We start from the raw sequence: 57,671 nt of genomic DNA, 5'->3' as shown, positions 1-57,671 counted from the left end.
ACAGCTCGTCGTCACCGGACAGCAGCACCTCGAGGACATCAAGGGTCGCCGCAGTGACCTTGAACGGCGTCTTCTCCATACACCTAACTCTAATTAGTTAGAGTTAGGTTGTCAATGACTGCCCGTCGGTCATAAACCGGCCTCGTCAGGCGTTGCCACGGCAGGGCCTGACGAGACATTCCCCCGTCAAGTCGCTCCGCGCGCCTCTCGGATCGATTGCGTCGCAACCGATCTGAGCCAGCCTGAAGTCGCTGATTTTGACCGGGAGCCCAGTTGTACGAGCCGTCCTTGCCGTCCGCTTCCGAATAGTCTGCAACCTAAGAATACCGGATCACATTACAAGGTAATAAAAAAAGGACCTTCGACATGAAGGCCCTTTTTGTTCTATATGTCCGTTTGTGGAGGTAGCGGGATTCGAACTCGTGGCTGTTGAGGGCGAGGCGATCTCGGACTCCGAGTGAATTCGCAGGTCGGCGAGTTTCTGGGCGACGAGAGTGGGCGTCCGTCCGAGAGGTAGAAGGTCGCTGGTTGGATTCTAGGTCGGTGCCAGGGTGTAGGTGGTGGGTGTGGGTGGGCTACACCCGCATCCACCCTTGGCGTGTCCGCGCCCACCCAAGTTCTTCTCCTCCCTTTTTATCCGTTTCGGTGTTTGCGGAGGAGGCGTTTGATGGTGCTGGTGTCGACGTTGTAGGTGCGGGCAAGGTCGGCCTGGGTGGTGCCACCTGTGGCGTAGGTGTGGATGATGGCTGCTTGTTGGTCGGGGGTGAGTCGGTTGGCGGTGGCTTGGGGCCGGTTGGAGTTGCCGTGGGCGAGGCGTTTGATGCTGCGGGTGCTGATGCCGTATTTGGCGGCGAGGGTCTTCTGGGTGGCGCCGGCGTTGAACGCTGTGATCAAGTCGGACTGATCGGTGGGGGAGAGGCGTTTACTGATCGTCCGTGGGGGTGCTGGCGGGTAGGCGACCTCGGGCTGGTCCTCGGGGGAGCCCGGGGTCGAGGGGCCGGTTTCGGGGCCGCGGGTGGGCAAGGGGCCGGATAGGCGTTTCAGAAGGCCATCTAGCTGGGGATTTGGGTTCGAGTAAACGAGTGTTAGGCCGACCAGAGATGGTCTACTCGAACCTCGGTCACCTTTCACGGGTGACCGGGGTTCTTGGTTTTCCGGGGCTGGTAATCGGGTCGGTAACCGGCCTTCGGGGTCCGGTGTCGTGCAGTAGTCGACTACCCGATGTTCTTACCTTGTAGCTGCGCACGCTGCCCTGCTTCACGAGATCTCGGAGATCCGGTACTGCGGCGCGGGTGCGTGGGCATGCAAGATCCTCGATCACGGCCGTGATCTGACGTGACTCACGATGTCCACGCCTCCGATGCGGGAGAGGATGGGATGGCGACAGGTGCGACGAATTAGCGCCGATGGGTCGTGGAGCAGGGCATTCCCATCCGCCCTCGTGGAAGGTCCTCGTCACCTGGTATCGCCGACGTTCGGGCCACACGCGCTGGATGAGATCGACTGGTGGGCGGTCTTCAACCTGTCTATCAGGGCATCTGGGTTACCTGGTGGAGGATGGGTCAAAGCAGTGCGGGTTGGCGCCACTCCTGCCCGAGGAGGTGGTGGTCGAAGAAGTTCAGTACGGTTTCGTACATCAGCCGGAGATGGTTCGGTGTGCCGATGCCATGGCCTTCGTCGGGGAAGTACAGGAATCTGACCGGCACGTCGAACCGCATCAGGTCGTTGTACAGGCTCTGGGCCTGGCCTACCGGGACCCGGTAGTCCTTGCCGCCGTGCACGATCAGGATCGGCGTCGTCACCTTCGCCGCATCGCGGTGTGGTGAGTTGGCGTCGTATCGTTCACGCTGCGCCAAGGGGTCACCGAAGATCTTGTGGAAGTAGGCGTGCAGCTCCGTGTCGGCCTGGAACGCCTCCAGGTTCCACATCCCGGCGTGCGAGACGATCGCCTTGAAGCGGTCGGTGCGGGTCGCGGTCCGGTTGGCGAGATAGCCGCCGTAGGACCAGCCGGCGAGGCCGGTCCGGGTCGCGTCGAGGTCGTCGCGTTCCAGCGCCGCGTCTGTTAGTGCGATGACGTCGCGGTAGGGCTGGCCGCCGTATTGGCCTCGACCGCGCTCTTGCATGCGTTGCCCGTAACCTGTCGAGAGCGCGGGGTCCGGCAGCAGCACCGCGTAGCCGCGGGCGGCCAGCGGCCACGGGTTCCACAACCATGTCCAAGCGCTCCAGGACATCTGCGGTCCGCCGTGCGGGGCCACGATCAGCGGCGCCGGGTGCCCGGCCGAGGCGCCCTCGGGCAGGACGAGCCAGGCGCGCAGTGGGAATCCATCGTCTCCTTCGGCGTGCACCGCGGTCAGCGTGCCGGGAAGCGAGCCGAGCTCGCTCGGGGTCTTCAAGAACGCGGGCTGCTGATCGGCAGCGGCGGCGTCCAGCCGGACCACGCGAGGCGGACTGTCGATCCCGCTGCGCAGCGCATAGAGGGTGGACCCGTCGGGCGTCACGCACAGGGAAGCATAGGCCCCGGAGGCGGTCAGGCGAGTGACCGTACCGTCCGGGTCGCGCCGGAAGACCGGGCAATGGCCCTGTTCGTCTCCGGTGAACCAGAGTGTGGTGTCCCCGGGGATCGGTGAGAGGACGGCCCTCCCCGGCCACGGCCAGTTGTCGAACTCCGGCAATAGATCGGTCTCTTCGCGCGAGTCCAGGTCGAACGCGACCAGCGTGACCTGCCATTCCGCGTCGTAGGTCTCCTCCCGCTGCCGCTGGCAGATCAACTTCGAGCTGTCAGCGGTGAATGCCAGGCGGTAATACTGGTCGCCGGGGCGCAGGAACGTGAGGCGCTCGACCCCAGCGGCTGCGTCGGCAACCACCACGACGTTCGTGTCCGGAGCGTCCCCTGCTCGTGTGTAGGCGACGAGTGATCCGTCCGGTGAAAGCACCACGTCTCCGCCAGGGGCATCCTGGCTGCCGACCTTGATCGGTGCTTTGCCGGGGTGCTGGACGAACGTGTGCGGTTCATCGGGGCCGAGGGCTCTGCGCCATGCTCGGGTCGCGTTCGCCCCGTGCAGGACCGCGTTGACACCGGCGTTCTCGCGCTGACGGCGACGTTCGGCGTGCGTCGCAGTATCGGCGGCCCCGACCAGCAGCGCCGCGGTATAGGCGACCGAGCCACCCTGTTTGGCGACAGTGAAAGCGGATACGCCTCCTGGGTGATGGGCCACCAGTTCCACCTCGCCGTCCGCAGACCGAGCCCACAGCGCCACACCCTCGATCTCGCCTGACTTGCCAGAGGAGCTGTAGCTCTCGCGGTGGGAGAGGAACCGCAGCGTGCCATCGGCAGCGAACGCGGGAGCGAACTCGCTTTGGGCCGGCTCGGTCACGAGGAACGACTCGCGCTCGCCCGACGGATCCACCTCCAACAGCCTCGTTGCGTACCCGGTTGCCTCCCGGTTGACCGTCTGCACCGAGGCGATCAAGCGGGTGCCATCAGGAGCAAGGACGAGGTCGATCAGACGGGGCTGTGCGATGAACAGGTCGTGAAAGGCAGGAGTATCACTCAGGGAGTCAGCCATGGCGATCATCATCGTTCACCGCATTCCCTCCGCAAACCAGGGCCCTGACGACGGGCCCGAACCGGTATAGGAGTGTGGCTGAGGTCGGGTTCAGCCGTTGATCAGGTTCCATGCCTGGTCGATAGCGGTGGTGTACTGGTGAGCGCTGACCGCGCCGGGGATTGCGAGGCGTTGGCCGAGCACGGTGAAGGGGACGCCGGTGGCGCCGAGCGCCGTGGCGGCGGTGTGGTCGGATCGCACGGCCTCGCTGTAGCGGTCGGTGGCGAGCACGCTGCGGATCTCCGCGACGGGGATGCCGAGTTCTCTGCCGAGGCGGGTCAGTGTGTCGTTGCCGAACGCGTCCGGGTTGCCGCCGTACAACTCGGTCTGCATGGCCCGCATGTACTCCCAGCCGACACCGTGCTCGGTGCCCAGCTGTACGAGGCGCAGCATGTCGAAGGTGCTGCGCACGGGCCGTTCGAGCACGTAGGGCAGGCCCTCGGCGGCAGCCTGACCGGCCGCGGCGGCCTCCATCGCCCGCGCCTGGGCGCGGGTGACCCCGTATTTCGCGGTCCGGTAGTCCAGGGTCGGCTGGACCCGGGTGGGAACGGTCGGATCGAGCTCGAACGTGTGGATTCGCAGGTCGATATCGGCCGCGTGCGGGGACTGCGCAATCGCGGTGGCCAGGCGGTATTCGCTGACGTAGCACCAGGGGCAGAGCACATCTGCCCATACGTCGATCGTCAGTCGGGTGGTCGCCATGTCGGGTGTGTCCTCCTGGTTGCGGGTAGGCGGTCGGGTCGGCGCGCGGCACGCGCGTCCCGCAGCGAGGTCGTGCGTGCCGCGCCGGTGAGCGGTCTATTTGAGTGCGATCGGGGTGATGGGGGTGCCGACCGAGCCGGTGACCTTGAGACCGGGCGCGCAGAGGTGGAACTCCCAGACCCCGTCCTCGGCGCAGTCGGCGGCGAGCTCCTCGAAGTCGAACATCTCGCCGAGGGTGAGCCCCAGGTCCCGGATGGCGACCTGGTGGAACGGCGCGTAGGCGCCTTCGATCGGCGACGGGTACACCTCGACCGCCCAGTTGTCGAGTGCCACGGCGGCGGCTTCGCGCTCGTGGAGCCAGCGGAGGGTATCGAGGCCGAGTCCGGCTTCGCTCTCGCTCATGTAGTGCTCGCGGTCGCCCTCCAGGAACCACCGGTGCCAGCCGGTGCGGACGCAGAGGACGTCTCCGGACTCGACCCGGACGCCCTGGCGCTGTTCAGCGGCCAGCAGGTCGGCCGCGGTGACGGCGTACGAGTCCGGCAGGCGGTCGACGCCCTTGAGCGCGGCGATGTCCAGCAGCACGCCGCGCGTGATCAGGCGCCCGGCCGCCTTGTCGAACGAGTTCCTGGCGGCTCCGGTGAAGTTGTTCACCGCGCCGGCCGGCACGTTGTTGTAGAAGGACCCGTCGTATCCCATGTGGGCGAGGCCGTCCCACTGCGTCGCCGCTTGCAGGCTCATGACCACCAGGTCGTCCGAGCCGATCATGCCGTCGGGGGCGCCGGCGGTGTCCGAGGGCAGCACGGTCATCACGTGCTGGGGATTGGACCGGAACGAGCTCGGCGCGGCTGGTCCCTCCTTGCCGAACGGCATCCCCAGGTCAAAGCGCTTCCCGGTCCGGACCAGCGCCGCGGCGGCGACGCGCTTTGCGGGGGTGATGAAGTTCAGCGTGCCGATCTCGTCGTCGTCACCCCATCGGCCCCAGTTGCTCAGCTCCTCGCCGAGTGCGTGGTGCGGCCAGGTCGTGGTGTCGGTCATCGTCGCTCCTTGATGGTCTCGGGCTTCGCAGTCGGAAGTGGCCGCATGAGCGCCCCAATCTTCCGTGTAGCGATCACTAAAGTAGTGGATGGTTGTACTATAGCGATCACTAAAGCGATCGTCCAGTCGATGCGGACGAGAGGGAGGGGCGATGCCCAGAGGCGGAAAGCGGGCCTTCGACGAACAGGCCGCGCTGGATGTGGCCGTGGAGTTGTTCTGGCGGCAGGGCTACCAGGGCACCTCGATCGCCGACCTGACCGAGGCGATGGACATCAGGCCGCCCAGCCTGTATGCGGCCTTCGGCAACAAGCGGCAGCTCTTTGCGCGAGTGCTGGACCGCTACGCCGAGATGCGCTGCGGCCTGCCCGGCGAGGCGCTCGCGCAGCCCACTGCGCGTGAAGCCGCCCTGCGGCTGCTGACCAGCCTGGTCGAGGCGTACACCACCCCGGGTCGGCCGCGCGGGTGTCTGACGGTGCAGGCCGGACTCGCCTCCAGTGAGATCGCGGACTTGCTGGCGGCCCAACGCGAGCTGGTCCGCCGCGCGGTCATCGACCGCTTCGAGAGGGCGGTGGCGGAGCGGGATCTGCCGACCGGCACCGACTGCGCGGCCCTGGCCCGGTACGTGCTGGTCGCCGCCGAGGGCCTGGCGGTCCAGGCCGCCACCGGAGCCCCCCGCGAGGAACTGATGAACGCCGCGGCGCTCGCTGCGCAAGCCGTGCCTTCCGGCTGAGGGCGCCTGGCTTGACAGCTGCCCGGACAGGCACCCTCAGCCGGTGAAACCAAAGTCGACAACCGGCGCCTCGTCGACGGTGATCAACGAGTTCCTGACTGCGACGCCTGCTTCGCGGCCCGGTGGATGAGCCTGCGCCGGACATTGGCGATGAGGTTGTTGCCGGGGGCGAAGATGTGCCGTTTGAACTTGACGGCGAACTGGTTCTTGCGGATCAGGGGCCGCATCCCCGCTTCCCAGGCCGCGAGCGCTGCGGGCAGGTCGCCCGGGTGCTGCTCGATTGCGTCGCCGAGCCCGAGGCCGCCGAGCAGGCCGGCCGAGGCGCCCATGCCGGAGTAGAGGGTGAGGCACCACGCCGAGTCGCCGACCAGGACGGTCCGGCCCGAATGCCAGGAGGGCATGTCGACGAGGTTGACCGAGTCGAACAGCAGCTCCTCGGCATCGTCGAGCTCGTGCAGGACGTGCGCGACGGCCTCCGAGTGCCCGATGTCGCCGTACACCTCCCGCAGGACGTCCTTGGCGGGCCGGGCGAACTGGGCGTCCACATCGTCCACCTGGTAGGTGAACAGCGCGGTCGGCGGGCGGTCCTCGAAGGCGAACACCCACAGGGCCCTGCCCCTCTCGGCCAGGACCAGGCTGTCCTGCGGTGGCGTGTAGGGGACCTGTTCGCGGAGCTGGAACGCGCAGATCATGCGGTTGAGCGGCTTCATGAACTGCTCGTGCGGCCCGAAGGCGAATCTGCGGACGGTCGACCTGAGGCCGTCGGCGCCGACGAGGAGGTCGAACTCCTCGGTCCGCTCCGTGCCGAGGACCTCGTCGCGCAGCGTGACGGCGACCGACGCGGGACCTGGTGCGACGGCGGTCGGAACGGTCGCGAACCGGATCGGGATGTCGCCCAGGTGGTCCCAGAGCGACTGTTCGATATCCCCGCGCAAGACGGCGTCGGGGCTGCCGGGGCGTTCCAGGAATCCGAAGCCGCGGCTCCGGTTGCCGTCGCTGTCGATCTCCCACGTGCGCCTGGTCTGCGGCGTGCGGGTGTGGAGGTCGTCGAAGATGCCCAGGCGCTGGGCGGCTTCGCGTCCCTCAGGGTAGAGCCCGATGAAATAGCCGCCGGTCCGGCGTTCAGGGGAGCGCTCGACGATGAGCGGATCCCATCCGATCTGCCGCAGGCGGATGGCCGTGGCCATGCCTGCGATGCCGGCCCCGACGATGAGCGCCCTGCTGTGCTTCGGTTCCATGCCGCCTCCATTTTCACGACGATTCGTCGCAATCTTATGCGACGGCGCGTCGTAAAACTAGTGTCGCGTGTCCCTTCCGCGGTGAATGTGGCGGATGCCACGGACCTGAGCTAGGCCCGGATGGCGTGCAGGATCAGCGACTTCGCCTCGCCGGTGACCGCCTCGGTTGTCCGGTCGCCGCGCCCGAGCGCCCTGACCGCGGCCTCAAGGGCACCGGACATCATCGCCACGGTGAGCGTCAGATCGGCGACCGGACGGAACTCCCCGGCCTCGATGCCGTCGCGGATCACCACCGCGATCCGTTCGCGGAGCCGTTCGGCGGTCGGCAGCTCGTCCTCGACCTCGACAGGGGACGCGCCTTGCAGTGCCTGGAGGACCAGGAGCCGCGGCGCGCCGCGCGTGAACCCCTCCATGAGCCGGTCGATGACCGAGCACAGCCGCTCCTCGGCCGAGGCGCCGGCGCTCGTCGGCCCGTCGAGGTCGGCTTCGACCACCTGGAGGGCGCGTTCGACCGCGATGTGCAGCAGCCCTTGCTTGTCCTTTGCGTAGTTGTACACCGTGTTGCGGGCGATCCCGGCCCGCGCAGCGACGCCCGCGAGCGTCAGCGCGGCGAAGCCCTCGCTGTCGAGTGCGGCCTCGAACGCGTCCAGGAGGCGCGTCATCGTCTGGTCCCGGTGCTCGCCGACGCTCGCCGCGTTGATCCGAGGCATCCCTCACCGCCCTCGTCGCACGAGCGCGGGGATGCGGGCACGGCATGCAGTCATCCCTCGATTGTCGCAGAAGCAATCGCACCGGCGGCCGCGAGCAGCAGCGGCTCCGATTACGGCGCGGGGGCGCGGTTCGCGGGTCACCGCGCCCCAGGGCGGGTCAGGAACGGTCCAGTTCGACGAACTCGACGTCCCAAGGACCCAGATCGAACCCGTGCTCGTAGCGTCGCCCGGTCAAGATGCCGCTGGCGGACCCCGGAAGTTCGATGCGCTTGGCCGTGCCCTGCAGATTCAAGTAGAGGCGGTGCCGACCGGTGACCGCGCGGGCCATGACCCCCTCGGGCGCGGCCGGGCCGATGCGGATGCCGACGCGATCGATCTGCGCGCCCAGGACGGCGCCGAGCACCTCGCGGCGGGCAGGGAGCCCGATGTACACGGCCGTGCCTTCGCCGTACCGGTGCGCGGTGACCGCCGGATACTCCCGGTCGAGACCGGTGATGGCCCCGATGACCGCGGCGCCGCGCGGCTCGATGCGGTCGAACCGCGGCGACTCGACACGCAGCACGCGCTCGCCGAGGACTATCTCGACCTCGTCGGTCCCCTTGCGGGCCTCGACGAGCTCGCTGAGAAGCCTGGGCTCCTCGTACGCGCCGACGCGGATGCCGAAGACGTCGGCGAGGCGGCCGGGTCTGGTGGTGCGGAACGCCTGGCCGTCGGTGTCCAGACTCGCCGAGTCGCCGGTCATGATCGCGGTGCCGCCGCGGGCGACGAAGGCGCGGATCGCCTCCGCGGCGCGCTCGCTGAGGACGAGCACGCCCGGAATGATGAGGATCCTGTAGTCCAGTGCGGAGCGCTCCAGGTCGACCATGCGCACGTCGAGGTTCCGGTCCAGGACGGTCCGGAACGCGGTGAGCGCCTGGTCGTCGTGACGCTCGGGGAGCGGCGCACTGGCGATCTGGCTGGGGAAGTCGAGCGCGATGGCGATCTCGGCCCGGTCGCGGTAGGGGAAGCCGAGCGCCTCGATCGTGCGGAACTCCGCGGCGATCTGCCGGTACTCGTCGAGCTTGCGGGTCGGCTCGCCGTCCCAGTCGACCATGCCTTGCAGGAACTGCTCCTCACCGGCGTGCATGGTCTGCCAGGTCCACCCGCACACCAGCTGGTTCCCCATCATCAGCGACGCATAGGCGGAGCGGCGGATCGAGCCGGGGGCGGCCGTCATGGTGGTGAACTCGGTGCACCAGAACGGCTCGTCCTGCTCGTAGCGGATGCGGGCGATGCCGAAGAGGGCGTCGCGGACGCTGTCGGTGTCCATGAGGGAGTGACTGGGGTAGAGGCCGTTCCCGGGCCGGGTGAGTCGCCCCGCGTACGCCCCTGCGGCCCAGTCGAAGTGCTTGCTGGGGGCGTAGTACCACATGTTCGAGGTGGTCAGTGTGCCCGGCGCGTTCGCCTCGACCACTTCGGACAGGTCCGTCAGGTACGCGTTCATCTCCTCGGAGACGAAGCGGTGGAAGTCCAGGACGCGCTCGGGCGCACCCCCGGCGACGCTGGGCCGGGGGAGGCCGATCTCCGCGAAGTCGCCGATCCGGCGGGACCAGCGCTGGCTCGCCCAGGCACGGTTGAGCGCCTCCAGGTCGCTGTACTTCGCCTTGAGCCAGTTGATGAAGCGGGCTTTGACGGTGGGGGAGTAGGAGATCGGGCCGTCGCCGGGCTCGTTGTCGATGCCGAACGCCGCGAGCGCGGGATGGGTCGCGTAGCGGCGCGTGAGGCGGTCGGCGAAGCGGAGCGCGTGTTCGCGGAAGTGCGGGTCGCCCGCGTCCTCGGTGTAGCGGTGGTTCGGGTAGCGGCTCGTGCCGTCGGGGTCGACGACGCCGATCGTGGGGTGCTTGCGGTGCAGCCACAGCGGCGCGGGGCGCACGGCGAGGTCGAGGATGACGCCGATGCCGTGCTCGTGCATGACGTCCATGGCCTCGTCGAACCAGTCGAAGCGGAAGTCGCCGTCGGCCGGCTCGAAGGTGTCCCATGCGAGGTGGCCGAGGCGGACGATCCGCAGCCCGGCGTCGCGCATCATCGCCGCGTCGCGCCGCCAGGTCTCGGGACCGGAGTCGTGCGGGTGGTAGTTGGCGCCGACGAGGAGGTTCCCTGGGCCGGTGAGGGTGCGGGCGGTGAAGGCTTCAGGCATGGTGGTCTTCCTGTTCGGACGGCAGGTGCCAGGTCGCGTAGGGGGCCAGGGTGAAGGTGCCGTCGGTGGTCTTGACCGGCACGGGGTCCGCCGACTGGTTGATGAGGGTGATGCCGCGGCCGGTGGCGACGGCTTCGACCGCGGGGTCGAGTCCGTCGGCGACGGGCCGGACCCCGGCGGTCGCCAGCGCCTGCTCCAGGACGCCGCCGATGCCCGCCCGGTCGGTGAAGCAGGCGAGGTGCAGCGAGGTCCCGGCGCCGAAGCGGTTGCTGATCAAAGCGGGCTCGCCGCCGAGGGTCCGGGCGAGGACACGGCCGCCGTCGAGGTCGAAGTCCTCGATCATGGTGGTCACGGCGAACTCCGTGCCGCTGCCGCGGGCGATGCGCCCTTCCTCGGGCAGGACCCCGAAGAAGTCGACGGGCCGTCCGCCGAGGAGGTCGGCGAGCCGGGTGCTGTAGCCGCCGGGTCGGAAGCGGTCGTGCTCGTCGACGATGTCGGTGAACGCGGTGGTCACGAGGACGCCGCCGTTGTCGACGTACCGCTTGAGCGAGGCGGCGCCCTCCTCGGTGAGCAGGTACAGGGCCGGGGCGATGACGAGGCGGAAGCCGGAGAGGTCGTGCGCGGCGCGCACGAAGCTCACCTGGACGTGTCGCTCGTGGAGCGCGGCGTACCAGGCGAAGGCTTCGGCCTGGTAGTCGATGTCGGCCGGGAGGTCGGGCTGGTCGAGCGCCCACCGGTTCTCCCAGTCGAAGACGATCGCGACCTCGCCGGGAGGCGGCGCCGCCGTCTCCCGGCCTTCGAGGGCCGCGCCGAGCGCGGCGATCTCCTTCCATGTGCGCGAGCGCTTCCCGGAGTGGGGGAGCATCGCGGAGTGGAACTTCTCGGCGCCGCTGCGGGATTGGCGCCATTGGAAGTACAGGATGCCCGCGGCGCCGCGGGCGGCGGCCTGCTCGCTCCAGGCGGCCATCTGCCCGGGTGCCTTGGCGGCGTTGTTGGGCCGCCACTGGACGGCGTTGGGGGCCTGCTCCATCAGCAGCCACGGCCGGTCGGGCTTGAGAGAGCGCATGAGGTCGGCGGCGAACGCGGCGTGGCGGTGCGCCTGGGGGTCGCGCGGGTCGGGGTAGCCGTCGTGGGAGACGACGTCGACCTCCCGCGCCCAGGACCAGTAGTCCAGGAACGGGAAGGCCCCCATGAAGTTCGTGGTGACCGGCTGGGTCGCCCCGGCGGCGCGGAGCGCGTCGCGCTCCATCCTGTACAGGTCCAGGAGCGAGTCGGAGGTGAAGCGCCGCCAGTCGAGGACCATCGACGGGTTCTGGGTGGTCGGCGAGGCCCGCGGCGGCCGGACCTCGTCGAAGCCGCGGTAGTGCTGGGACCAGAAGGCGGTGCCCCAGGCGGCGTTGAGCGCGTCGATGTCGCCGTAGCGGCCGGCGAGCCAGGTGCGGAAGGCGCGGGCGGCGTGCTCGGAGTAGTCGGCGTGCACGTGACAGGCGTACTCGTTGTTGACGTGCCACATGACCACCGCGGGGTGGTCGGCGTAGCGGCGCCCGAGCGCAGTCGCCAGCTCGGCGGCGAGCCGCCGGTAGTCCGGCGAGGTCGGCGCGAAGTGCTGGCGGCTGCCCGGACCCAGGACGGTGCCGGTCGCGGTCACGGGCAGGACGTCGGGGTAGCGGTGCACGAGCCAGGCGGGCGGTGAGGCGGTGGCCGTCGCCAGATCGACCGCGACGCCCCCATCGTGCAGTTTGTCCAGGAGTCGGTCGAGCCAGGCGAAGTCGAACTCGCCCTCGTCGGGCTGGAGCCGCGCCCAGGCGAAGATCCCGACGCTCACCAGGTTCACCCGCGCCTCGCGCATGAGGCGGACGTCCTCGTCCCACACCTCCTCGGGCCACTGCTCGGGGTTGTAGTCGCCGCCGAAGTACATCCGCGCTCCCGTTCGTCGATCCGGTGGTACCCGCTCTGGGGCGGTGCTATGGTAACTGTTGCGTGAGCGATCACGCAAGTGTTCATTCCGTTATCTACCTGCAATATCAACCCCTAGGATCCCTAAGGAGAAGCGCAATGTCGCCTTCCGCCGCCGACCGGCTCACGCGCCGGTCCCTCGGGCGAGTCGCCGCCGCGGCCGCCCTGGCCGCCCCCGCCGCCGGTGCCCTCGCCGCCTGCTCGGGCGAGTCCGACCCGAACACGATCACGTTCCTGTCCTGGGACAACGCCGAAGTGATGGGCCCGGTGATCAAGCAGTTCGAGCAGGAGCACCCCGAGTACCACGTCGAGGCGCAGTACGCCCCGCCCGTGGCCGGGTACATCCAGAAGCTCCAGACGCAGCTCGGATCGAACAGCGCCCCGGACGTCTTCATCATCACCGCCGAGAACAAGAAGCAGCTCATGGACGGCGCCTTCGTGCAGGACCTCGCGGGGGAGTCTTGGGCCGCGAACCTCAACGAGACCGCCGTCGCGACCTACTCCAGGGACGGGAAGCTCTACGGGTCGGCGATCTCGTCGTGGGCCGGGGGCATGGTCGTCAACCGCGACCTCGTGCCCGGCGAGTTCCCGACCGACTGGGACGGCTTCCTCGACCTGTGCAAGCAGCTCAAGTCCGACGGCACCGTCCCCTACCTCGAAGCGGTCGCCGGGATGACCGACACGTTCTGCGCCTTCCTCGGCATGCAGAACCTCGCCTACGGCGGCACCATGGACCAGCAGATCTGGGACGGCGACCTCACCTTCGAGGAAGCCTGGACCCCCGCCGTGCAGGCCTGGTACCGGCTCTTCGAGGAGGGCGTCCTCGACTCCTCCGCGGCCGGGCTCACCGGCGACGTGGTGCTCCCGGAGTTCCAGCAGGGCCGCCTCGCGGTCATGACCACCGGCTCCTGGGGCATCGGCAGCATCATCGACGGCGCGCCCGACCTCGACTTCCAGTTCGAGGCCGTGCCCGGCTTCGCCGGCCAGCCGTTCTGGTCCGGGGCGGTCTCCCCGGGCCTGGCTCTCAACACGAAGGCGAAGCACCCCGACGCGGCCAAGGTCTTCCTGGAGTGGATGTCCACCGAGCCGGGCGTGAGCTTCTACCAGAGCGAGAACCAGTTCATCTCCACCGTCAAGGACTACGAGCCCGAACTGCCCGCCCAACTCGGCGACCTCGTGCCCGCCGTCCAGGACGGCCAGTACTACCTGCCCGCGGTCAGCTGGATCGACCACAACGACGCCCTGTCGGGCGAGGCGAACGCGCTCGTCCAGCAGCTCGCCACCGGCGACATCGAGCCGGCCGACGTGGGCAAAGGCATGGACGCCAAGCTCGCGTCCTTCCAGTAGCCGCCCGGCCGGGGCGGGACCCGCCCCGCCCCGGCACCCCGTCTCAGAGAGGAGATCCCGCCATGGGCACCGCCATCGCCCCGCCCCCGTCGGCGCTCCGGCAGGCCGCGCCGCAGCCGACGCGCCTCCAGCGCCTGCGCCGCCGCGGCATCGAGTCGTACCTGTTCACCCTCCCGGTCGTCGTCGTCTTCATCGTCCTGTTCGCCGTCCCGCTGGTCCAGTCGTTCTACTACAGCCTCACCGACTTCAACGGCTACTCCACCGAGGCGAACTTCGTCGGCCTCGCCAACTACGAGACCATCTGGCAGGACACCTCGATGCTCTCGGCACTGGGGTTCACCCTGGTGTACACCGTGGGCACCACGCTCGCGATCACCGCGCTCGCGATCCCGCTCGCCCTGGTCCTCAACCAGAAGTTCTTCGGGCGCAACGTGGTGCGGTCGGTGTTCTTCTTCCCCTCGGTCGTCTCGGTCGCGATCCTCGGCCTGGTGTGGGGCTTCATCCTCGCGCCCTTGGGATCCGGGGTCATCAACTCGGTGATCGGCTGGTTCGGCGCGCAGCCGGTCGCCTGGCTCGCCGAGCCGGCGCTCGCGCGGCTCAGCGTCATCCTCGTGGCCGTCTGGGGCGGCACCGGCTGGCACGCGGTCCTCTACCTCGCCTACCTCCAGGCGATCCCGTCCGAGTTCTACGAGGCGGCGAGCATCGACGGGGCCTCGCGGTGGCAGCGGTTCCGGTACCTGACGCTGCCGCTGCTCACCCCCGCGATCACCGTGAGCCAACTCCTGCTGGTCACCGGCGGCCTCAAGGTCTACGACCTGCCGTACACGCTCACCGGCGGCGGACCCGGATTCGCGACGCGGACCCTGACGCAGTCGATCATCGAGAACGGCATCGCCCAGGGCGAGGTCGGCAAGGCCTCGGCCTTGAGCGTGGTGTTCTTCCTGGCGGTCGGGCTCGTCATCGTCGCCCAGCTCGCCCTCTCCCGCCGTCTGGAGGCCCGGTTCTCATGAGAAACCTGCGCAGCATCCTCCTGAGCGTCGTGATGCTCCCGCTCGCGGGCGTCGTGGCGATCCCCTTCTACTACCTCCTGGTCAACACCTTCAAGACCCAGCCGGAGGTCTCCGCGAACCCGCTCGCGCTGCCGTCGAGCCCGGACTTCTCGAACTACGCCGAGGTCTTCGCGACCCTGCCGATCCTCCAGTCGCTCCTCAACACGCTGTACGTCGGCGCGGTCTCGATCGCGCTCATGCTCCTGGTCGGCTCGATGGCCGCCTACGGGATGCTCATCGGGCGGGGCCTGGTCACCAAGCTCATCGGCGTGGTCTGCCTGATCGCGTTCCTCGTCCCAGGCCAGACGACGCTGATCCCCCTGTACCGCATGCTCACCGGAATGCACCTGGTCGACACCCTGGAGGGGCTCATCCTCCTGTACTTGTCGGGCGCGATCTTCTGCTACTTCCTCATCATCGGCTACATGCGGACCATCCCGACCGAGATGTTCGAGTCGGCCCGCATCGACGGGGCGAGCGCGTTCCGCATCTACTGGTCGATCGTGCTGCCGCTCATCCGGCCGATCCTGGTCACCGTCGGGGTCTTCCAGGCGATGTGGGTGTGGAACGACTTCATCACGCCGAACGTGTTCATCAACTCGCCGGAGAAGCAGACGCTGGTCCTCCAGGTGTACAGCGCGGTCGGGCAGTTCTCGACCGACTGGCCCGCATTCATGACCCTCAGCGTCATCGTGCTCGCCCCCCTGGTGGTCTTCTTCCTCCTGGCGCAGCGGCACATCGTCTCCGGCCTGGTCGCCGGCAGCGTCAAAGGCTGACCTCCTCCCCGAAACGGAATCCCATGTTCTCTGCGACACTGCAACTCCACCCGGCCTTCACGGTCGGCACGGTCGAACGGCGCCTCTTCGGCGGCTTCGTCGAGCACCTCGGCCGCCACATCTACGGCGGCATCTACGAGCCCGGCCACCCGACCGCGGGCCCGGACGGGTTCCGCCGCGACGTCGTCGGCCTCGTGCGCGAGCTCGGCATCGCGCACGTTCGCTACCCGGGCGGGAACTTCGTGTCCGGCCACGACTGGGAGGACGGCGTCGGCCCAGTCGATGACCGCCCGCGGCGCCTCGACCTCGCCTGGCACTCCATCGAGCCCAACGAGGTCGGCCTCCACGAGTTCAGCGACTGGCTCGACCTCGTCGGCGCCGACCTCATGCTCGGCACCAACCTCGGCACCCGCGGCACCCGCGAGGCCCTGCACCTGCTGGAGTACGCGAACGTCCCCGACGGCACCGCCCGCGCCGACGCGCGACGCAAGAACGGCCGCGAGGAGCCCTTCGACGTGCGGATGTGGTGCCTGGGCAACGAACTCGACGGCGACTGGCAGATCGGGGCCAAGACCGCCGAGGAGTACGGGCGGCTCGCCACCGTGACCGCCCGCGCGATGCGCGCGATCGACGCGGACCTGGAGCTCGCCGCATGCGGCTCGTCCTGGCGCGGCATGCCCACGTTCGGGGTCTGGGAGCGCACGGTCCTGGAGCACGCCTACGACCAGGTCGACTACATCTCCTGCCACGCCTACTACCACGAGGAGGACGGCGACGCCGCCAGCTTCCTCGCGTCCGGTGTGGACATGGACGACTTCATCGAGTCCGTCGTGCACACCATCGAGCACGTGCGGGCCGTCAAGAACTCCAAGCGCCGCATCGACCTGTCGTTCGACGAGTGGAACATCTGGTACCAGGATGCGAACGAGATCGACACGACCTCCTGGCCGGTGGCCCCGCGCCTGCTTGAGAACCAGTACTCGGTGACCGACGCCGTCGCGCTCGGCGGGCTGCTCATCTCGCTGCTCAAGCACGCCGACCGGGTCAAGGCGGCGAACCTCGCGCAGCTGGTGAACGTCATCGCCCCCATCATGACCGAGCCCGGCGGGCCCGCCTGGCGCCAGACCACGTTCTTCCCGTTCGCCGCGACCTCGCGCCTGGCCCGCGGCACCGCCCTGCGCGGCGTCCTCGACGCGCCCGCGCTCGGCACCGCGAAGTTCGGCGACGTCCCCGCCGTCGACGCCGTCGCCACCCTCGACGGCGACCGGGCCGCCGTGTTCGTCCTCAACCGGTCCCTCGCCGAGACCGCGACGTTCGCGATCGAAGGGCTCGACCCCACCGGACCGGTACGCGCCCACGGCATCTGGGACGAGGACCGGCACGCGAAGAACACCCTCGCCGAGCCCGAGCGCGTCAGGCTGCGCGAGAACACCGCGATCACCCGGGCAGGCAGCGCGGTCACGATCGAGCTGCCGCCGATCTCCTGGACCTGCATCACCTTCGGAGGCGAGCGATGACGACCGTGTCGAAACCCCTGTTCCGCGACCCGATCGAGGACGGCGCGGCCGACCCCACCGTGATCTGGAATCGCACCGCGGGGGAGTGGTGGATGTTCTACACCAACCGGCGCGTCCTCGCGCCCCCGATCGACGACGTCTCCTGGGTCCACGGCACCGACATCGGCATCGCCTCCTCAAAGGACGGCGGCGCGACCTGGGTCTACCGCGGCACCGCGCAGGGCCTGGAGACCGGGTGGGGCCGCAACACCTACTGGGCCCCCGAGGTGGTCGACGACGGTCACGTGTTCCACATGTACGTCAGCGTCATCGAGGGGGTGCCGGTCCGCTGGGGCGGCTCCCGCGTCGAGGGCATCCGCCACTACACGAGCGAGGACCTCGTCCACTGGCGCTTCGCGTCGGTGCTCGACCTCGACTCGGCCGACGTCATCGACGCGTGCGTCTTCCCGCTGCCCGAGGGCGGGTGGCGGATGTGGTTCAAGGACAGCGCCCGCGGCGCGCACACCTACTGCGCCGACAGCCCCGACCTGTACTCGTGGACCCCGGCCGGACCGGCGGTGGTGAACATGCCGCACGAGGGCCCGAACGTGTTCGCGCTCGGCGGCTCGTACTGGATGCTCACCGACGAGTGGAAGGGCCTGCGCGTCCACCGCTCGACCGACCTGCGCGCGTGGGAGGTCCGAGACCGGATCCTCGATCCCTCCGGCGGGGCGGGCCCCGATGACGGCGGGAACGGGCTCCACGCCGACGTCGTGGTCGTCGGCGACGACGCGTTCGTCTTCTACTTCACCCACCCCGGCCGCACTCCAGGCGAGCCGATCCGCGACACCCTCTACGCCCACCGGCGCACCTCGATCCAGGTCGCCCGCGCCCATGTCCTCGACGGCGAGCTGGTGTGCGACAGGGACGAGGTCCTGCACGGACCGATCCTGCCGGTCGGCGGTCCGTAACCGGTTCAAGCGGACTCGCGCCACAGGACGGTCGGCACCGCGCGCCGCCGCTGCGCCGGTCCGGCGGCGCCGGTGAGGGCCAGTTCGACCACGTCGGCGATCTCGCCCGTGAAGTCCGGGCCCAGTATCGCCAGACTCGTGAGCGCGGGCGAGGTCACGGCGCCGAGCGAGAGCCCGTCAACGCCGACCAGCCGCACCCGGCCCGGCACGTCGATGCCCCGCCGGTGCGCGGCCCGCAGCGCGCCCATGGCGATCAGGTCGCTGAAGGCGATCACCGTGTCCGTGTCGGGGAAGGCGTCCATGAGCCGGTCGAAACCGGCCTCGCCGGCGTCAACCGACTGCGGCGGCGCCTCGCAGACCACGACCGCCGCGGCCGAGTCGGCGTCCACGGCGCCCTCGTACGCGATCCGGCGGCTGCTCGGCTCGTAAACGGCCCCGAGCGGCTGGCTCTCCAGCAGCCCGAACCGCCGCGCGCCCCGCTCCCGCAGCTCCTTGACCAGGCCCGCGAGCGCGGTGTCGAAGTCGAGGTCCACCGAATGCAGGCCCTCCGCGGTCGCGGTGCGCCCCAGGGCGACCAGGGGCGCACTGCGCGCGGCCGTCATGAGGGCGGCCTCGTCGGGCTCGCTGAAGTAGCCCACGACCGCGTCGGCCTCGGTTGCGAGGCGGGCGATGAGCGTGAGCTCGTCGGCGTTCTCGTGCGAGGCGATCGTCATCTGCCAACCGCGCGCCGACGCGGCGTCGAGCAGGTCGGCGGTCAGCTCCGAGTAGTACGGGTTGCGGAAGGAGTCCACGACGAACGCGATCGTCGTCGTCTTCGCCGACCGCGCGAGGTTGGCCGCGAAGCGGCTGGGCCGGTACCCGAGGCGCTCGCTGACCTCCAGCACGCGGGCGCGGGTGGCCTCGCTGATCCGCGGCATCCCGTTCATCGCCCGGGTCACGGTCTGACGCGAGACCCCGGCCTCCCGGGCGATGTCCTCGATGGTCACTCGTCGCTGCATGGCACCCATTATCACCCGCCGCCTACCACGCACGCAGCACGCCCGAGCTTCCGAAAAGCAGACCCGGAGGGCCTTGACATGCGCGAACAATGCAGATACCGTTTTCTATGCATCTCAGAGCGTGAGCGATCACGCAATGATTCAGCGGTGGCATCCCCCGGCATCGCCCTCCGCATGGCGCAAAGGAGCACCATGTCGTCCTCGACCCCTCACCCGCGGCCTGCCCTCACCCGCAGGCGCCTCCTGACCGGCACCGCCGTCGGCGGCCTCGCCGCCGCCGGACTCGGCGGCATCCGATCGGTCTCGGCGCAGTCCGCTGCGGCCGCCGGCCACCCCGGCATGCTCCACACGGCATCCGACCTCGCCGCCATCACCGCGAACCTCGCGGTCGAGCCGTGGGCCTCGGGCTGGAGCAAGCTCACCGCCAACGCGCACTCGCAGTCCACCTGGACTCCGAGTGCCACCGCGGTCATCACCCGCGGCGGCTCGGGCACCCAGAACTACCCGGTGCTCTACCGGGACGTCCACGCCGCCTACCAGAACGCGCTGCGCTGGCGCCTGGCCGGCACCACCGCCAACCGCGACGCCGCGGTCGCGATCTGCAATGCGTGGGCGGCGACGCTGACCGAGATCAACGGCAGCACCGACGCGCTGCTGTGCGCCGGGCTCCAGGGCTACCAGTTCGCGAACGCCGCCGAGCTCCTGCGCGACGCGCCCGGCTTCGACCTGGCCGCGTTCCAGGCGATGCTGTTGGAGGTCTTCCATCCATGGACCGGTGGATTCCTCAACCAGCACAACGGGACCTGCGCCACCCACTACTGGGCCAACTGGGACCTGTGCGCCATGAACGCCGAACTCGCCATCGGCATCCTCTGCGAGGACGACACCCTCATCGACCAGGCGCTCGACTACTTCTGGAACGGCGTCGGCAACGGCTCGATCCGCGGAGCGATCCCCTTCGCCTACGACGACCAGGGGCTCGCGCAATGGCAGGAGTCGGGCCGCGACCAAGCCCACGCCGTCTTCGGCATCGGCCTCATGGCGACCTTCATGGAGACGGCCTGGAACCAGGGGATCGACCTCTACTCCGCCGACGACAACGCCTTCGCCAAGGCCGCCGAGTACGTCGCCTCCTACAACCTCGGCAACACCGTCCCGTACACCACGTACTCCTGGGGCTCGGGCACCGACTGCACCTACAACGAGCAGACCGCCATCAGCGCGGCCGGCCGGGGCACGGTGCGGCCGGTCTGGGCCATGATCCACCACCACTACTACTCCCGGCGCGGGCTCGACCTGCCGAACGTCGCCGCGATGGCCGCCTCCATCGCCCCCGAAGGGGGCGGCGGCGACTACGGCTCGACCTCCGGCGGCTACGACGCCCTCGGCTTCGGCACCCTCCTGTACAGCCGCGCCCGGGCCACCGTGCCCTACAACCGGATCCAGTCGTACAACTACCCGACCCGCTACTGGCGCCACGCCGGCTTCGCTGCAAACATCTCGGCCGACGCGAGCCCCGCCGAGGACACCTGGTTCCAGGTCGGCGCGGGCCTGGCCGACCGCGCCGACGACTGCGTCTCCTTCGCGTCGGTCAACCTCCCCGGCTACTACCTGCGCCGCAACGGCTCCGTGCTCAAACTCGAAGAGCACGACGGCTCCGCGGCGTTCGCCGCCGACGCCACCTTCCGCGCGGTCGCCGGCCTCGCGGACGCCTCCTGGACCTCGTTCCAGGCATACGACGACGCGACGCGGTACGTGCGGCATGCCTACTACGTGCTCCGCACCGACGCGATCGACAGCGGCGCCCGCCCCGACGCGACCTTCAAGATCACCACCTGAGCCCCTCCCGCGGGCCGGGCAGCGCCCGGCCCGCGGCCCCATCGAACATCCTTCTCCTCACTGAAATCAGGAACCGATGACACACATCAGGCAGAGAAAGCGCTTGCGTCCCATGGCGTTCGCCGCCGCGATCGCCACTGGAGCGGGCCTCCTGCTGGCCCTGCCGCCGCAGGCGGCGCAGGCGGCCGAGTACGACGACCTCCTCACCGACCACGTGGTGGCGATCAACGAGACGGTGTCCGACGCGGGGTTCGTCCACCCCGGTGTCGGCCTGACCGCCGACGACCTGCGAGGCGCCCAGGAGATGGCCCGCGCCGGCCAGGAGCCCTGGGCCTCCTACTTCGCGGCCATGGCCGACACGGGCTTCGCGTCCACCACGTACCGGGCGTCGAACTCCAAGTCCGCCGCCGAGCCCGACGTGGCGGCCGACCCGAACTTCACCCACGTGGGCCTGCGCCGCAGGGAGACGAACGACTCCTTCGGCGCCCTCACCCAGGCCCTCATGTGGACGATCACCGGCGACGAGGTGTACCGCCGCAACGCGATCCAGGCGCTGCGCACCTGGGCGGACATGAACCCGGACGGCTACGCGTACTTCGCGGACGCCCACATCCACACCGGGCACCCGCTGTACCAGTTCCTCATGGCCGCCGAGATCATCCGCGCCACCGAACCCGTGGACGACGACACGCCCGGCAGCTACGGCGGCTACGACGTGGTGTGGAGCGCCGAGGACGACGAGGCCCTGCTGACGAACTTCGCCGACCCCGTGGTCGAGACGTTCCTGTACTCCAATACCCGCTGGATGAACCAGCACAACTTCGGCCTGTTCGGGCGCATCGCGACCGCGATCTACGCCGACGACGCCGAAGGCTACGCCACGGGCGTGGAGTGGTTCACCGTCAACTCCACCGACCCTGACTACGACAACGGCGGCCTCGCCGCACAGATCCCCTACATCGAGGCCGACGACCCTGAGAACCCCTACGGATACGGCTTCGTGCAGGTCCGCGAGATGGGCCGCGACCAGGCCCACGGCGAGTGCAACATCGACAACTTCACCGGCCTCGCCCGGATGCTCGAAGTCCAAGGGACGAAAGTCGACCCGGTCGCCGGGACCGTCTCCGAGGACCCAGACGCCGTCTCCGCCTACGACTTCTTGGACCGGCGCCTCCTCGACGGCGCGAACGTGTTCTACGGCTTCATGATGGGCCACTGGACGCCCTGGACCGACGAGCGCGGCGACGGCTGGAACGGCACCATCTCCGAGGCCTACCGCGGCCGCCTGTTCAACCCCACCAACGAGCTGTACTACGAGTACGCCCTGGAGCGCGGCGTCGACGTGGCGGCCGAAGCGCCCTGGCTCGCCGAGCTGTCATCCCGGATGGACGGCCCGTACTTCTACAACGGCACCGGCGTCGCGAACTACTGGGCCCCGGGCGACAAGAACCCCGAGTACTGGGTCGCCTTCCCAGCGGAGCTCGCCGGGACCGCCCCGACCCCCGTCCCCGACGACGCCGCGCTCTCCTTCGAGCGGTTCGGCGTGCCGCTCGCCGACGGCGCCACCACCGCTGTCAGCCGCCTCATGTACGGCTCCGGCATGGTCTTCGGCCTCAAGTACCGCAGCGATGGCCCCGCCTCGCTCGAAGTCCTCTCCAAAGAGGAGCCCTCGGGCCTGAACCCCGACGAGGGCGAGCCCGAAGTGCTCGCCGTCCGGGTCCTGCCCGACACAGGCGGCGAATGGCGCTACATCACTTATCCCGCAAGCGGATCGAACACGCACTTCTTCCACCTCGCCGACGGCGACGCCGAGTTCGACAGCGTGCTCCTCTCAGGCGCGACCGACCTGACCTCGCCACAGTTCGCGCAGACCGACACGACCTACTACCTGACCGCTCGCGAGGAGCAGTCGATCAACCTGTCCGCGGTCGACACCGGCGGGAACGTCGCGTACACCGCCGAAGGGCTCCCCGAAGGCGCGTCCTTCGACGCCGCCACCGGGACGCTCACCTGGAACCCCGCGCGGACCCAGGCCGGCCGGCACGAGGTGCGAATCGTCGCCGACGACGGCGAGACCGTCGCGACCCGCGACTTCGAACTGGTCGCCTCCAGGAACCGGGCCAAGACGATCGATGCGATCATCGCCGACGGGACCGATGCGGACGCCGTCTACACCACCGCCACCCGCGAGCCCTACCGCGAGGCCCTCGACGCCGCCCGCACCGCCGCAGACGGCGGCAACCAGGCCGAGTTCGAGACCGCGCTGGAGGCCCTGCGGGACGCCGTGAAGGCGCTGAAACTTCTCAACCCGCGCCTGGACGGGATGCTCGACTACCGGTTCGGCGTCGTCAGCGCCACCGGGCTGGACGCGACCGGCGTGAACAACCTCGCCGACGGCACCATGACCTCGATCGGCGACCTGCGCACGGCCTCCTTCACCTACGACTTCGGCCCGCAGTACCGGGTCGCGGCCGAGGCCTTCGAGTTCCAGGCGCGCTTCACCTTCGGCAACCGCATGGAAGGCACCAACGTCTACGGGTCCCTCGACGGCGTCACCTGGGACCTGCTCACCGAGCGCCCGGCGGCGAACACCAACGAATGGGACCGCATCGAGGTCGTCGAAGCGCACCGCGGACAGCAGTACCGCTACCTCAAGGCCCAAGTCGACGAGCCGGGCGTCCCGACCGACCCGGCCTACCCGGGCATCTGGTCCTTCGCGAACCTCGCGATCGACGGCGACCGCACCGAGGTCCGCGGCGACATCGACACCGTCTCCGTCGCCTCACCGGACGCCGTCGCCGGGCACGTCGGCGAAGGCGACGCGGTCACCGTGACCTTCCACAGCCGCAAGCCGATCACCGGTGTCACCGTCACAGTCGGCGGCGCCGAGCTCGCCGCCGCCAGCGACGACGGCCTGCAATGGACGGCCACCGGCGCGGTCGGCCCGCTCGAGGGGAACGGGCTCCTCGACGTCGCGATCGACCACACCACCGCCCGCGGCCGTATCGCCGCCACCGTCCACGGCGCCACCGACGGCACCTACCTCTACGGGGCCGACGACTCGGACCTCATCGACCTGAGCGACTTCGCGGTCGTCAACACCGCCGGGGAACCCGACCCGGTCAAGGCCGAGCAGGCTGCGAAACTCCTCGACGGCGACCCCGCCACCTTCGCCGACGTCCCCCCCGGCACAGGCGGGGCCGACCTCGTCTGGGACGCCGGCGAAGGCGCCACCTTCGATGCCGACCGGTTCGACTTCCTGGCCCTGCCGAACAACAACGGGATGCTCCGCCTCCCCGACCTCGTCATCGAGGGCTCCAACGACCTCGAAACGTGGACCACCCTGAGCGGCCCGCCATTCAAGACGTACGCGTGGCAGACCCTCGACGCCGCCGACGGCGAGTACCGGTACCTGCGCCTGGCCAACTCGACCTGGATCAACGCCGTCGAACTGCGCGCCTACGGCACGCTCGACCTCGACCTGGATCCGATCCTTGCCTGCGCCGACGCCGTCGACCTGGACGCCTACACCCGCGGCTCCCGCATCCTGTTCCCCCGCGAAGTGGCGGCCGTACGTGCCGCCGCGGCCGAGGGCGGCGACGAAACCGCTCTGGCCCTGCGCCTCCTCGACGCCTGGGACCTCCTGGCGCCCTTGACGACCGAGGCCCCCGCCGTCCTCGATCCCGCCTGGGTGGCGGCGAGCACCGCCACCGCCGACGGTGCCACCAGCGCCGCGGCGAACGGCTGGCGCATGTTCGACGGCAACACCGCCACCTACACCGACACGACCACCAAGTCCTGCACCAACACCGTCATGCCGACCGACGGCACCGCCTTCGAAGTCCTCGCGGTCCGATACCACCCGCGCTCGAACGCGATCTCCCGCGCGACCGGCATGCCGCTCCAGGGCTCCAACGACGGCGGCGCCACCTGGACCACGTTCGCCAGCACCGGCACCCCGGTCGCGGGCTGGAACACGCTGACCCTCGCCGAGCCCGTCACCTACGAGGCCCTGCGCATCAGCGGCGGCAACGGCTACTGCAACATCGCCGAACTCCAGTTCCTCATCGCCATGGTCGACAAGTCGGGCCTGGCCGTCCGCCTCGCCGACACCGCGGCCCTGGACGAAACCGACTGGACCCCCGAAACCTGGACCGCCCTCACCACCGCCCGAGACGCCGCCCAGGCCGCCGCCGACGACAAGGGCGCCACCCAACCGGAAGTAGACACCGCCTGCGACACGCTCGACACAGCGCTCGACGACCTCATCGCCGCCTGAGATTCGCAATTGGGGAGCCGTCCCGATCCGGGACGGCTCCCCCACGGCTTCACCGCATGGACCTCCATCCTGCGGCCGAGGCTCGCAGAAATCTGCTGCGGTCTGTGGTGCAATTCGCGGATCCTAGACCCTCGCCGCCATCGGATCCCATGACGAGCACTCAGCCCACAACTGGACGGCATCGATCGTGAGCGGACCGGCTGTCCCCGCGTCTTCAACCAGCGCTTGGATCTACCGGTGGGGCGGTGCGGTACTCCCGCGGTGGACAAGTTCGGCTTCGCACATGAACCGGACGCCGGGGTTCGGCGGGCCGAGCAGGTAGCGTACGGCCGTGTCGACCATGACCGCGGCCGGTTGGCGCACGGTCGTCAAGGGCGCCATGGCGTTCTCGGCGTCGTGGATGTCGTCGAACCCGGCGATCGAGACGTCCTCGGGGACACGGAGCCCCAGCCGCTTCGCCTCGGCCATGCCTGCGAGTGCGCCTTTGTCGGAGTCGAAGGCGACGGCGGTGGGGGGTTCGGGCAGGGCCATGAGGGCGGCGAGGGCTGTGCGGGCCTGGCGCTGGTTGAAGCCGCCTTCGATGCACCACTGGGGTGGCAGGGGCAGTCCGGCGTCGGTGACGGCTGCTTCGAACCCGGCCACGCGCTCGCGGGAGGGCCCCGAGTTCGGGTTGCCGCTGACCATGGCGATCTTGGTGTGGCCGAGGGTGACCAGGTGCTGGACGAGGCGGTACTGGGCGTCGTGGTGGTTGAGGTGCACGGCGGCGGCGGTCGGCCCGGGATCGCTGCGCGGGTCGATCACCATGCAGGGGATGCCTTCGTCGCGCACCGCTCTGCGCATGCTCGCAAGCTGGCGAGCCACCACCATCCGCGACTCCGAAGCCGGGACCCTCACTCCGCAGTACCACCTACGACTCAACTCCACAGAACCTCGGGGACCGCAGGGCGCGGAGTGACGATCGCGATCGATGATGTTCCCGGTGGTTTCGTATGCGTCCGGTGCTGTAGCGGAGTTACCGGGCGACAATCGGCCCTTGAGGGGCCATTCAGGACCGCGACCTCATTCGGTTGTGAAGGCGAGCACCTCTTGGGCTACGGCGTCGGCATTCTCCTCTGCGAGCCAGTGCCCGGCTTTTGGAATCTCGACTGCGCTGCGAAGCTCGTTGAGCAATGGAGCAGCACCATCCCCGGTCCCTGCCCGCCGGTGACCGAGTGCATGGACACGCCTTGCACCTCGTCGAATCGGTGCTCGAACAAGCGGTTGAACTCGTGGTCGTCGCGGGTCGCGTCGTCGTATCGGCCCGTCGCGCCGTCTGTTTCGCCGAAAGGTTCCTCCGTGGTCGTGAACGTCGTGCCCAGGGGGATGCCGAGCAGGGTCCCCGCTCCCAGCCCGGCGGCGGCCGAAAGCGCGTGGCGCCGGGTGATTCGCTTCGGTGTCGTCGTCATGCCCCCACCTTCGCCGGGAGGCGCCCATATCGGCCAGGTTCCTTGCAGAACTGCAAATCCTGCCCGGCGCACCGCCGTGCCGCGCCGAGTCATGGACCGGTCAGGTGGATCCGTTCGCCTTGCGGGCCGTAGATCGCGATGGTCTCGGCGGGCCGGTCGTCGCGGGCGTTGGCGATCCAGTGGGGTGTCATGGTGTCGAACTCGGCGGCTTCGCCGGCTTTGAGCACGGTGCGGCTGTCGGCCAGGGCGAGGTTGACCGAGCCGTCGAGAACGTAGAACCACTCGCGTCCCGGATGGGTGTTGTATCGGGGGGCTCGGGCCTTCGATGCCGGTGGGTAGATCACCTTGAAGGCTTGGAGGGCGCCCCCGTGGACGCCGAGCGGGATGTACGTCAAGCCGTGTCTGCGGATCGCCTTGAGATGGACGCGAGGGTCGCCGACACGGGGGGCGGCGACGAGTTCGTCCAGTGGAAGGCCGTAGACCCGCGCGAGCGGGAGGAGCTGCTCCAGTCCGGGTCGGACCAGGCCGCGTTCGAGCCGCGAGATCGTGCTCGCGGAGATGCCGCTGCGGTCGGCCAGTTCGGCGAGGCTCAACCCCAGCGTTCGGCGGAAGCCGCGGAGGCGGGCCCCGACGGCGTCGAGGACCTGTTCGTCGTCCATCACGGCTCCCTCCGCAGTGCTCCGCAATGAGCCGGCTGCTGGCATCAGTTTGCAGTTCTGCAAGAACGCTAGCAGTTCTGCACGATGAGGTGCCGTCCTCATCAAGGTCGAGGCTCGACGGCACACGGGCGCGCGATCCGGAATCGGCGCGGGTCCGCATGGTCGCGGACGCCACGGCATTTGTCCGTATCGGGAGACTTGACATGATATCGAAGGATCTCTATAGTTCGAGGCGTTGTAAGTTTCGGTGATGTCACCGAAAGTTTCGGACAAGATCAGCTCCGTGGCCGTGCCAGCAGTGAGCCGTCGTCCTTCCCGGTACCGGTCGGCACCTCTCCGCACTCGATCCCACGGTCCGGAGGGAGCCGCCGGGCGACCGGCGGCTCCCCACGATCGGCGAAGGAGTCATCGATGTCAATCACAAGACGCGGAGTGCTGGGGCTGGGGGCGCTCGGAGCCGCCGTCGCAGGCGGCTCCGTCCTTCCCTCCGCACTGGCCGAACCGGCCCCCGCCGCCACCGCGCCGACCGAGCCGTTCGCCCTCGGCGTGCGCGAGTTCGCCTGGAGCCGAGGCGACCGCAGCCTCGTCACCCGCATCTTCTACCCGACGACCGGCTCGCCCGGCGGCGATCCCGTGCGCGACGCCCCGATAGCCGACGGCGCCTTCCCGGTGGTCGAATGGAGCCACGGGCTGGGCGGCAATCCAGAGAGCTACGGCGTCATGATCCGCCCGCTGGCCGAGGCCGGATTCATCGTCCCGGCACCGGTCTTCCCCACCACCTCCTCCGGCACCGAGGGCAACGTCGGCGACGTCTACAACGGCAACCAGTCGCTCGACGTCGCCGAGGTCATCACCCGCACCCTGGCCCTGAACGAGGGCGACGACATGTTCGCCGGCCACATGGACACCGCCAACGGCGTCGGAGCCGCCGGACACTCCCTGGGCGGCATGACCACCCACGGAATCCTCACCGCCTGGCCCGACGAGCGGGTCACCGCCGCGATCCCGTACGCCACCGTGGACATGGGCGACCCGACCGGCGCGGTCGCCGCCAAGGTCCTGTTCGTCCACGGCGACCAGGACCCGGTCTGCGACTACGGCCTGGCGCGCCAGGCATACGGCGAGCTCCCGACCCCGAAGGCGTTCATGACGCACACCGGCCAGGGCCACGACGAGTACATCTGGAACGGCGCGACCTACGACCAGACCGTCGCCACCAGCCTGGACTGGATGCGATGGAGCCTCTACGGCGACACCGCCGCCCGCGACCGGCTCGCGGACGACGCCTCCGGCGGCGGCATCGTCTGGGAAGCCGAACTCGACTGACCCGCAAGACCGGCGGCGAATCCGCCGCACCGAGCCCACCCACCCGGTATGGGCGCGCTCGGGAAGCCGACACAGCAGAAGGAGTACCGATGAAACCCATTCCTCCCCGACGGAGGACACGCCGCGGCGCCCGCACCGCGCTGGCGGTGACACTGGCGGTCGGCCTCACCGGGGCCGGCGCGCTGATCTTCGCCAACACCGCGCAGGCCGCCGACACACTCGGCGGGGCGGCGGCCCAGAGCGGCCGCTACTTCGGCGCGGCCATCGCCCCGAACTTCCTGGGCGAGGCCCAGTACGCGGACACGTTGAACGCCGAGTTCAACAGCATCGTGGCCGAGAACGCCATGAAGTGGGACGCGACCGAGCCGAACCGCGGCCAGTTCAACTTCAGCGGCGGCGACACGCTGGTCGCCCACGCTGAAGCGAACGGGATGGAAGTGCGCGGCCACACCCTCGTGTGGCACGCCCAGCAACCCGGCTGGGTCCAGGGCCTGACCGGAGACGACCTGCGCCAGGCCATGACCGACCACATCGCGGGCGTCGCGGGCCACTACCAGGGCCAGATCTCGTCCTGGGACGTGGTCAACGAAGCGTTCGAAGAGGACGGCAGCCGCCGCCAGTCGAACCTCCAGCAGCAGCTCGGCGACGGCTGGATCGAGGAGGCGTTCCGCGCCGCCGACGCCGCCGACCCCGACGCGAGGCTCTGCTACAACGATTACAACACCGACGGCATCAACGCCAAGAGCGACGGGATCTACGCGATGGTCGAGGACTTCCTCGCCCGAGGCGTGCCGATCGACTGCGTCGGCTTCCAGTCGCATCTCAGCACCGACTCGAACCTGAGCACCTACCAGGCCAACCTCGAACGCTTCGCAGCGCTCGGCGTCGACGTCGAGATCACCGAGCTGGACGTCGGCGGATCGGGCTCGGCCCAGGCCGACGTGTACCGGACCGTGACCGAGGCCTGCGTGGCGGTCGATCGCTGCAACGGCATCACGACCTGGGGCATCACCGACAAGTACTCGTGGCGCGGCGACGACACGCCGCTGCTGTTCGACGACGCCTACCAGAAGAAGGAGGCGTACGACGCCGTCCTCGAAGTCCTGAACTCGGCCGCCGCGAGCGATGAGCCGACCGGTGAGCCCGAGCAGGACCAGGCGCTGCCGGAGACCTTCGCGTGGGAGTCGACGGGCGAACTGGTCGACCAGCAGCAGACCGCCCCCGACCGGCAGCTGGTCTCGATCAAGGACCCGTCGGTGGTCAACGTGGACGGTCAATACCACGTCTACGCGACGACCGCCGACACCGGCGGCGGCTGGTCGCTGACCTACTTCGGCGGCTTCTCGGACTGGTCCGAAGCGGGGGACGCCGAGCAGCTCCACCTCACCACGACGGCCGTCGGCGGCGGCTACCGGGCCGCGCCGCAGGTGTTCTACTTCGAACCCGACGACCAGTGGTACCTGATCTACCAGACCGGGCTGCCCTCGTTCTCGACCCTCGACGGCCCGGGAGCGCCCGAGTCGGCTTCGGCGGCGCAGAACTTCATCAGCGCCCATGACCCGATCGTGGACGAGGGCTCCAGCTACGTCGTCGACTACTGGGTCACCTGCGACGAGGCGAACTGCTACATGTTCTTCAGCAATTCGAACAACACCTTCTTCCGCATGCAGACCACGGTCGACGAGTTCCCGGGCGGCTTCGGCGACACCCAGGTGCTGATGGCGTCGCCGGGCGACAACGGCCTGTTCGAGGCGCTCAACCTCTACAAGGTCGGCGACACCGACCAGTACCTGCTCATCATCGAGGCCATCGGCGCGAGCGGCGACCGCTACTTCCGGTCCTGGACGGCCGACAGCCTCGACGCGCTCGGTGACGAGTGGACCCCCTTGGCCGACAGCGAGTCCGACCCGTTCGCAGGAGCGGCCAACGTGTCGTTCCCCGGGGGAGTCTGGACGAACGACATCAGCCACGGCGAGATGGTCCGGACGAACCCCGACCAGACCATGCAGATCGACCCGTGCGACATGCAATACCTCTACCAGGGCAGGGACCCGGCCTCGAACGGCATGGAGTACTCCCAGCTGCCCTACCGCCTCGGACTCCTCACCAACACCAACCCGGCGTGCTGAGGCGCCGATGAGCCGACGCCCGGGCCCCGGACCGTGAAGCGGTCCGGGGCCCGGGCGTCGCACTTCGCGTGCCCGACTGCGGGCCGCGCACCACGAGCTATTGCTCGATGCTGATGAGCTCACCGATCTCCAGGGCGGACCACACTGCTCCGTCCGGGGCGATCGCGATGCCGTGGGGTTCACTGTTCTCGACCGGGAGATCGTGGCCGGTGATCGTGCCGTCCGCGGTCACGTGCCCGATCCGGTTGCCGCCCCATTCGGTGAACCAGCAGCCCCCTGCATCGTCGGCGACCACGGCGTGCGGCTTGGCGCCCTCGCCCAGCGCGAAGGCGGTGACGGTGCCGTCCTCGTCGATGCGGCCGATGCGGTCGCCCATGATGTCGGCGAACCACACGCTGCCGACGCCCACCGCGATACCGACCGGCGCGGCCCTTGCAGCGCAAGCGGGATCACCGTGACAGCGCCGTCGGTGCCGACGCGCCCGACCGAGGCCGCCGCGTTGAGCGTGAACCACAGGTCCCCGCCCGGTGCGGCCGCGATCGCCGAGGGGAAGCCACCGGTGTGCGGGATCGCGAACCGCGAGAGCTCCCCGTCCGGCCCGATACGTCCGATGTGGTCGCCGGCGGACTCGGTGAACCACACTGCGCCCGAGCGGTCGACGGCGATCCCGTACGGCCCCGCGCCTGAGGCGAGCCGCACCTCGCTCAGCTCGCCGTCGACGCCGATGCGGCCGATGCGGTCGGCCTTGTACTCGGTGAACCATGCCGCGCCGTCGGGCGCGACGGCGAGCACGGTCGGCTGCGCCCCGGCCGCCAGCTCGGTGTACACGGGCTCCCCCTCCGCGCCGATGCGCCCGACGCGATCACCCTCGGCCACGGTGAACCAGGTCGTCCCGTCCGCGCCGAAACCGATTCCATATGCGCCCTTGGCAACTGCGATCGTCCTCATGAGATAACACCTTCCGCTGCCAATCGGTGCATCGCCGGCTCGGCGAACTGACTTGCCACTCCTCGCCTTACGAGATGCCGTACGACACGGCCGGAGCGGGAACGGCCAATGATTACACCACCTGATACGACGAGCAGTACACGTGGGCGGCGGTCACGCGCGTGCGCGCCTGGACGCCGTTCCTTCAGCCCTGCCCGAGCGCTCGCGAGGTCGCGGTGCCGCGGATGCCCGATACCGGGCCCTCGTAGAGGACTCGCCCGCCGTGGCGGCCCGCTCCCGGGCCCAGGTCGACGATCCAGTCGGCGCGGCGGATCACGTCGAGGTTGTGCTCGATGACGACGACCGTGTGACCGCGGTCGACCAGTTGGAACAGCACCTTCACGAGCGTGTCGATGTCGCGCAGGTGCAGCCCGGTCGTCGGCTCGTCCAAGACGTACAGCGACGGCCCCGCGGTGTCGTGCAGTTCCTTCGCGATCTTGACGCGCTGGCACTCGCCGCCCGACAGCGTCGTGAGCGGCTGCCCGAGACGCAGGTAGCCGAGCCCGACCCGGTCGAGGTGGCCCAGCGCCTTGCGGATCGTCCGGTCCTCGAAGCGTTCGAGCGCGTCCGCGATGGTCAGATCGTCGATGTCGGCGATCGTGAGCCCCTCGACCCGGTGGCGCAGGACCTCGTCGGTGAAACGGCGCCCGCCGCACCTCGCGCACACGGTCTCCTGCCCCTCCAAGAACGCGAGGTCGGTGTAGACGATCCCGAGCCCCTTGCATTCGGGGCACGCGCCTTCGGAGTTGGCGCTGAAGTACTTGGCGGGCAGGCCGCTCGCCTTCGCGAACAGGCGGCGGACCGGCGCGGCGATCCCGGTGTAGGTGATCGGCGTGGAGCGGCGGTTGGCGCCGACGGGGCGCTGGTCCACGACGATCGCGCCGTGCTGGTCGACCAGTTCGGCCGCCAGGCTCGACTTGCCGGATCCGGCGACGCCGGAGAGCACGGTCAGCACCCCGGTCGGGAAGTCGACCGTCAAGTCCTGCAGGTTGTTCCGCTCCGCGTGCTTGACCGTGATCACGTCGGCGGCCTCGCGCGGCGCGGTGGCGGTCGGCGCGCGATCGGCGAGGGCGAGCGCCGTGGGCGTGCGGGCCTTCCGCAGCTGGGCGAACGTCCCCTGGAAGACCACGCGCCCGCCCTCGGCTCCCGCGTCGGGTCCGATCTCGACGATCTGGTCCGCGACCGCCATGACGGCCGGGTCGTGCTCGACGACGAGCACCGTGTTCCCCTTGTCCCGCAACCGGGCCAAGATCCCGGTCATGGCGTCCACGTCCTGCGGGTGCAGTCCGACCGTGGGCTCGTCGAAGATGTAGAGCATTTCGATCAGGCTGCTGCCCAAGTGCTTCACGGTCTTCACCCGCTGGGACTCGCCTCCGGACAGGCTCGTCGTGGCACGGCCCAGGTGCAGGTAGCCGAGGCCGATGCCGTCCATCGCGCGCAGCCGCTCCAACAGTGCCGAGACGACCGGCGCCACCGCGGCCTCCGTTATCCCCGTGAGGAAGTCGGGCAGTTCCGAGACCTCCATGGACGCCAGCTCGCCGATGGTGCGGCCGTGAACCTCGACGGCCCGGGCTTCGGCGTTCAGCCGCTCGCCCGCGCACTCGGGGCACGTCCCGGATCGCGTGAACCGGTCGATGGTCTCCTGCTTGCGCTCCGAAAGGTGGTCGGCAGTGCGCAGGTAGATCCGCTCGAACCACTCGACCAGGCCCTCGAAGTCGGCCGGGGGCCTGGTTTCGAGCCTCGCGGCGTGCTCGCCGCCGTACAGCAGCGCGAGCAGCTCGCCCTCGGTCCAGTCGCGCAGCGGCGTGTCGACCGGGAACGCCCCGGCGTCGACGTACTTGGCGTGCCAGTAGCCGCCGTCCACGATGCCGGGCAGGAGGATCGCGCCGCTGCGCAGCGTCCTGTCGAGGTCGAGGAACGACGCGACGTCGACCGCCACCGTCTCGCCGAGGCCCGAGCAGGTCGGGCACATGCCCGCCGGGTCGTTGAAGGAGAACCGGGCCGACTCGCCGATCAGCGGCTTGCCGACCCGGGAGTACAGCAGCCGCAGGTAGGTCCAGGTGTCGGTGATCGTCCCGACCGTGGACCTGGCGTTCCCGCCCAGGCGGCGCTGGTCGATCACCACCACAGGCGAGAGCCCCGAGATCTCGTCGGCGTCGGGCCGGGTCCATTTCGGCATCCGGTTCCGCAGGAACGGCGGGTACGTCTCGGTGACCTGATGGCCGGCCTCGGCGGCGATCGTGTCGAACACCAGGGACGACTTCCCTGAGCCGGACACGCCCGCGAACACGATCATCTTCCCGCGCGGCAGGTCCACGTCGAGGGACTTGAGGTTGTTGGACCGGGCGCTGCGGATGCGGATCATTCGCTCGTTCATCCCGTCGACGCTAGACGCGGATGCGGCCGGATCCTGGCCGCATTTTCGGGCAGACTGAAGACATGCCCGATGTCACCCGCCGAATGCTCTCCCTGCTCGCGACACTGCAGACCGGCCGTTCGTTCAGCGGCGCCGAACTCGCCGCGCGGCTCGGCGTCAGCCCCCGGACGCTGCGGCGCGACATCGACCGCCTGCGCGAATACGACTACCCGGTCGAGACGCGTCCGGGGCCGGGCGGTCACTACCGGCTCACCGCCGGCACCGCGATGCCGCCGCTCATGCTCGAAGACGACGAGGCCATCGCGATCCTCCTCGGCCTCGCCGCGCTCGCGGCGACCGGCAGCGCCGACGAAGGCTCCGTGGACGAGGCGGCCACGCGCGCCTACGGGAAGGTCGACCAGTACCTGCCCAAACGCCTCCGACACCGGATCGCACGGCTGCGGGCCAGCCTGGAGACCGGCGGCGTGCCCGCCCCGACCACCAGCGCGGGCGACCTCGGCGAGCTGGCCGACGCGATCGCGGCCCGCCAGATCGTCACGTTCGACTACGAACGGGGCGACGGCGCGGTCTCGTCCCGTCGCGTCGAACCCCACCGGCAGCTCCATCACCTCCAACGCTGGTACCTCCTCGCCTGGGACCTCGGCCGCGGCGACTGGCGGACCTTCCGCACGGACCGCATCCGCGGCCTGCGCCTCTCCACCACCCGGTTCAACCCGAGGCCCGCCCCGTCGGCGATGGACTACCTCGTCGAAGGCATCGCCCGGAACCGCCGACCGGTCGCCTTCATCGTCTCGGCCCCGCCGGGACCCGTCGCCGAGGCGTTCCGCCACGACACGGTCGAACTCACCGCCCTCGACGACGGGCGGACCCGCGTCGCCCTGCGCCTCGACACCTGGGAATGGCCGCTCGTCGCCCTCGCGTTCCTCGACGCGGACTTCACGATCGAGGCGCCGGACCACTTCGTCCAGGGCTTCCACCGCTTCGCCGAACGACTGCGCGCGGCCGCCGCAAATTGACCCGGGAACCCGCTTGGGGGCACGGCGGTCACGGCGAGCCGGTGGAATGCGCTCGGCGGCAGCGGCGTTGGCAGGTGCATGTGGAGCAGTGAGGACCTCGATCTCGACGCCTATCTCGCCTTCCTGGACTACGAGGGCGACCGGGCCCCGACGCTGGCGACCCTCCGCGGCCTCCAGCGTGCGCACGTGCTCAACGTCAGGTGGGACACCCTCGACAGCTTCCTCTACCGCGAGGTCAGACTCGACCTGCCCTCCTTGCAGGACAAGCTGATCCGCCGCGGCCGCGGCGGCTACTGCTTCGAACACGTCACGCTCTTCGCCGCGGTGCTGGAGAAACTCGGCTTCGACTTCACCGCCGTCTCCGGCCGGGTCCAGCTCGGCGCCGACCAGCACCGCCCGCGGCCCGCCACCCACGCGATGCTCCTGGTCGACATCGACGGGACCCGCCGGCTCGTTGACGTCGGCTTCGGCAACAGCCCCCTGGAGCCCATCGAGCTCGTCGACGGCGCCACCAGCGAGGCCGGCCCCTGGCCGTACCTGCTGCGCTGGCAGGAGATCACCCACGGCTCGCCGGGCTGGGCCGTGCACCAGCGCGGCGACGAGGAGTCCTGGCAGGTGCGGCAGGTCTTCACCGAGAACCCGCAGTACGCCGTCGACTACGCGGTCGGCAACCACTTCGTGGCCTCGAACGACCGCTCGCCGTTCGTCATCCGCCCGTTCGTGCAGCGGCTGCGCACCGACCGGTACGACACGCTCGACGCGCTCACCTGGACCACCGAGCGCCCCGGCAGGGCCCCCTCGAAGCAGACCGTGGAACCGCGCGAGGTGCCGAAGCTCCTCGACGACGTCTTCGGCATCCGCACCGACACCGAGGAGGCCGCACTGCTGGTGCGCCGCCTGACCGAGCTGGCCGAGGCGCCGCCTGCACGACAGTGACCCGGACACGGCGGCCCGGGTCAGCGGGCGCGGTCGCAGACGAGGTCGGCCATGATGCGGGAGTAGGCGAGCGGAGAGATGCCGCCCGGTTCGTCCGGCACCTCCTGGAAGCCATCCCTCAGTCTCGCTCCTTGCGGATCAGGACGATGGCCTCGTTGAGCACGGACGGGTCCCGGTAGCGGGCTTCGATGGCGGTCAGTCCCGACACGCATGACCAGAGGGGGTCGAACTCCTGCGCCTCGGTCCAGATGGCCGCGGCGCACAGTGCGATCCGCATCGAGGCGAGCATTTCCAAGTCGATCGCGGTGCGGCGCGCGGCAAGGTCCGCGATCGGCTGACGCAGGTCGGTGAGCATGTCGGCGATGAGTTTTCGGGGGCGGAGGCGGTGGCGCTGGGCGTTGGCGCCGTACATCTGGATGACCTCTTCGAGGTAGCCAGGGAGCTGCTCCGGAAACACCGTCAGTCCCTTGTGCATCGATTCGGCGAGTCTTCTGGGGAGCTTGTACGAGGTGGGCGTGCCGTCGGCGGGGAGGCGGCAGGCGAGCAGGAGGGCGCCGGCGGTGCCGAGAAAGGCGGGGGTGCCGGCGCCCTCGCGGTAGCAGCCGCGGTGCAGCCGGTAGGAGACCTGGACCGCGGTCCGGACCGCGTCTTGCACGAGGTCGAGGTGCTGCTTCACCGCCGCGGCGGGGAAGGCGGGCACCCCTGAAGGGCTCCGGGTCGGAGGCTTGCTGTTCGCGGCCACGATGCGCAGGATCGCGAGGAGGTTGACAGAGTCGGAGTCCGCGAACAAGTTCAGCTCGTCGACCGCGTTCGAGAGAGTGTTGACGAAGGCGAGGTGCGCGTCGATCGCCTTCGCCGAGGCCGATTGGGGATCCCTGGACAGCGCAGGGCTGCCGATCCTCGTCTTGTAGGCGGCGACGATCTCCTTGAGCCCCGCGCAGGCGCTCGCAATCCGGCCCGCGGCGGTCGGCGCCTCGTCTGAGCAGTGTGCGAAGTCGAAGCGGCTCATCATGAATCGCCAGTCGGCCCGCACCTGGCTCTCAAGTTCCTCCAGGGAGACTTCAAACTTGGAAATCCAGAGTCTGCTGAAGTCTCTCAGCTCAACTCGGCTGTTCGACCGGACCCAGACGGCCTTCGGCGGCCCGGCCACCTGGTCGCGGACCGCGAGGATCTGCTGCGGATGCTCGTACGCTCTTGCACGGGGCAGCCGGTAGTCGAATCCGTGGTGGTCGAAGCGCGTGAGCCATTGCGCGAACGAGAACACCTCGCCGGGCCACAGGCCGAGGACCTGGCCGTCGGGTCCGAATCGGTGGGACGAGGGCCAGAGCCCTTGGGCGCGCTGTTCTCTGGCGAAGGCTCGGTAGAGGTCGCCGCCGACAGGCTTGGTACAGACGGCTCCGGACTCCGAGAAGGCGACCTCGCTCAAGTTCCTGCTGATGAGCTCGGCGCAGACGACCCGGTGCTCCTCGCTGTCGACATCGTGCGCCCCGGTGAGGAATGCGGCGACGCGCTCGGCGAGGTGCGGGGCGATCTCGCGTCCGGCCAGTCCGGACTCGTTCTGGAGCTCGATGGCGAGCGACCAGGCATCGGCGGTTCCGGCCGCGATGCACGCCTCGATCAGCGGGTTCGCATCGTAGGCGCTCGCCCAGAACAGTGCCGTGCCGCGCCACCAGCGCCGACCGATGCGGTCGAGGAGCGCATCGATCCGGCCCTGTTCGTGGATCTCCTCGGCGGCCAGGTACTCCTGGAACGACAGATGGGCGAACATGTAGACGTCCGAGTTCGAGTCCACTCGGGACAGCAGGCCGTTCTCGCGGAGGTCGCGGAGCACCTCCTGGGCCGGGACCTCGACCTCGAACTCCTCGATCAGTTCCTTGACGAGCGGCAGCGGGTCGAACTGGACGAGTTCGCGGCGCATCATCTCGAACGCGAGCCGCTGCACGATGCGGCGCTTCGGCCGCAGTTCGAGGCGGTTCGCGGGCATCGAGAGCTTGACGCGGTTTCGCCGTTCGTGCAGGAGCATCTGCACCATGCGCTCGTACAGTTCCCCGCGGCTCGCAGGCAGGCCGTCGTCGCTGCTGCGATGAACGAACACCATGAGCTGCAACAGGAGCGGAGTGCTGGCGAGATCATAGAGCGCCGGATCGGCCTGGAGGCCGGCGAGCAGCGCGGCCTCTTCAGCGGCCGCTCGGCGGCCGACCACCTCACCGCCCTTGCGGAACGCGCGATAGCAGTTCGCGACGAAGAGATCGATCTGGTCACGGGTCAGCGGGCAGACTTCGAGCACCAGGTCCGCCGCGTCGAACCGTGCCGACTCGAATCCGATCTCCCTGGAAGTGACGACCAGGGTGCAGCCTTCGTAGGCCCCGTGCTGCTGCTCGGCCCACAGCATGACCGCGGGACGGTGCTGCTCGGGGACCTCGTCGAGGCCGTCGAGCATGATCACGCAGCGTCCTCCGGAGAGCCAGCGCCGCACCTCCTGAACGGGGATGTCGTCGCGGTTGAGCCAGCGCGCGCCCGCGGCGATCTCGGCGAGGTCGATCCCGGGATCTCCGACGATCTGCCCCGTGTGATGGGCGAGGACCACAAGGATCGGCATCGGGGCCGAGGGGCGGATCGACCGTGCCATGCGCATCGCGGTCGACCGGAGCAGGGTCGACTTGCCCGAGCCCGGCATGCCGTACACCGCGAACTGCGGGGCGCCGCCGCGGCTGAGGAATCGGTCGAGCGTCGCGCGCTCCCCGGGGCGCCCCGGCGACCAGCCGAAGACCTTCTGACCCCCGCGATCGGTCTCGTCATTGCGGAGCGCGACATCCACGTAGACGTCGTCGAGCGTGAGGCCGGGAAGCGCACGGGAGACGGCGCCCAGGAGTGTCACAGAGTTCATGTACCGGTTGCCGCGAATCCTGCTCCGGTATCGCAGAACGCAGAGATATGAGCGGGCGCGACGCCACAGGCCCCAGACGACCGCCGCCGCGACCAGGATCCCGCCGGCGACACCGATCCACAGCGGCCTGCCGTCGGCGGAGAACAGGAAGGCGGTAGCGGCAGCGAACACGGCGGCGATCGCTCCGACGATCGCTGTGGTCTCCGTCGTCGTTCTGCGGCTGGTTGCGGGAGGAGTAGTGGACATCGCTTCGGCTTTCGAACGGGGCTGCATTCGCCCTGGGGTGCGATCGAAGGACGGGCCTGCGCCATGGACGACCGATCTTAGCGTTCCGCGGCGACTCCAGCGGGTCTCGCCGAGCCGAGACGCCTTAAGGTCGCGGTCTCCCGAGTTGATGTAACCACGGTTTCATGCAACCATGGTTGCATGAGTGGAACTGACGCGCGTGGCACCGGTGAGTGGGTGCTGCTGTCGTACCGGATGCCGCGGGAGCCGTCGAGTCCGCGGATCGCGTTGTGGCGCAAGCTCAAACGGCTGGGGGTCGCGCAGCTGTCGGACGGTCTGGTGGCGCTCCCCGCTGATGCGAGGACGCGGGAGCACTTGGAGTGGCTTGCCGACGAGGCCCTGGAGGCGGGCGGCACGGCGGCGATCTGGATCGCCCGGCCCGCGGCCCTCGCGCAGGAGCGGGAGTTGGCGGCATCGATGGCCGAGGCCAGGGCCGTCGAGTACCGGGGCGTTCTGGACGCGGCCGCGGCCGCCGCCGAGCTGCCCGAGGTCGAGCGGGCTGCCGCGGTGCGGCGGCTCCGCGCCGAGCTCCACCGCATCAACCGCCGCGACTACTTCCCGCCGCCCGAACGCGACCGGGCCCGCCGGGCGGTCGCCGACCTCCAGGGCCAGAGCGCCTCCGAGGCGGTGGGCTCGTGAGGTGGGCGACCCGCGCGGGCGTCCACATCGACCGGGCCGCGTGCATCTGGCTCATCAGAAGGGCGGTGGACCCGGAGGCGGAGTTCGTGTTCGTCGCCGACCCCGCCGACGTGCCCGAGGAGGCGACGGCGTTCGACATGCGCGGCGTCGACCTGGGCCACCAGGGCGGCGACTGCACGTTCGAGACGATCCTGCGCCGCTACGACTTGACCGACCCGGTCCTGTGGCGCCTCGCCGCCACGGTGCATGAAGCCGACCTCGACGACGAGCGGTTCGACGTCCCCGAAGCCCACGGCATCGACATCGCCCTGCGCGCCCTGTCCATGGTCTGCGACGACGAGCAGACGATCGAGCACACCCGGCCGCTGTTCGACGGCCTCTACGAGTACTACCGCCGATCCACGCTCCTCGGCCGCGAACCCGCCTGAGACGCAAAGGAACCCCTGCCCATGAACACCAAACGCGACCGCGCCGACGCCACGGCTCAAGCGGCCACCGCACGCGACGTCGTCCCGTTCCGGACCGCCCTCAAAGCGTGGTTCCTGATCTCGCTCCAGACCTTCGGCGGCCCTGCCGGGCAGATCGCGGTCATGCAGCGCACCCTGGTCGACGAGCGCCGCTGGATCGGCCAGCAGCGGTTCCTCCACGCCCTCAACTACTGCATGCTCCTGCCCGGCCCCGAAGCCCAGCAGCTCGCGATCTACGTCGGCTGGCTCCTCAACGGCGTCCGAGGCGGGCTCGCCGCGGGCATCCTGTTCGTCCTCCCCGGCGCCATTGCCCTCCTGGCCCTCTCCATCGTCTACGTCGCCTTCGGCGACACCACGATCGTCACCGCCCTGTTCGCCGGGCTCGCGCCCGCGGTGGTCGCGATCGTCGCCCAAGCCGTCCACCGCGTCGGCAAGCGCGCCCTGTCCCACCCGCTGCTCGTCGCCCTCGCCGCCGCCGCATTCGCCGCGCTGGCGCTGTTCGGCATCCCGTTCCCGATCGTCATCGCCGCCGCCGCGCTCGCCGGATGGGCCATCGGCCGCTGGAAGCCGAACGCGCTCAAGGCGGGCGGCCACGGCTCGGCGCAGGACGGCCCGGCTCCCTTGATCGCCGACGACGCCCTCCACCACGAGGCCCCCAGCGGGAAACGCGCCGCCCGCATCATCGTGATCGGCCTGGTCCTGTGGGCCGCACCGGTCCTCGCTGTCGCACTCCTGACCGGCACGGACTCCGTGTTCACCGCCCAGGGCCTGTTCTTCTCCGGTACGGCCGTGGTCACCTTCGGCGGCGCCTACGCCGTCCTCGCCTACGTCGCCCAACGGGCCGTCGAGCACTACGCCTGGCTCTCAGCAGGCGACATGGTCAAGGGCCTCGCCCTCGCCGAGACCACCCCCGGGCCGCTGATCATGGTCGTCCAGTTCGTCGCCTTCCTCGGCGCCTACCACCATCCGGGTGACCTCAACCCCTGGGCCGCGGGCGTCCTCGGCGCACTGCTGACCACCTGGGTGACGTTCGTGCCCTGCTTCCTGTTCATCTTCCTCGGCGCCCCCTACATCGAACGCCTCCGCAACAACCAGAAGCTCTCCGCGGCCCTCACCGGCATCACCGCCGCCGTCGTCGGCGTCATCGCGAACCTCGCCCTCTACTTCGCCCTCACCGCCCTCTTCACCGACACCCACGACATCAACGCCGGACCGCTCCACTTCGCCGTCCCCGTCTTCGCCTCCATCCAGCCGGTCGCCCTCGCCATCACCGCGATCGCGCTCGTCCTCGTCTTCGCCCTCAAATGGTCCGTCCTGCGCGTCCTCGGCGTCTGCGCCGCGCTCGGCCTCATCGCCGGACTCACCGGCCTTCCGGTGGCCTGACCGTTCAGCCTTCGCGGAGGCCGATGCGGGTGTGGAGGCGCTTCAGGGGCGGCGGGGCCCACCAGTTGAACCGGCCGGTGAGGCGCATGACCGCGGGGAGGAGGACGCCGCGGATCACCGTGGCGTCCACGGTCACCGCGAGGGCCATGCCGAGGCCGAGCATTTGGAGGAAGGCGACGTCTCCGGTCGCGTAGACCGCGAAGGTGAAGGCGAGGACGAGGGCGGCGGCGGTGACCAGGGGGGCCGAGCGTTGGAGGCCGGTGGCGATCGAGGCGGTCGGGTCGCCGGATCGGTCGTATTCCTCCTTGATGCGGGCGAGCATGAACACCTCGTAGTCCATGGACAGGCCGTAGGCGACGCAGAACATGAGGATCGGGATCGACGGCTCGAACGAGCCCTGCGGGGTGAACCCGATGAGGTCGGAGAGGTGCCCGTCCTGGAAGACCCAGACGAGCGCGCCGAACATGGCCGCCATCGACAGGGCGTTGAGGATCGTCGCTTTGAGCGGGGCGATCACGCTGCCGGTCATCAGGAACAGGATCACGAAGGTGATCAGCACGATCAGGCCGAGGAGGAGCGGGAGGCGATCGAGGAGCGCGTCGCGGAAGTCGGCCAGGTCGGCGGGGTAGCCCGCCACGGACGTCGCGAACGGGGCCTTGACCTCTCGGATTTCGCCGACCATGGCGTAGGGGTCGTCGCGCATCGCCGAGGTCTCGGGGACGGCCGCCAGCCAGGTGTCCCCGCCGTGCCACGAGAACCGGTTCGTGTCGGGGGCCGCTATGAGGGCGCCGTTCGTGAACCTGCCTGCTGCCGAGTCGACTTGCGCGATGCCGTCGACTTCGGAGAGCTCGGCGGTGTAGGCCGCGAGGGAAGCCTCGTCGGCGTGCTCGGCCAGGATCAGGAGCGAGTCGGTCGCCTCGGCGGCGAAGCCCGCGGTGACCTGGTCGGTGACGACTCGACTCGGGGCGTCCTCCGGCAGGGACCGCTCGTCGGGAACGCCGAACCGGACGCCCAGGAGCGGTGAGGCGAGCGTTAGGACCAGGACCAGCGCGGCCGCGCCCCACAGGACGGGGCGGCGCATGACCGCCGTGGCGATCCGGAACCAGCGGCCCTCGGAAACCGGGCGCGGGGCGGCGCGGCGCTGGACGCGGTGGCCCCAGACGGCAAGGGCCGCAGGGAGGACCACGACCGCGCCGAGGACCGCCGCGAGCGGGACGACGATGCCCGCGTACCCGAAGGAGCGCAGGAACGGGAACGGCATGAACAGCAGCACCGAGAGGCTCGCGGCCACCGTGACCGCGGAGAACACGACGGTGCGGCCGGCGCTCGCGACGGTGCGCGCCACCGCCTCGGCGCGGTCGTGCAGTGCCGACTCTTCGCGGAAGCGGCTGACGATGAAGAGGCAGTAGTCGACTGCCAGGCCCATGGCCATCACCAGGATCAGGTTGGCCGCGAACGTCGACACCTCCACGTGCGCGGCGACGAACCGCATGGCGGCCAACGAGACCGCGAGCGCGAACAGGCCCACGCCGACCGTGAGGAAGGCCGCGGCCGGGCGGCGGTAGATCGCGACGAGGAGGATCAGCAGGCCGGGGATGACGATGGCCTCGGCGAGGAGGAAGTCCTGGCGGGCGATCTGGGCGGCCTCGCGGAACAGCTCGTCGGAGCCGCCGACGGCCACGGTGAGCGGGCCGTCCTCGCGTTCGAACCGGGCTTTGAGGCGGGGGAGGACGTCTTCGCGGACGTGGGTCACTTCGCCTGGGACGTACGCGGTCACGAGCGCCTGGGAGCCGTCCTCGCTGACGAGGGCCGGGGACTGCGAGTCCCAGTAGGAGTCGACGCGGAGCACCTCGTCGGCGCCCGCGAGCGCCGCGGCGAGGTCGGCGCCTGCGGCGGTGGTCGCGGCCGAGTCGACGTCGCCGTCGGCGGCCGTGACCAGGAGCAGGAAGTTCGCGGAGCCGGTCGCGAAGTCGCGGTCCAGGCGCTCGCCGGTGACGATCGACTCGGAGCCGGGGACCTGGTATCGGGAGAGGACGAGCGCGTTCATCGTGCCGGTGGCGGTGAACGCGGCGGCGAGGAGGAACAGCAGCGACACGATGAGCACGGATTGCCTGCGGCGGTGGGCGAAGCGTCCGAGGCGGAGCATGGGCGACCTGGGGGAGGCGAGCGGGGGAGCGGTGGAGGTCATGGGGTCTCCCGACCGGCGTAGACTGCAAATACGAGTGAGCGCTCGCAAATAAAAATACGAGCAACTGCTCGTAATATCAAGTCCGAGAGGTGCCTATGACCGGCGACACAGCAGGCGACACTGCCAAACCCGCGCGCAAACGCCAGGCCCGCGGTGAAAAGCGCATGCACGAACTCCTCGACGCCGCCGCCGAGGTCTTCGCGACCCACGGCTACGCGAAGGCGAGCACGAACGCCATCGCCGCCGCGGCCGGCGCTTCGCCCGGCACCCTCTACCAGTTCTTCCGCGGCAAGCAGGAGATCGCCGAGGCCCTCATGGCCCGCTACGTCGAGCGCCTCGACGCCGCCCACGGCGCGGCCTTCGTCGTCGACGGCACCGCGCTCCCGCTCGCCGACCTGCTCGACCGGGTCCTCGACCCGATCATCGCCTTCGACCGCGCCAATCCCGGCTTCCACACCCTCCTCGCCGACCCGGGCATCACTCCCGAACTGGCACAGGCGAAACGGCCCGCCCAGGATCTCATCTTCAAGCGACTCGACGGGATCTTCGCCGACCGCGCCCCGCACCTGCCCGCCGACGAGCGCCGCCTCACCGCGGCCGTCGCCATCCACATGTTCCGCGGCCTGCTCCCGATGATCATGGCCGCCAGTGAGCGTGAACTGCCGACCGTGACCCGGGAGGCCAAGCAGGCCCTTCACGCCTACCTCGCGGTCGCTCTCAAGGAGTCGTGACGAACCGCGGGGAGCGACCCGAGCCGTAATCTGGTGCGCGCGAGCAGGAGCGGCGCAGAGGACGGCGAGTGGTCGTGCCCGACGCAGTCCCGGTGCGTGTCGGCGAGCAGGACGCGCGGGGTGACGCCGGTGAACCGCACGCACTCATGCGTGAAGTGGGCCTGGTCGGAATAGCCGACCTGGCAGGCCATGAGGCTGAGGTTCGCACCGTTCAGATTGCGGCCCTGGGTGATCGCGTGCTGGACCAGGGCGAGGAAACCCTGGAACCGCAGCATCCGGTGCAGCGGCTTCGGAGGGATGCCCACGGTCGAGTGGAACCGGCGGCGCAGTTGCGACTCGGAGATGTGCAGCGACCGCTGGACCGAGCCCACGTCACTTGCGCGCCAGGGCATGAGCTCGCGCACGGCCGCGGCCACGAGCGGGTCGAGAGGAGCGGCGTCGGCGGCGAGCCCACGGACGTGGTCCTGGAGGGCGGTGAGCGCCGCCGACGGCGAGGCCGCCTCGTCGATGGCGGCGGCGAGCGCCGCAGCCTGCGCGCGACCCCACAGTTCCTCGGCGTCGCAAGCGATCCCGGTCAACTCCGAGGCGCGGAGCCCCGTGACGGCGGGGAGCGCCCCGAGCGCGAGGCGAACGCCGACCAGGGTCGTGCCCGGTTCGATCCGCTCGATCAAGGGCACCGTGAGCGGCCCGATCACCTGCGGCGCCGCACCGGCGCCGCAGACGATCTCGACGGCGCCATGCGGTGCACGCCGCCTGGTGTACGGGGCCGCGCCGACCTGCTGGACCCAGGCGAAGGCGACGAGGCCGCGCAGCGCCGGATCGGGCGGGAACTCGCGGTACTGCTGTCCGCTGGAGTCGGGCCCCGAAGGAAGCGGTACGGGGGACATGGTCCCAGTATGCCGCCGCGAGCCTTGCTCAGTGCCGACGCACGTTTCTTACAAGCCCGCGGCGCCGAGCCGGATTTAGGTTGGTCCCTATCCGGCCCGGGACCGTCCCGACGGCACGGAAACGATCGGGCACGCGTCCGCGCATCGCAGCCGCGGCCCGCGCCCGATGAGAAAGGAGCAACGAACGTGAAACTCATGACCTTCACCCAGGTGACCGTCGACGGCGTCGTCCAAGGCAACGGAGGACGCGACGAGAACCGCAGCGGCGGATTCGAACGCGGCGGATGGGCCCGCACGGTCTTCGACGAACAGGCGATGGCGCTGGTCGACCAGACCTACCAGCGCGCCGACGCCTTCTTGTTCGGCCGGCGGACCTACGAGCTGTTCGCGCGATACTGGGGAGCGAAGGCGCCGGGCACCAGCCCCATCGCCGACGCGCTGCGCTCGCGACCGAAGTACGTCGCCTCGACCACGCTCACCGATCCGCAATGGACGGGCTCCACGCTCCTCTCCGGCGACCTCGCGTCCTCCCTGCGCGACCTCAAAGCCGCGCCGGGCGGGGAGCTCCAGGTCCACGGCAGCGGCACACTGGTGCGCTGGCTGCTCGCCAACGACCTGGTCGACGAGCTCACCCTGCTCGTCTGCCCGGTGATCGTCGGCCAGGGCCTGCGGCTGTTCCCCCAGGACGGTCCCGACCTCGCCCTCGAACTGATCGACTCGCGATCGTTCCCGAAAGGCGTGGCCGTCCTGACCTACCGGCCCGGCGGCCGCCCGGAGTACGCCGCTTGATCCCACGCGGCCGGGCCGCTCGACAGAAATAAACCCCCACTACGACGCAGCAGCGCTGCATCCTCGCAATGTTCCTGCTTGACCTCGACCATGTCGTACCGGCTGGACGCCTATCCGAAGGCGGCGGCTGAGTACGGGGTCGACGCGCCGCGTCGGACCCGTGGGCCGTGGACGTCGAGCGGTGGACCGCGCCTTCGCGGTCCACCGCTCGACGGGTGTCATCGGGTGAGGAGGGAGTCGGCGGCCGGGTGCATCGTGGTCTCGGTGGCCTGGTCGGCCGCCGTCGTCGCCGGGCCGCCGGCGGGCGGGGCGGCGACGACCACGGTCACCGGCTCGCCGTCGGCGTCCACGACCGGCTCGCCCGAGCCGTCCACGACACCGACGGTGTCACCGGCTTCGGGGAGCTCGGCGGGGGCCTCCGCCGCGCTGAAGGAGTAGTCGGGCAGGTAGTGCGCGCCCGACCAGACCGCCCCGCCGAACCAGTTGTTGTTCCACACGTAGCCGACGCCGTTCGTGGCGTAGTAGCTCTCGCCGCAGATCGGCTGGCCGATCATCCTGGCCTGAATGGCCAGTTCGGTCGTGGTGGTGTCGTTGTAGACCCAGTCGGTCTGCGCGCACAGGTACCAGTACGTGCCGAGCCACACGTACGTCTCGATCTTGGCGCTGATGTACCCCGCCGGGCGTTCGAGCCCCCACGCGCACGGGTAGGCGCCCGAGGGCGTCGCGAGGACGGTCGAGGCGTCGATGTCGACGCGCGCGTACCCGTTGCCGTCGCCGTGCGAGACTTCGGAGCGGTCGTAGACGCAGAGGTCGTTGCTGCGGTAGGTGAATGCCTCCTCGTACACATAGTGCGCGGCCGCCGGGGACGCGCCGAACAGGACCAGGGCCAGGGTGCCCGCGGCGGCCGCCAGCAGCGACCGCAGGAGCGGGGTTCGTACCCGATTGCTCATCGGTCTTTCCTTTCCAGAGGGAGATCCGTCGCCCCCGATCCTCCTGCGACCGCAACCGCAGGCGCGGATTCCGAACGAAACCGAACGAGCGCGGCCGTCCGAACGGGAGCGACCCTCGCAGTTGCCTCCGGGGGCTATCATCCAGTCGTGCAACGGTCAACGGCCGAAGCCTCCGCAGCGCTTGCGGCGCAGTGGGACGCGGATGCCCGCGCGGTCCAGTCGCTCGACGACCTGGCCGCGTTCCTGCGGCGGCTGCGGGCGGCCTCCGGCAACACGTCGTTCCGCCGCATCCATGCCGGAATCCGCGAATTCCACAGCGCGCACTCCATTCCCGACGGCGTGCCGTCGATCGCGACCATCCACGGCCACTTCCAGAACGGCCGGGTCCGCATGAACTCCGACACGGTCCTCGGCATCGCGCGGGCCCTCGGCCTCGACGCCGCCGGGCTCCGCTCGCTCGCGCAGGCATGCCACCGGGTCCTCGAACGCGCCAACCGATCCGTCATCGTCACGACCCGCGCCGAGGTCCCCGACCCGACCGCGGCCTTCACCGGGCGCCGGGCCGAGCGCGACCGCATCGCCGCGCACGTCGCGACGGCCCGCCGCACCGGCGCCGCCGCCGTCGTCGTCATCGAGGGCATGGCCGGGATCGGCAAGTCCGAACTCGCCTTCAGGGCCGCCCGCGACCTCGCCGACGCCGGACTCGCCGGGGCCACGCGCCTCTTCGCCGATCTGCGCGGCTTCGACCCGGTCGAACCGCCCGCCGCCCCCGACGCCGTCGTCCGCGGCCTCCTCGCCCACCTCGGCACGCCGGGCCGCCGCATCGACGCGCTCAGCCCCGCCGCGCGGGTGACGCTGCTGCACCGCGAACTCGCGTCCAAGCAGGCGCTCCTCGTCCTCGACAACGCCGCCGACGCCGCGCAGCTCGAACCCCTCCTGCCGCGCAGCCCCGACTGCGCCGTCCTCGTGACCAGCCGCCGCCGACTCACCGACCTGGAAACGGCCGTCCGCATCCCCCTCGGCACCGTCACCGTCGGCGAAGCACTTGAGATGCTGCGCAGACACGACCCGTCCGGCCGACTCGACGCCGCCCCCGGCGACGCCGCGGCCCTGGTCGAACTGTGCCGGCGCCTGCCGCTGGAACTCGCCGCGGCCGGACGCCAACTGGAGGGCAAGCCCGACTGGCAGATCGGCGACCACGTCGAACGCCTGCGGCGCATCCCCGCCCACGAGCACAGCGGACCCGCGCTCGCGTTGTCCTACAACGGACTCCCCGAACCCGACAAGCGCCTGTTCCGCCTCCTGGCGATCCACCCCGGGCGGCGATTCACCGCCGAAGCCGCCGCCGCGCTCGCGGACGGGACGGTCGCCGAAGCGGCGTCGACGCTGGCCCGGCTGTACGACGAGAGCCTGCTGCTGCGACGGGCCGCCGACGCCTACGAGTTCCACGATTCGGTGCGCGCCTTCGCATTGGACCGCGGCCACCGCGAGGACCCCGCCAGCACGCAGCACGCCGCGGTGGCGAACCTGCTGCGCCACTACCGGCTCCGTCTCGAATCCGCCGGCGACGCGGACACCGACTGGATCGGCGCCGACCGCGCGACGCTCCTCGCGTGCATGCACGTCACCGGCCACGACGCGGCCGCTGCCGCCCTCGCCGCGCCGCTCAACCGCGCGCTGCGGCTGCTCGGACACTACGATGCGGCGCGGATCTGCAACCGGCAGCTGCTGCGCATCGCCCACCGCACCGGCGAGCGCGCACGGGAGGCCGACGCCCGTTCAGGGCTCGCGGAGATCGACCGCCTGACGGGCCGGTTCCGGGCCGCCGCGGAAGGGTTCGACCGGGTGCTGCGCCTGCGCCGCGAACTGGGCGACCGCCTCGGCGAAGCCGACGCGCTGCGGGGCCTCGCCCAGACGGCGTCCAATGACGACTATCCGCTCGCGCGCCGACGGTACGACGCCGCACTGGCGATCCACCGGCGGCTCGGCAACCCGGTCGGCGAGGCCGAAGCGCTGTGGGGCCTCGCCGAGATCGCCATGTCGGTGGGCGACCTCGACACGGCCGCCGCCCACGCCGGGCAGGTCGCCTCGATCTGCGTGGGCATCGGCAACCGCGTCGGCGAGGCCTACGGGCTGCGGGCACTCGGCGACGTCGCCTCCCAGCGCGGCGACCTCGACGCGGCGGCGACGCGGTACCGGCAGTCGCTGCACCTGTGCCGGCAGGTCGGCAACCGCCGCGGCGCCGCCGGTGCCTTGCGGGGACTCGCCGGGGCGGCGCTGCGCGGCGGCGACGTCGACCGGGCCGAACGGCTGTACCGGCGCGCGTTCGCGAGCTGCCGTCGCATCGGCGACGTCTCCGGGGAGGCGGACGCCCGCCGGGGCCTCGCCGAGACCGCCTTGGCCCGCGGCGATCTCCCCGTGGCCGCAGCCGAATTCGCGCCCGCGCTGGCGATCTACCAGGACACCGCGGACCGGGTCGGTGAAGCGCACTGCCTCGCGGGGCTGGGCTGCGTCGCCTGGCGCGCGCGGCGTCGGGCGGCCGCGCGGAACCACTGGCTCCAGGCCCTGCAACTGGCCGAACGCGGCGGCCTGCCGCTGGCGGGCGAACTGCGCGAAGCGCTCGCGCACGTCGGGTAGCGGCGGACCCGGCGGCGATGCCGACCGACATGGCGGATCGGACTGCGAGGGACCGTCGTGCGCCGCGAGGGGCATCGAACCGAGCCTGCCGCCGCTGCGCTATTCCTACTGAGTGAGTAGGATTGTGGGCGTGCTCGACTCGGACCTGCTGTTCGGCTTCGCGGCCGGTCTCGCGATCTCGGTCGTCACCGCCCCGGCCGGGGTCTCGGGCGCGGTCTTCCTCCTGCCGGTCCAGCTCAGCGTCCTGCACGTCCCGAACCCCGCAGTCACCCCGACCAACCTGCTGTACAACGTGATCGCCGGACCCGGCGCCCTCGCCCGCCACGCCCGGACCGGCGCCCTCCGGTCACCCCTGGCGGGCCTGCTCGTGGCAGGCGCGCTCCCGGGCGTGGTCCTCGGTGCGATCGCCCGCGTCCACCTCGTCGCCGACGCCGACCTCTTCCGGCTTTGCGCGGCCGTCGTCCTCGGGCCCCTGGGCGCCTGGCTCCTTCTCCCGCGACGCACCCGCGAACGGATCCGGCCCTCGCTGCCCCGCAAGGCGATCGTCGCGATCGCGTTCGCGGCGGGCCTGGTCGGCGGCGTCTACGGCATCGGCGGGGGCTCGCTGCTGAGCCCGGTCCTGGTCGGCGCCGGCCTGCCGGTCGCCCTCGTCGCCCCGGCCGCGCTGCTGTCCACGTTCGCGACCTCGATCGCCGGATGCGTGGCCTTCGCGGTCATGAGCCTGTCGACCCCCGGCGAGATCGCCCCCGACTGGACGCTTGGCATCGCCTGCGGCCTCGGCGGCCTGACCGGCGGCTACCTCGGCGCCGCCCTCGCGCCGCGCCTGCCCGAGCGCCTGCTGCGGCACCTCCTGGGCATGCTCGCCCTCGCCCTGGCCGTGCTCTATGCAGCCCAGGGCCTCTCCTAGCCGCGGCGGCTCATCGCCGTGCTCAGGTCTGGGTGAGGCGGAGGTGCCTGGTGCTGAGGTTTCGGCGGCGGTCGGTGACGAGGATGGTCGCGAGCGCGCCGATGGCGAGCCAGACGGCGAGTTGGGTGATGCCGGTGGCGAGGCCGGAGCAGCCGAGGGCTGCCGCGCGCAGGGCGATGACCGCGCCGTGGGTGGGGATCCAGCCGACGAGCGCGTAGAGCGGTCCGGGGAGGGTGGAGACGATGCCGAGGGCGATCGTGAGGATGAGGACGGCGACGGAGGCGAGGCGTCCGGCCCGGCCGAAGATCGCCACGAGCGCCTGGTTGAGCGCGGTGAACGCGAACGCGGCGAGGAGTGCGACGGCGAGGAAGGTCAGGGCCCGCCCGATCCCGAGTCCCATGACGGGGACGGCGATCGCGGTGATCGCGGCCGCGGCGAGGGCGGCGGCGGTGGCGCCGGGCAGTGCGGCTCGGAGGACGATCCGCCAGGTGGGTGCGCGGGAGGTGAGGATGTCCTCGGGCACGGCCGCCGTCACGAGGTAGACGGCGAGGGCCAGGGCCCACAGGGCGATCGCGGCGAACAGGGCGATGGAGAGCTCCCCGAAGCCGGTGCGGTCGATCGTCGCGGTGGTGGGGTCGGCGGCGACCGAGGACAGGTGGGCGCGTTCGGATTCGGTGTAGGTGGGGATCTGGTCGCGGCCGTCGGCGAGGCCGGTCGCCAGTTCCTGTGCGCCGTCGTCCACGTCGGCGGCACCGGAGGCGACTTCGGCGGTGCCGTCGGCGAGCTGGCCGGCGCCGGTGGCGAGTTCCTGTGCGCCGTCGTCGATCTGGGCGGCGCCGGTCGCGAGGTCGTTCGCGCCGTCGGCGGCGTCGGCGATGCCCGAGGTGAGGGCGGGCATCTGGTCGGCGAGCCGGCGGGTGGCGGAGGGCAGGTCGGCGGCGGCGTCGTCGAGTTCGCCCAGGCCCGAGGCGAGGCCGGCGGAGCCGGTCTCAAGTTGGGCGGTGGCGTCGGCGAGGGTGTCGGCGCCGGTGGCGAGTTCGCCTGCGGCCGTGGAGAGTTCGGCCGCGCCGTCGGCGAGCCGGGAGGTGCCGTCGGCGAGTTCGGCCGCGCCGTCGGCCGCGTCGGCGAGCTGGTCGTGGATGGTGTTGAAGGAGACGTAGACGTTGTCGAGGTAGGTCTCGACGACCTGCCCGTCGAGGGTGCGCTGGGTGGCGAGGGCGACGTCCTCGGACAGCGCCGGGTCGGCCGCGCCCGCGGCGTTCGAGGTCTCGATGTCGAGGACGGCTCTCGCCGCGTCGGCCGGGTTCCCTGATGCCTCGGTGGCCGTGGCGGCGGAGGTGCCTTTCGCGGAGAAGTCCTTCGGGATGGTGACGACCGCGGTGTAGGTGCCGTCGGCGAGCCCGGAGGCGGCGTCGTCGGCGTCGGTGAGGACCCACGTGTACGCCGAGTCGTCCGCGTCGGTGAGGTCGCCGGCGAGCTCGCGGCCGAGCGGGATCGTCTGGCCGTCGATGGTGACGGGGTCGTCGAGGTTGACGACGGCGGCGGTGGCGGTGCCGTGGTCGGCGTCGGGGTTCCACAGTGCCCAGGTGAGCAGGCCCATGGCGAGGACGGGGATGAGGATGAGCCCGGCCCAGGTGCGCCAGGTGAGCGGTCCGGCGGCCCCGGCACGGGCGGAGTTGTTGAACGGCTTGAACATCAGGCCACCTCGACGGTGTTGAGGGCGAGCGGCAGGGCGCTCGGTGGGAGCAGGTCGCGGATGCGGTCGGTGTCCTGGCACGCCAGGACGTAGGCGACGCTTTCGCCGTCGGGGGCGCGCCGGTCGGCGATGAGCGCGCGGAGGGCGTCGCGGGCGTCGGTGCGCAGGACGAGGTCGACGTCGTCGAGCAGGACCAGGCGCACGCCGTCCCCGATCGCGGCACCGACGCGCGCGGCGGGGTCGGGGGTGTCGCGGCAGGCGACGATCTCGACCTCGCGGCGCAGGGCGCGGGCGTGCTGGGGGAGGACGCGGCCGAGGACCTTCAAGTCGCCCTTGACGGAAGGGACGCGTCCGGCGAGGGCCATCAGGAGCGCGGTCTTGCCGACCGCGCCGGCGCCGTCGACCACGAGCGTCCCTCCCCGCGGCAGCCGGATGTCGGTGCCGTCGAGGACGGTGCGGCCGCGGTCGTCCTCGATGCGGAGGCCGCGGGCGGCCACGGCGTCGTCGGCGCCGGGCTCGGGCCAGTCGGCGAGGCGCAGCTCGTGGACGAGCGCGTCGCCTTCGGCGTCGAACACCGGCAGCGCCCGGTCGAGGCGCGGCGGGAGTCCCCAGGCGCGGTGGCCCAGGAGCGCGAGGACGGCGGGGACGAGGGTCATGCGCACCAGGAACGCGTCGACGAACACGCCGACGGCGAGGCTGAACGCGATCGGCTTGATCGTCGCCGACCCGTCGGGCACGAACGCGGCGAAGACGCCGAACATGATGACCGCGGCGGCGGTGACGACGCGCGAGGCCGAGACGAACCCGGTCTCGATGGCATGGTGCGGGTCGCCGTGGTGCACATAGTCTTCGCGGATGCGCGAGACGAGGAAGACCTCGTAGTCCATGGCGAGTCCGAACAGGACGCCCATGAGGATGATCGGCAGGAAGGAGATGACCGAGCCGACCCCGGCGACGTGCAGCGCGTCGGCGCCGTGCCCCTCGACGAACACGAACGAGGTGGCGCCGAAGGCCGCGCCCACCGACAGCAGGTACCCGGCGGTGGCCTTGACGGGGACCCAGATCGAGCGGAACACCATGGCCAGCAGCACGAGCGAGAGGCCGACGACGAGGACGCCGAACGGGAGCAGCGCGGAGCCGAGCTGCGCGGAGACGTCGATGCCGACCGCGGTCAGGCCGGTGACCGCGGTCTGCGTCCCGTAGTGGTCGAGGAAGTAGCCCTCCTTGTCGCGCAGGGCCGCGACGAGGTCCTCGGTCTCGGCAGCATCCGGTCCGGTCTCGGGGATCACCTGGATGATCCCGGTGTCGCCCTTCTGGTTCGGGGTCGCGAGGGGCACGGAGGCGACGCCGTCCATGCCGCGGATGTACTCGGCGAGGTCGTCGACGAGGCCGACCGGGTCGGTCGAGGTGATGATGTCGGCGGTGACGATGAGCGGCCCGTTGTAGCCGGGCCCGAAGTGGTCGGCGATGACGTCGTAGGTGACCTTCGCGTCGGTGCCCTCGGCGGCGTCCCCGTTGTCGGGCAGGGCGAGCCGCAGCTGCATCGCGGGGACCGCGGCGACGGCGAGTCCGATGGCGACCACCGCGATGGTGACGACCGGGGCCTTGGTGACCGTGCGGACCCATGCGAGCGCGATCTGCGGCTTCCGCCGGGCCCGCTTGCGCCGCTTGGGCCTGCGCGGCCGCATCCGCTCCCCGGCGACGGCCAGCAGCGCCGGGACCAGCGTGATCGCGACGGCCACGGCGATCGCGACCGCGACGGCCGCGGCGACGCCCATCGTCGTCAGGAACGGGATGCCCGCGACGAACAGGCCCAGCAGCGCGATGACGACGGTCAGGCCCGCGAAGATGACGGCCGATCCGGCGGTCGCCGTGGCGCGGGCGACCGACTCCTCGACCTCCAGGCCCTCGCCGAGCTGGTCGCGGTGGCGCGAGAGCAGGAACAGCGCGTAGTCGATGCCGACGGCCAGCCCGATCATGACCGCGAGCATCGGCGCGGTCGAGGAGATCGGGACGAGGATGGTGGCGAGCAGGACGAGGCCCACGGCGATGCCGACGCCGAGGACGGCCGTGAGCAGCGGCATGAGCGCGGCCAGGATCGACCGGAACATGAGCAGCAGCACCACCAGCGCGACGACGAGGCCGATGCCTTCTGTCGGACTGAGGTGCGGGATGTTGTCGGCGAACGCGTCGCCGCCGGTGTAGACCACGGCGTCCTCGCCGACGGCCGCGGCGAGGTCGTTCGCGATCGCGGTGAGGTCGTCCTTGGTGGCGTCGGTGACGTCGGCCTGGTCGACGGTGAGGAGCACGGCGACGACCGCGGCTTCGCCGTCCTCGGAGACCGCGCCGGAGACGTCGGAGCCGAACGGGTCCGAGACCGCGGCGACCTGGTCGAGCTTCCCGATGCGGTCGACGGCGTCGGCGGTGGCCGCCTCAGCGGCGTCGGTGCTCACCGACTCCCCGTGCGGGACGGTGAGGACGAGGCTCGCCGAGGTGCCGCTGAACTCGGGGAAGACGCGGCCGAGGTAGTCGAGGGCGTCCTGCGACTCCGACCCGGGGATCGCGAACGTGTCGTCGGTGCCCTGGTTGAACAGGGCGGCCGACCCGCCCGCGACGACGAGCGCGCCAACCCAGAGGGCGATCACGAGCCAGCGCGCGCGGGCGCAGGCGCGTCCGAGCCTAAAGAGCACCGAGGACATGCCCACCCCCCATTTCGGACTCAACGGTCATCGTAGGGGCGGCGGGGGCGAAAGATCCTGACTTGTTCGTCAATCCAGGCGGGTTCATCACAGGCTCCACAACTTGTTCTGACGAAATCTTCATTCATGAGGATAGGATCAGACAAGGTGTTGTGACGATTTCCTCAGCATTGAGCGAGCCGCTAGGATGTTCGGGTCCGTGCGAAGGAGGAGCCGTGAGCGAAGTGAACCGCCTGGAGCGGCGGAAGGCGCGGACGCGCGCCGCGCTGCTGGGCGCCGCCCGCACCTTCATCGCCGAGGGCCGGACCAATGCGCCGATCCTGGAGATCACGCAGGCCGCGGATGTCGGCATGGGCTCGTTCTACAACCACTTCGCGAGCAAGGACGAGCTGTTCCAGGCCGCGGTCGAGGACGCGCTGACCGTCTTCGGAGAGGCGCTGGACCGGCTCAGCGGCGGACTGGACGACCCGGCGGCGGCCTTCGCGCAGAGCTTCCGGCTCACCGGCCGCCTGCACCGGCGCCACCCCGAACTGGGCAAGGTCCTGCTGCACCACGGGCTCTCGCTGACAGGTCCGATCAAGGGCCTCGCGCCGCGGGCGCGGGAGGCGATCGGGTGCGGGGTCGACGAGGGGCGCTTCATCGTCGCCGACCCCGAACTGGCCCTCGTGGTCACGGCAGGGGCCGCGTTGTCGCTCGCGCAGCTCCTGCACGACCGTCCCGAACGCGACGACGCGGCCGCAGCGGACCAGGTGGCCGAGGACCTGCTGCGGATGCTCGGCGTCCCCGCCGGCGAGGCGAAGGAGCTGGCGCGCCTGCCGCTGCCCTCCCTCGACGCGTTCGACCTTGCGCAGGAATGAGATACCGAGGAGCCGCCCCGTAAGCCGTCGCCCCTGCGGCGGAGGTGAGGAGCGTCCTCGCCGCCGACAGGAGCAGCGGGTGCTTATTCAACCGATGGGTTGACAATGATCGACCCCCGGTCTACGGTTGTATTCAACCAATGAGTTGAGGACAATCCGTGGGTGACAGTACGCAGCAGCTCGACCGGGCCTTCGCGGCGCTCGCCGATCCGACCCGCCGCGGCATCGTCGCCCGGCTGTCGGTCTCGGACGCGACCGTGGGGGAGCTCGCCGAGCCGTACGACGTGAGCTTCCAGGCGATCTCCAAGCATGTGAAAGTGCTCGAAGAAGCCGGCCTGGTGACCCGCAGCAAGGACGCCCAGCGCCGGCCCGTCCACCTGAACAGGGAGGCATTCGACCCGATGACGGAGTGGATCGAGCGCTACCGCCGCGAAGCAGAGGAACGCTACCGCCGCCTCGACGCCCTCCTGGCCCGCACGGCCCAGGACGACGGGGACCGGCGACCAGCCGAGGAGCAGGAATCATGACCGAGCACGAAACCGAGATCAAGGCGGACGCGAAAGTCCCCACGATCGAGATCATCCGCGAGTTCGACGCGACGCCGGAACGCGTCTTCCAGGCCCACGTCGACCCCGACCTCTACGCCCAGTGGACCGGGCCCCGCGAGTCGAACACGAAGATCACCCGCTGGGACGCCCGCACGGGCGGCGAGTGGGCGTTCGGCGGCGAGAGCGGAGGCGAGGCGTACGCCTTCTTCGGCAGCTTCCACGAGGTCCGCCCGAACGAGCGGATTGTCTGGACGTTCACCTACGAGGGCGAGCCCGACGGCGTCTTCCTTGAGACGATGACCTTCGAGCCGATCGAAGGCGGTCGCACGCGGCTGCGGGTGCTGAGCGTGACGCAGGACTTCGCGACCCGCGACGGCATGCTCGCCAGCGGCATGGACGTCGGCGTCAACGAGGGCTTCGAGAAACTCGATGAGCTCCTGGCGAAGGAAGCGGCGTAGACCGATGGCGCAGCACGGAACCGACGCACCCGACGACCCCGCCGGGCGGCACGCCTGCGACGCCGCCCGCATCACCGCACTCGTGGAAGGCGCAAGCGCCGACGACTGGTCGCGACCCAGCCCGGTCCCCGAGTGGACGGCCCTGGACGTCGTGAAGCACCTGGTCGAATGGCCGCGCGACTTCCTCAAAGGGGCGGGGATCGACCTGGAGCCCTTGGACGTCGACGCCGACCCGGCCGCCGCCTGGAAGCGCCACGTCGCCGACGTCCAATCGATCCTCGACGACCCCGCCGGGCGGGTGCTCAGCAACCCGAACACCGGCGACAAGCCCGTCGACGAGGCGATCGACCAGTTCTACACGGCCGACATCTGGGCGCACTCCTGGGACCTCGCCAAAGCGCTCGGCCGCGAACCCGACCTGGGGGAGGAGCGCTGCCGTGCCGCATTGGAAGGCATGAAGCCGATCGAGCAGCTGCTCCGCGACAGCGGCCAGTTCGGCCCGGCCGTGCCCGTCGCCGACGACGCCTCCCCGCAGGACAAGCTGGTGGCGTTCATCGGCCGCGACCCGGCGTGGCGGCCCGAAGGCTGAACGGCGCCGGAACACTGGTTCGATGTGGACGTCTGTTGAGTCCCACTGCGACGCAGTGGAGCTCAACAGACGTGTTGCTCAGTCCGTAAGTACCGCTGAGTGTCCCGTCGGGTCACAGGTAGGGGCTCTGGGTGAGCAGGTGGCTCCGGTATCCTTCGCCGACGCCGGACTCCGGAGTGCCGGACCAGTCCTTGATGAGGACCGCGCCGCTGGTGCAGCCCCACGGGTTCCAGGTCCACGCCAGGTAGCCCATGCCGTTCGCGTCGGCCCAGTCCACCAGCGTCTGCATGTA

At 70.3% G+C, this 57,671-nt stretch carries 43 protein-coding genes and 2 pseudogenes (1 of these 45 running past the window's edge); 23 read left to right on the top strand and 22 right to left on the bottom strand.

Features of this window, described 5'->3' with window-relative positions; genetic code table 11:
• The 5 genes from WA640_RS13930 to WA640_RS13910 form a co-directional block, all read right to left on the bottom strand.
• Window positions 1-79, bottom strand: the start of a protein-coding gene (locus WA640_RS13930; protein ID WP_335988345.1) for a PadR family transcriptional regulator. 251 nt of this gene lie to the left of the window's left edge; 79 of the gene's 330 nt are visible here — the first part of the coding sequence; it begins with the start codon at window positions 77-79; its stop codon lies beyond the left edge, outside the window.
• 554 nt (window positions 80-633) lie between these two features.
• On the bottom strand, window positions 634-894 hold the full coding sequence (locus WA640_RS13925) for a hypothetical protein (RefSeq protein ID WP_335988344.1): 261 nt from the start codon (window positions 892-894) through the stop codon (window positions 634-636).
• Window positions 895-1,562: 668 nt separating this feature from the next.
• Window positions 1,563-3,566 carry a S9 family peptidase gene (locus WA640_RS13920; protein ID WP_335988342.1) on the bottom strand — a complete coding sequence of 668 codons (2,004 nt, stop codon included), beginning with the start codon at window positions 3,564-3,566 and terminating at the stop codon, window positions 1,563-1,565.
• 90 nt (window positions 3,567-3,656) lie between these two features.
• Entirely contained in the window at window positions 3,657-4,307 is a 651-nt protein-coding gene (locus WA640_RS13915; protein WP_335988340.1) for a DsbA family oxidoreductase, read from the bottom strand.
• A gap of 96 nt (window positions 4,308-4,403) precedes the next feature.
• Entirely contained in the window at window positions 4,404-5,342 is a 939-nt protein-coding gene (locus WA640_RS13910; RefSeq protein WP_335988338.1) for a cyclase family protein, read from the bottom strand.
• 151 nt (window positions 5,343-5,493) lie between these two features.
• On the opposite strand from WA640_RS13910, the gene WA640_RS13905 reads away from it, so the two are divergent.
• On the top strand, window positions 5,494-6,072 hold the full coding sequence (locus tag WA640_RS13905) for a TetR/AcrR family transcriptional regulator (protein WP_335988336.1): 579 nt from the start codon (window positions 5,494-5,496) through the stop codon (window positions 6,070-6,072).
• Between the two features lie 83 nt (window positions 6,073-6,155).
• On the opposite strand, the gene WA640_RS13900 is transcribed toward WA640_RS13905, so the two are convergent.
• From WA640_RS13900 to WA640_RS13885, 4 genes are all read right to left on the bottom strand, one after another.
• Entirely contained in the window at window positions 6,156-7,310 is a 1,155-nt protein-coding gene (locus tag WA640_RS13900) for an FAD-dependent monooxygenase (RefSeq protein ID WP_335988335.1), read from the bottom strand.
• Between the two features lie 110 nt (window positions 7,311-7,420).
• Complete coding sequence (locus WA640_RS13895) at window positions 7,421-8,020, bottom strand: TetR/AcrR family transcriptional regulator (RefSeq protein WP_335988334.1); 600 nt, start codon at window positions 8,018-8,020, stop codon at window positions 7,421-7,423.
• A gap of 157 nt (window positions 8,021-8,177) precedes the next feature.
• A complete protein-coding gene (locus tag WA640_RS13890) occupies window positions 8,178-10,196 on the bottom strand; it encodes a beta-galactosidase (RefSeq protein WP_335988332.1) in 2,019 nt (672 codons plus the stop codon).
• Window positions 10,189-12,114: a beta-galactosidase gene (locus WA640_RS13885; RefSeq protein ID WP_335988330.1), complete on the bottom strand. Its 1,926-nt coding sequence runs from the start codon at window positions 12,112-12,114 to the stop codon at window positions 10,189-10,191. The genes WA640_RS13890 and WA640_RS13885 overlap by 8 nt, the downstream gene beginning before the upstream one ends.
• A 137-nt stretch (window positions 12,115-12,251) precedes the next feature.
• On the opposite strand from WA640_RS13885, the gene WA640_RS13880 reads away from it, so the two are divergent.
• From WA640_RS13880 to WA640_RS13860, 5 genes are all read left to right on the top strand, one after another.
• Window positions 12,252-13,499, top strand: coding sequence for an ABC transporter substrate-binding protein (locus WA640_RS13880; protein WP_335988328.1), 1,248 nt, complete (start codon window positions 12,252-12,254; stop codon window positions 13,497-13,499).
• A gap of 62 nt (window positions 13,500-13,561) precedes the next feature.
• On the top strand, window positions 13,562-14,509 hold the full coding sequence (locus WA640_RS13875; RefSeq protein ID WP_335988326.1) for a carbohydrate ABC transporter permease: 948 nt from the start codon (window positions 13,562-13,564) through the stop codon (window positions 14,507-14,509).
• Window positions 14,506-15,324 carry a carbohydrate ABC transporter permease gene (locus WA640_RS13870; RefSeq protein WP_335988324.1) on the top strand — a complete coding sequence of 273 codons (819 nt, stop codon included), beginning with the start codon at window positions 14,506-14,508 and terminating at the stop codon, window positions 15,322-15,324. Before WA640_RS13875 ends, WA640_RS13870 begins: the two co-directional genes overlap by 4 nt.
• A gap of 23 nt (window positions 15,325-15,347) precedes the next feature.
• Window positions 15,348-16,841: an arabinosylfuranosidase ArfA gene (gene arfA, locus WA640_RS13865; RefSeq protein ID WP_335988323.1), complete on the top strand. Its 1,494-nt coding sequence runs from the start codon at window positions 15,348-15,350 to the stop codon at window positions 16,839-16,841.
• Window positions 16,838-17,791 carry a hypothetical protein gene (locus tag WA640_RS13860; protein WP_335988321.1) on the top strand — a complete coding sequence of 318 codons (954 nt, stop codon included), beginning with the start codon at window positions 16,838-16,840 and terminating at the stop codon, window positions 17,789-17,791. Before arfA ends, WA640_RS13860 begins: the two co-directional genes overlap by 4 nt.
• Window positions 17,792-17,796: 5 nt before the next feature.
• Here the strand turns inward: WA640_RS13860 and WA640_RS13855 are convergent, their stop codons facing one another.
• Window positions 17,797-18,789, bottom strand: a complete 993-nt coding sequence (locus WA640_RS13855; protein ID WP_335988320.1) for a LacI family DNA-binding transcriptional regulator — start codon at window positions 18,787-18,789, stop codon at window positions 17,797-17,799.
• A 192-nt stretch (window positions 18,790-18,981) separates the two neighbouring features.
• Here WA640_RS13855 and WA640_RS13850 point away from each other — a divergent pair, with 192 nt between their 5' ends.
• Together WA640_RS13850 and WA640_RS13845 are read left to right on the top strand one after the other, a co-directional pair.
• Window positions 18,982-20,628 carry an AbfB domain-containing protein gene (locus tag WA640_RS13850; RefSeq protein WP_335988319.1) on the top strand — a complete coding sequence of 549 codons (1,647 nt, stop codon included), beginning with the start codon at window positions 18,982-18,984 and terminating at the stop codon, window positions 20,626-20,628.
• Window positions 20,629-20,740: 112 nt separating this feature from the next.
• On the top strand, window positions 20,741-24,907 hold the full coding sequence (locus tag WA640_RS13845) for a putative Ig domain-containing protein (protein ID WP_335988317.1): 4,167 nt from the start codon (window positions 20,741-20,743) through the stop codon (window positions 24,905-24,907).
• Between the two features lie 231 nt (window positions 24,908-25,138).
• Here WA640_RS13845 and WA640_RS13840 read toward each other — a convergent pair whose 3' ends face one another.
• From WA640_RS13840 to WA640_RS13830, 3 genes are all read right to left on the bottom strand, one after another.
• Window positions 25,139-25,747: a LacI family DNA-binding transcriptional regulator gene (locus tag WA640_RS13840; RefSeq protein WP_335988315.1), complete on the bottom strand. Its 609-nt coding sequence runs from the start codon at window positions 25,745-25,747 to the stop codon at window positions 25,139-25,141.
• A gap of 251 nt (window positions 25,748-25,998) precedes the next feature.
• Complete coding sequence (locus WA640_RS13835; protein WP_335988314.1) at window positions 25,999-26,352, bottom strand: hypothetical protein; 354 nt, start codon at window positions 26,350-26,352, stop codon at window positions 25,999-26,001.
• Window positions 26,353-26,441: 89 nt separating this feature from the next.
• Window positions 26,442-27,011 carry a helix-turn-helix domain-containing protein gene (locus WA640_RS13830; protein ID WP_335988313.1) on the bottom strand — a complete coding sequence of 190 codons (570 nt, stop codon included), beginning with the start codon at window positions 27,009-27,011 and terminating at the stop codon, window positions 26,442-26,444.
• Window positions 27,012-27,422: 411 nt separating this feature from the next.
• On the opposite strand from WA640_RS13830, the gene WA640_RS13825 reads away from it, so the two are divergent.
• Both WA640_RS13825 and WA640_RS13820 read left to right on the top strand, forming a co-directional pair.
• Window positions 27,423-28,337, top strand: a complete 915-nt coding sequence (locus WA640_RS13825; protein ID WP_335988311.1) for an alpha/beta hydrolase family protein — start codon at window positions 27,423-27,425, stop codon at window positions 28,335-28,337.
• An 89-nt stretch (window positions 28,338-28,426) separates the two neighbouring features.
• Window positions 28,427-30,466, top strand: coding sequence for a non-reducing end alpha-L-arabinofuranosidase family hydrolase (locus WA640_RS13820; RefSeq protein WP_335988309.1), 2,040 nt, complete (start codon window positions 28,427-28,429; stop codon window positions 30,464-30,466).
• A gap of 97 nt (window positions 30,467-30,563) precedes the next feature.
• On the opposite strand, the pseudogene WA640_RS28855 reads toward WA640_RS13820, so the two are convergent.
• Both WA640_RS28855 and WA640_RS13810 read right to left on the bottom strand, forming a co-directional pair.
• Window positions 30,564-31,414: pseudogene (locus WA640_RS28855) on the bottom strand (Vgb family protein).
• Window positions 31,415-31,598: 184 nt separating this feature from the next.
• Window positions 31,599-33,830: an excinuclease ABC subunit UvrA gene (locus WA640_RS13810; protein ID WP_335988304.1), complete on the bottom strand. Its 2,232-nt coding sequence runs from the start codon at window positions 33,828-33,830 to the stop codon at window positions 31,599-31,601.
• Window positions 33,831-33,892: 62 nt separating this feature from the next.
• Here WA640_RS13810 and WA640_RS13805 point away from each other — a divergent pair, with 62 nt between their 5' ends.
• Window positions 33,893-34,846, top strand: coding sequence for a helix-turn-helix transcriptional regulator (locus WA640_RS13805; protein ID WP_335988302.1), 954 nt, complete (start codon window positions 33,893-33,895; stop codon window positions 34,844-34,846).
• 78 nt (window positions 34,847-34,924) lie between these two features.
• Window positions 34,925-35,782 (top strand): arylamine N-acetyltransferase family protein, encoded by an 858-nt coding sequence (locus tag WA640_RS13800; RefSeq protein ID WP_335988301.1) that lies wholly within the window; start codon window positions 34,925-34,927, stop codon window positions 35,780-35,782.
• A 118-nt stretch (window positions 35,783-35,900) separates the two neighbouring features.
• Here WA640_RS13800 and WA640_RS13795 read toward each other — a convergent pair whose 3' ends face one another.
• A complete protein-coding gene (locus WA640_RS13795) occupies window positions 35,901-38,840 on the bottom strand; it encodes an NACHT domain-containing protein (protein ID WP_335988299.1) in 2,940 nt (979 codons plus the stop codon).
• A gap of 255 nt (window positions 38,841-39,095) precedes the next feature.
• Here WA640_RS13795 and WA640_RS13790 point away from each other — a divergent pair, with 255 nt between their 5' ends.
• The 3 genes from WA640_RS13790 to chrA are packed head-to-tail and all read left to right on the top strand — an operon-like array spanning window position 39,096 to window position 41,443.
• Window positions 39,096-39,593, top strand: coding sequence for a Chromate resistance protein ChrB (locus WA640_RS13790; protein WP_335988297.1), 498 nt, complete (start codon window positions 39,096-39,098; stop codon window positions 39,591-39,593).
• Window positions 39,590-40,021 carry a chromate resistance protein ChrB domain-containing protein gene (locus tag WA640_RS13785; RefSeq protein WP_335988296.1) on the top strand — a complete coding sequence of 144 codons (432 nt, stop codon included), beginning with the start codon at window positions 39,590-39,592 and terminating at the stop codon, window positions 40,019-40,021. Before WA640_RS13790 ends, WA640_RS13785 begins: the two co-directional genes overlap by 4 nt.
• 21 nt (window positions 40,022-40,042) lie before the next feature.
• Window positions 40,043-41,443 carry a chromate efflux transporter gene (chrA, locus tag WA640_RS13780; RefSeq protein WP_335988295.1) on the top strand — a complete coding sequence of 467 codons (1,401 nt, stop codon included), beginning with the start codon at window positions 40,043-40,045 and terminating at the stop codon, window positions 41,441-41,443.
• Window positions 41,444-41,447: 4 nt separating this feature from the next.
• On the opposite strand, the gene WA640_RS13775 is transcribed toward chrA, so the two are convergent.
• Window positions 41,448-43,631 carry an MMPL family transporter gene (locus WA640_RS13775; RefSeq protein ID WP_335988293.1) on the bottom strand — a complete coding sequence of 728 codons (2,184 nt, stop codon included), beginning with the start codon at window positions 43,629-43,631 and terminating at the stop codon, window positions 41,448-41,450.
• 164 nt (window positions 43,632-43,795) lie between these two features.
• Here WA640_RS13775 and WA640_RS13770 point away from each other — a divergent pair, with 164 nt between their 5' ends.
• A complete protein-coding gene (locus tag WA640_RS13770; RefSeq protein ID WP_335988292.1) occupies window positions 43,796-44,362 on the top strand; it encodes a TetR/AcrR family transcriptional regulator in 567 nt (188 codons plus the stop codon).
• Here the strand turns inward: WA640_RS13770 and WA640_RS13765 are convergent.
• Window positions 44,332-45,249, bottom strand: a complete 918-nt coding sequence (locus WA640_RS13765) for a helix-turn-helix domain-containing protein (protein WP_335988291.1) — start codon at window positions 45,247-45,249, stop codon at window positions 44,332-44,334. The two genes, WA640_RS13770 and WA640_RS13765, sit on opposite strands and share 31 nt — an antisense overlap.
• 186 nt (window positions 45,250-45,435) lie before the next feature.
• Here WA640_RS13765 and WA640_RS13760 point away from each other — a divergent pair, with 186 nt between their 5' ends.
• Window positions 45,436-46,038 carry a dihydrofolate reductase family protein gene (locus tag WA640_RS13760; protein ID WP_442904757.1) on the top strand — a complete coding sequence of 201 codons (603 nt, stop codon included), beginning with the start codon at window positions 45,436-45,438 and terminating at the stop codon, window positions 46,036-46,038.
• Window positions 46,039-46,256: 218 nt separating this feature from the next.
• Here WA640_RS13760 and WA640_RS13755 read toward each other — a convergent pair whose 3' ends face one another.
• On the bottom strand, window positions 46,257-46,988 hold the full coding sequence (locus WA640_RS13755; protein ID WP_335988289.1) for a hypothetical protein: 732 nt from the start codon (window positions 46,986-46,988) through the stop codon (window positions 46,257-46,259).
• Between the two features lie 147 nt (window positions 46,989-47,135).
• Here WA640_RS13755 and WA640_RS13750 point away from each other — a divergent pair, with 147 nt between their 5' ends.
• Complete coding sequence (locus WA640_RS13750; protein ID WP_335988288.1) at window positions 47,136-49,625, top strand: tetratricopeptide repeat protein; 2,490 nt, start codon at window positions 47,136-47,138, stop codon at window positions 49,623-49,625.
• A gap of 130 nt (window positions 49,626-49,755) precedes the next feature.
• Window positions 49,756-50,532, top strand: coding sequence for a sulfite exporter TauE/SafE family protein (locus tag WA640_RS13745; protein WP_335988287.1), 777 nt, complete (start codon window positions 49,756-49,758; stop codon window positions 50,530-50,532).
• Between the two features lie 22 nt (window positions 50,533-50,554).
• Here the strand turns inward: WA640_RS13745 and WA640_RS13740 are convergent, their stop codons facing one another.
• Together WA640_RS13740 and WA640_RS13735 are read right to left on the bottom strand one after the other, a co-directional pair.
• Window positions 50,555-52,228: a YhgE/Pip family protein gene (locus tag WA640_RS13740; RefSeq protein WP_335988286.1), complete on the bottom strand. Its 1,674-nt coding sequence runs from the start codon at window positions 52,226-52,228 to the stop codon at window positions 50,555-50,557.
• Complete coding sequence (locus WA640_RS13735) at window positions 52,228-54,927, bottom strand: MMPL family transporter (protein ID WP_335988284.1); 2,700 nt, start codon at window positions 54,925-54,927, stop codon at window positions 52,228-52,230. The genes WA640_RS13740 and WA640_RS13735 overlap by 1 nt, the downstream gene beginning before the upstream one ends.
• A gap of 215 nt (window positions 54,928-55,142) precedes the next feature.
• On the opposite strand from WA640_RS13735, the gene WA640_RS13730 reads away from it, so the two are divergent.
• The 4 genes from WA640_RS13730 to WA640_RS13715 all read left to right on the top strand — a co-directional run bounded on the left by WA640_RS13730 (window position 55,143) and on the right by WA640_RS13715 (window position 57,379).
• Window positions 55,143-55,784, top strand: coding sequence for a TetR/AcrR family transcriptional regulator (locus WA640_RS13730; RefSeq protein WP_335988282.1), 642 nt, complete (start codon window positions 55,143-55,145; stop codon window positions 55,782-55,784).
• A gap of 158 nt (window positions 55,785-55,942) precedes the next feature.
• A complete protein-coding gene (locus tag WA640_RS13725; RefSeq protein WP_106363892.1) occupies window positions 55,943-56,311 on the top strand; it encodes an ArsR/SmtB family transcription factor in 369 nt (122 codons plus the stop codon).
• Entirely contained in the window at window positions 56,308-56,790 is a 483-nt protein-coding gene (locus WA640_RS13720) for an SRPBCC family protein (RefSeq protein ID WP_335988279.1), read from the top strand. Before WA640_RS13725 ends, WA640_RS13720 begins: the two co-directional genes overlap by 4 nt.
• Before the next feature lie 4 nt (window positions 56,791-56,794).
• Complete coding sequence (locus WA640_RS13715; RefSeq protein WP_335988277.1) at window positions 56,795-57,379, top strand: TIGR03086 family metal-binding protein; 585 nt, start codon at window positions 56,795-56,797, stop codon at window positions 57,377-57,379.
• A gap of 112 nt (window positions 57,380-57,491) precedes the next feature.
• On the opposite strand, the pseudogene WA640_RS13710 reads toward WA640_RS13715, so the two are convergent.
• A pseudogene (locus WA640_RS13710) lies at window positions 57,492-57,671 on the bottom strand (cellulose-binding protein); the annotation flags it as partial.

The sequence above is a fragment of the Glycomyces sp. MUSA5-2 genome (assembly GCF_037034145.1).
Lineage (GTDB): Bacteria > Actinomycetota > Actinomycetes > Mycobacteriales > Micromonosporaceae > Glycomyces > Glycomyces artemisiae.
Note: the sequence above shows the minus strand (reverse complement) of the source record. Positions and strands in the feature narration are given on the sequence as shown.

Excerpts from the sequence above, each read along its gene's own strand:
- WA640_RS13885 (WP_335988330.1), bottom strand. The coding sequence starts at position 12,114 with ATGTACTTCGGCGGCGACTACAACCCCGAGCAGTGGCCCGAGGAGGTG.
- WA640_RS13840 (WP_335988315.1), bottom strand. The coding sequence starts at position 25,747 with ATGCGCAGAGCGGTGCGCGACGAAGGCATCCCCTGCATGGTGATCGAC.
- WA640_RS13775 (WP_335988293.1), bottom strand. The coding sequence starts at position 43,631 with ATGACCTCCACCGCTCCCCCGCTCGCCTCCCCCAGGTCGCCCATGCTC.
- WA640_RS13770 (WP_335988292.1), top strand. The coding sequence starts at position 43,796 with ATGCACGAACTCCTCGACGCCGCCGCCGAGGTCTTCGCGACCCACGGC.
- WA640_RS13715 (WP_335988277.1), top strand. The coding sequence starts at position 56,795 with ATGGCGCAGCACGGAACCGACGCACCCGACGACCCCGCCGGGCGGCAC.
- WA640_RS13905 (WP_335988336.1), top strand. The coding sequence starts at position 5,494 with ATGCCCAGAGGCGGAAAGCGGGCCTTCGACGAACAGGCCGCGCTGGAT.
- WA640_RS13920 (WP_335988342.1), bottom strand. The coding sequence starts at position 3,566 with ATGGCTGACTCCCTGAGTGATACTCCTGCCTTTCACGACCTGTTCATC.
- WA640_RS13880 (WP_335988328.1), top strand. The coding sequence starts at position 12,252 with ATGTCGCCTTCCGCCGCCGACCGGCTCACGCGCCGGTCCCTCGGGCGA.
- WA640_RS13720 (WP_335988279.1), top strand. The coding sequence starts at position 56,308 with ATGACCGAGCACGAAACCGAGATCAAGGCGGACGCGAAAGTCCCCACG.
- WA640_RS13800 (WP_335988301.1), top strand. The coding sequence starts at position 34,925 with ATGTGGAGCAGTGAGGACCTCGATCTCGACGCCTATCTCGCCTTCCTG.
- WA640_RS13825 (WP_335988311.1), top strand. The coding sequence starts at position 27,423 with ATGTCAATCACAAGACGCGGAGTGCTGGGGCTGGGGGCGCTCGGAGCC.
- WA640_RS13900 (WP_335988335.1), bottom strand. The coding sequence starts at position 7,310 with ATGGAACCGAAGCACAGCAGGGCGCTCATCGTCGGGGCCGGCATCGCA.
- WA640_RS13915 (WP_335988340.1), bottom strand. The coding sequence starts at position 4,307 with ATGGCGACCACCCGACTGACGATCGACGTATGGGCAGATGTGCTCTGC.
- WA640_RS13835 (WP_335988314.1), bottom strand. The coding sequence starts at position 26,352 with ATGACGACGACACCGAAGCGAATCACCCGGCGCCACGCGCTTTCGGCC.
- WA640_RS13810 (WP_335988304.1), bottom strand. The coding sequence starts at position 33,830 with ATGAACGAGCGAATGATCCGCATCCGCAGCGCCCGGTCCAACAACCTC.
- WA640_RS13875 (WP_335988326.1), top strand. The coding sequence starts at position 13,562 with ATGGGCACCGCCATCGCCCCGCCCCCGTCGGCGCTCCGGCAGGCCGCG.
- chrA (WP_335988295.1), top strand. The coding sequence starts at position 40,043 with ATGAACACCAAACGCGACCGCGCCGACGCCACGGCTCAAGCGGCCACC.
- WA640_RS13805 (WP_335988302.1), top strand. The coding sequence starts at position 33,893 with ATGCCCGATGTCACCCGCCGAATGCTCTCCCTGCTCGCGACACTGCAG.
- WA640_RS13845 (WP_335988317.1), top strand. The coding sequence starts at position 20,741 with ATGGCGTTCGCCGCCGCGATCGCCACTGGAGCGGGCCTCCTGCTGGCC.
- WA640_RS13820 (WP_335988309.1), top strand. The coding sequence starts at position 28,427 with ATGAAACCCATTCCTCCCCGACGGAGGACACGCCGCGGCGCCCGCACC.
- WA640_RS13735 (WP_335988284.1), bottom strand. The coding sequence starts at position 54,927 with ATGTCCTCGGTGCTCTTTAGGCTCGGACGCGCCTGCGCCCGCGCGCGC.
- WA640_RS13870 (WP_335988324.1), top strand. The coding sequence starts at position 14,506 with ATGAGAAACCTGCGCAGCATCCTCCTGAGCGTCGTGATGCTCCCGCTC.
- WA640_RS13855 (WP_335988320.1), bottom strand. The coding sequence starts at position 18,789 with ATGCAGCGACGAGTGACCATCGAGGACATCGCCCGGGAGGCCGGGGTC.
- WA640_RS13765 (WP_335988291.1), bottom strand. The coding sequence starts at position 45,249 with ATGTCCCCCGTACCGCTTCCTTCGGGGCCCGACTCCAGCGGACAGCAG.
- WA640_RS13895 (WP_335988334.1), bottom strand. The coding sequence starts at position 8,020 with ATGCCTCGGATCAACGCGGCGAGCGTCGGCGAGCACCGGGACCAGACG.
- WA640_RS13790 (WP_335988297.1), top strand. The coding sequence starts at position 39,096 with ATGAGTGGAACTGACGCGCGTGGCACCGGTGAGTGGGTGCTGCTGTCG.
- WA640_RS13890 (WP_335988332.1), bottom strand. The coding sequence starts at position 10,196 with ATGCCTGAAGCCTTCACCGCCCGCACCCTCACCGGCCCAGGGAACCTC.
- WA640_RS13740 (WP_335988286.1), bottom strand. The coding sequence starts at position 52,228 with ATGTTCAAGCCGTTCAACAACTCCGCCCGTGCCGGGGCCGCCGGACCG.
- WA640_RS13830 (WP_335988313.1), bottom strand. The coding sequence starts at position 27,011 with ATGGACGACGAACAGGTCCTCGACGCCGTCGGGGCCCGCCTCCGCGGC.
- WA640_RS13850 (WP_335988319.1), top strand. The coding sequence starts at position 18,982 with ATGTCGTCCTCGACCCCTCACCCGCGGCCTGCCCTCACCCGCAGGCGC.
- WA640_RS13860 (WP_335988321.1), top strand. The coding sequence starts at position 16,838 with ATGACGACCGTGTCGAAACCCCTGTTCCGCGACCCGATCGAGGACGGC.
- WA640_RS13910 (WP_335988338.1), bottom strand. The coding sequence starts at position 5,342 with ATGACCGACACCACGACCTGGCCGCACCACGCACTCGGCGAGGAGCTG.
- WA640_RS13755 (WP_335988289.1), bottom strand. The coding sequence starts at position 46,988 with ATGAGCAATCGGGTACGAACCCCGCTCCTGCGGTCGCTGCTGGCGGCC.
- arfA (WP_335988323.1), top strand. The coding sequence starts at position 15,348 with ATGTTCTCTGCGACACTGCAACTCCACCCGGCCTTCACGGTCGGCACG.